Origin of the sequence: Clostridium senegalense JC122 (assembly GCF_000285575.1) — a bacterium.
In the GTDB taxonomy this organism is placed as follows: domain Bacteria; phylum Bacillota; class Clostridia; order Clostridiales; family Clostridiaceae; genus Clostridium_J; species Clostridium_J senegalense.
The window spans coordinates 1,193,234-1,240,700 of record NZ_HE611050.1 but is presented as its reverse complement, the minus strand read 5'-3'; the positions used below and the strand labels follow the sequence as shown (position 1 = coordinate 1,240,700).

54 protein-coding genes, 1 pseudogene and 1 riboswitch are annotated in these 47,467 nt (G+C 27.7%); of the genes and pseudogenes, 52 read left to right on the top strand and 3 right to left on the bottom strand.

Features of this window, described 5'->3' with window-relative positions; all coding sequences use genetic code 11:
• Nucleotides 1–627: 627 nt before the first annotated feature.
• The 23 genes from CSGHG_RS06510 to guaA all read left to right on the top strand — a co-directional run bounded on the left by CSGHG_RS06510 (nucleotide 628) and on the right by guaA (nucleotide 24,194).
• The gene (locus CSGHG_RS06510; RefSeq protein ID WP_010293599.1) at nucleotides 628–807 is read left to right on the top strand and encodes a YjfB family protein; all 180 of its coding nucleotides are present in this window, start codon (nucleotides 628–630) and stop codon (nucleotides 805–807) included.
• 225 nt (nucleotides 808–1,032) lie between these two features.
• Nucleotides 1,033–3,075, top strand: coding sequence for a methyl-accepting chemotaxis protein (locus tag CSGHG_RS06505; protein ID WP_010293597.1), 2,043 nt, complete (start codon nucleotides 1,033–1,035; stop codon nucleotides 3,073–3,075).
• Nucleotides 3,076–4,251: 1,176 nt separating this feature from the next.
• Nucleotides 4,252–4,422, top strand: coding sequence for a hypothetical protein (locus tag CSGHG_RS22550; protein WP_235700107.1), 171 nt, complete (start codon nucleotides 4,252–4,254; stop codon nucleotides 4,420–4,422).
• Between the two features lie 346 nt (nucleotides 4,423–4,768).
• Nucleotides 4,769–5,176, top strand: a complete 408-nt coding sequence (locus CSGHG_RS06500) for a C-GCAxxG-C-C family (seleno)protein (protein ID WP_010293594.1) — start codon at nucleotides 4,769–4,771, stop codon at nucleotides 5,174–5,176.
• 352 nt (nucleotides 5,177–5,528) lie between these two features.
• Complete coding sequence (locus CSGHG_RS06495) at nucleotides 5,529–6,404, top strand: DNA-3-methyladenine glycosylase family protein (RefSeq protein WP_010293593.1); 876 nt, start codon at nucleotides 5,529–5,531, stop codon at nucleotides 6,402–6,404.
• 272 nt (nucleotides 6,405–6,676) lie between these two features.
• On the top strand, nucleotides 6,677–7,411 hold the full coding sequence (locus tag CSGHG_RS06490) for a TVP38/TMEM64 family protein (protein ID WP_010293591.1): 735 nt from the start codon (nucleotides 6,677–6,679) through the stop codon (nucleotides 7,409–7,411).
• Between the two features lie 187 nt (nucleotides 7,412–7,598).
• Nucleotides 7,599–7,871, top strand: a complete 273-nt coding sequence (locus CSGHG_RS06485; RefSeq protein ID WP_010293590.1) for a co-chaperone GroES — start codon at nucleotides 7,599–7,601, stop codon at nucleotides 7,869–7,871.
• 53 nt (nucleotides 7,872–7,924) lie between these two features.
• Nucleotides 7,925–9,550 carry a chaperonin GroEL gene (gene groL, locus CSGHG_RS06480; protein ID WP_010293589.1) on the top strand — a complete coding sequence of 542 codons (1,626 nt, stop codon included), beginning with the start codon at nucleotides 7,925–7,927 and terminating at the stop codon, nucleotides 9,548–9,550.
• Between the two features lie 472 nt (nucleotides 9,551–10,022).
• Nucleotides 10,023–11,678: a GspE/PulE family protein gene (locus CSGHG_RS06475; protein WP_010293587.1), complete on the top strand. Its 1,656-nt coding sequence runs from the start codon at nucleotides 10,023–10,025 to the stop codon at nucleotides 11,676–11,678.
• 102 nt (nucleotides 11,679–11,780) lie between these two features.
• Nucleotides 11,781–12,980 (top strand): type II secretion system F family protein, encoded by a 1,200-nt coding sequence (locus CSGHG_RS06470; RefSeq protein WP_010293586.1) that lies wholly within the window; start codon nucleotides 11,781–11,783, stop codon nucleotides 12,978–12,980.
• A 91-nt stretch (nucleotides 12,981–13,071) separates the two neighbouring features.
• Nucleotides 13,072–13,548, top strand: a complete 477-nt coding sequence (locus tag CSGHG_RS21790) for a type II secretion system protein (RefSeq protein ID WP_010293584.1) — start codon at nucleotides 13,072–13,074, stop codon at nucleotides 13,546–13,548.
• A gap of 87 nt (nucleotides 13,549–13,635) precedes the next feature.
• On the top strand, nucleotides 13,636–14,064 hold the full coding sequence (locus CSGHG_RS21785) for a prepilin-type N-terminal cleavage/methylation domain-containing protein (RefSeq protein WP_010293582.1): 429 nt from the start codon (nucleotides 13,636–13,638) through the stop codon (nucleotides 14,062–14,064).
• Nucleotides 14,065–14,122: 58 nt separating this feature from the next.
• Entirely contained in the window at nucleotides 14,123–14,869 is a 747-nt protein-coding gene (locus CSGHG_RS06455) for a prepilin peptidase (RefSeq protein ID WP_010293580.1), read from the top strand.
• A gap of 155 nt (nucleotides 14,870–15,024) precedes the next feature.
• Nucleotides 15,025–15,969, top strand: a complete 945-nt coding sequence (pilM, locus tag CSGHG_RS06445; protein WP_010293579.1) for a pilus assembly protein PilM — start codon at nucleotides 15,025–15,027, stop codon at nucleotides 15,967–15,969.
• 2 nt (nucleotides 15,970–15,971) lie between these two features.
• A complete protein-coding gene (locus CSGHG_RS06440) occupies nucleotides 15,972–16,508 on the top strand; it encodes a PilN domain-containing protein (RefSeq protein ID WP_010293577.1) in 537 nt (178 codons plus the stop codon).
• A 1-nt stretch (nucleotide 16,509) separates the two neighbouring features.
• A complete protein-coding gene (locus CSGHG_RS06435; RefSeq protein ID WP_010293576.1) occupies nucleotides 16,510–17,232 on the top strand; it encodes a hypothetical protein in 723 nt (240 codons plus the stop codon).
• Nucleotides 17,233–17,245: 13 nt separating this feature from the next.
• Entirely contained in the window at nucleotides 17,246–17,419 is a 174-nt protein-coding gene (locus CSGHG_RS06430) for a PulJ/GspJ family protein (RefSeq protein WP_162130907.1), read from the top strand.
• Nucleotides 17,407–17,709: a hypothetical protein gene (locus CSGHG_RS06425; RefSeq protein WP_026022257.1), complete on the top strand. Its 303-nt coding sequence runs from the start codon at nucleotides 17,407–17,409 to the stop codon at nucleotides 17,707–17,709. The genes CSGHG_RS06430 and CSGHG_RS06425 overlap by 13 nt, the downstream gene beginning before the upstream one ends.
• 4 nt (nucleotides 17,710–17,713) lie before the next feature.
• The gene (locus tag CSGHG_RS06420) at nucleotides 17,714–18,595 is read left to right on the top strand and encodes a prepilin-type N-terminal cleavage/methylation domain-containing protein (protein WP_010293572.1); all 882 of its coding nucleotides are present in this window, start codon (nucleotides 17,714–17,716) and stop codon (nucleotides 18,593–18,595) included.
• Nucleotides 18,595–19,602 (top strand): hypothetical protein, encoded by a 1,008-nt coding sequence (locus CSGHG_RS06415; RefSeq protein ID WP_010293569.1) that lies wholly within the window; start codon nucleotides 18,595–18,597, stop codon nucleotides 19,600–19,602. Before CSGHG_RS06420 ends, CSGHG_RS06415 begins: the two co-directional genes overlap by 1 nt.
• A 485-nt stretch (nucleotides 19,603–20,087) precedes the next feature.
• Nucleotides 20,088–20,270, top strand: coding sequence for a hypothetical protein (locus CSGHG_RS06410; RefSeq protein WP_010293567.1), 183 nt, complete (start codon nucleotides 20,088–20,090; stop codon nucleotides 20,268–20,270).
• A gap of 181 nt (nucleotides 20,271–20,451) precedes the next feature.
• A riboswitch (purine riboswitch) is annotated at nucleotides 20,452–20,549 on the top strand.
• A gap of 257 nt (nucleotides 20,550–20,806) precedes the next feature.
• On the top strand, nucleotides 20,807–22,258 hold the full coding sequence (gene guaB / locus CSGHG_RS06405; protein ID WP_010293565.1) for an IMP dehydrogenase: 1,452 nt from the start codon (nucleotides 20,807–20,809) through the stop codon (nucleotides 22,256–22,258).
• Nucleotides 22,259–22,664: 406 nt separating this feature from the next.
• Nucleotides 22,665–24,194: a glutamine-hydrolyzing GMP synthase gene (gene guaA, locus CSGHG_RS06400; protein ID WP_010293564.1), complete on the top strand. Its 1,530-nt coding sequence runs from the start codon at nucleotides 22,665–22,667 to the stop codon at nucleotides 24,192–24,194.
• Nucleotides 24,195–24,238: 44 nt separating this feature from the next.
• On the opposite strand, the gene CSGHG_RS20060 is transcribed toward guaA, so the two are convergent.
• From CSGHG_RS20060 to CSGHG_RS21780, 3 genes are all read right to left on the bottom strand, one after another.
• Complete coding sequence (locus CSGHG_RS20060; protein WP_010293563.1) at nucleotides 24,239–25,405, bottom strand: site-specific integrase; 1,167 nt, start codon at nucleotides 25,403–25,405, stop codon at nucleotides 24,239–24,241.
• A gap of 243 nt (nucleotides 25,406–25,648) precedes the next feature.
• Nucleotides 25,649–26,128, bottom strand: coding sequence for an ImmA/IrrE family metallo-endopeptidase (locus CSGHG_RS06385; protein WP_010293562.1), 480 nt, complete (start codon nucleotides 26,126–26,128; stop codon nucleotides 25,649–25,651).
• Nucleotides 26,129–26,164: 36 nt separating this feature from the next.
• A complete protein-coding gene (locus CSGHG_RS21780) occupies nucleotides 26,165–26,683 on the bottom strand; it encodes a helix-turn-helix domain-containing protein (protein ID WP_010293561.1) in 519 nt (172 codons plus the stop codon).
• Nucleotides 26,684–26,842: 159 nt separating this feature from the next.
• Here CSGHG_RS21780 and CSGHG_RS06375 point away from each other — a divergent pair, with 159 nt between their 5' ends.
• The 29 genes and pseudogenes from CSGHG_RS06375 to CSGHG_RS22545 form a co-directional block, all read left to right on the top strand.
• Complete coding sequence (locus tag CSGHG_RS06375) at nucleotides 26,843–27,076, top strand: DUF739 family protein (protein ID WP_010293560.1); 234 nt, start codon at nucleotides 26,843–26,845, stop codon at nucleotides 27,074–27,076.
• A 106-nt stretch (nucleotides 27,077–27,182) separates the two neighbouring features.
• Nucleotides 27,183–27,386 (top strand): hypothetical protein, encoded by a 204-nt coding sequence (locus CSGHG_RS06370; protein WP_010293558.1) that lies wholly within the window; start codon nucleotides 27,183–27,185, stop codon nucleotides 27,384–27,386.
• Between the two features lie 185 nt (nucleotides 27,387–27,571).
• Complete coding sequence (locus CSGHG_RS06365; protein ID WP_010293557.1) at nucleotides 27,572–28,435, top strand: phage replisome organizer N-terminal domain-containing protein; 864 nt, start codon at nucleotides 27,572–27,574, stop codon at nucleotides 28,433–28,435.
• Nucleotides 28,436–28,437: 2 nt separating this feature from the next.
• Nucleotides 28,438–28,596 carry a DUF6906 family protein gene (locus tag CSGHG_RS23695; RefSeq protein ID WP_162829341.1) on the top strand — a complete coding sequence of 53 codons (159 nt, stop codon included), beginning with the start codon at nucleotides 28,438–28,440 and terminating at the stop codon, nucleotides 28,594–28,596.
• The gene (locus CSGHG_RS06355; RefSeq protein WP_010293556.1) at nucleotides 28,596–29,000 is read left to right on the top strand and encodes a hypothetical protein; all 405 of its coding nucleotides are present in this window, start codon (nucleotides 28,596–28,598) and stop codon (nucleotides 28,998–29,000) included. The genes CSGHG_RS23695 and CSGHG_RS06355 overlap by 1 nt, the downstream gene beginning before the upstream one ends.
• 15 nt (nucleotides 29,001–29,015) lie before the next feature.
• A complete protein-coding gene (locus tag CSGHG_RS06350; RefSeq protein WP_010293555.1) occupies nucleotides 29,016–29,219 on the top strand; it encodes a hypothetical protein in 204 nt (67 codons plus the stop codon).
• Between the two features lie 115 nt (nucleotides 29,220–29,334).
• Nucleotides 29,335–30,219, top strand: coding sequence for a hypothetical protein (locus tag CSGHG_RS06345; RefSeq protein ID WP_010293554.1), 885 nt, complete (start codon nucleotides 29,335–29,337; stop codon nucleotides 30,217–30,219).
• Nucleotides 30,220–30,481: 262 nt separating this feature from the next.
• Nucleotides 30,482–30,919, top strand: coding sequence for a sigma factor-like helix-turn-helix DNA-binding protein (locus CSGHG_RS06340; protein ID WP_010293553.1), 438 nt, complete (start codon nucleotides 30,482–30,484; stop codon nucleotides 30,917–30,919).
• Between the two features lie 33 nt (nucleotides 30,920–30,952).
• Nucleotides 30,953–31,120, top strand: coding sequence for a hypothetical protein (locus tag CSGHG_RS23080; protein ID WP_155844735.1), 168 nt, complete (start codon nucleotides 30,953–30,955; stop codon nucleotides 31,118–31,120).
• Nucleotides 31,121–31,134: 14 nt separating this feature from the next.
• Nucleotides 31,135–31,682: pseudogene (locus CSGHG_RS20050) on the top strand (site-specific integrase).
• 226 nt (nucleotides 31,683–31,908) lie between these two features.
• Nucleotides 31,909–32,172, top strand: coding sequence for a hypothetical protein (locus tag CSGHG_RS20045; protein WP_010293551.1), 264 nt, complete (start codon nucleotides 31,909–31,911; stop codon nucleotides 32,170–32,172).
• A gap of 2 nt (nucleotides 32,173–32,174) precedes the next feature.
• On the top strand, nucleotides 32,175–32,648 hold the full coding sequence (locus CSGHG_RS06320) for a hypothetical protein (RefSeq protein WP_010293550.1): 474 nt from the start codon (nucleotides 32,175–32,177) through the stop codon (nucleotides 32,646–32,648).
• Between the two features lie 4 nt (nucleotides 32,649–32,652).
• A complete protein-coding gene (locus CSGHG_RS06315; protein WP_010293547.1) occupies nucleotides 32,653–33,084 on the top strand; it encodes an HNH endonuclease in 432 nt (143 codons plus the stop codon).
• Between the two features lie 168 nt (nucleotides 33,085–33,252).
• Nucleotides 33,253–33,759: a phage terminase small subunit P27 family gene (locus tag CSGHG_RS06310; RefSeq protein WP_010293546.1), complete on the top strand. Its 507-nt coding sequence runs from the start codon at nucleotides 33,253–33,255 to the stop codon at nucleotides 33,757–33,759.
• Nucleotides 33,752–35,497, top strand: coding sequence for a terminase large subunit (locus tag CSGHG_RS06305; RefSeq protein WP_010293544.1), 1,746 nt, complete (start codon nucleotides 33,752–33,754; stop codon nucleotides 35,495–35,497). Before CSGHG_RS06310 ends, CSGHG_RS06305 begins: the two co-directional genes overlap by 8 nt.
• Before the next feature lies 1 nt (nucleotide 35,498).
• A complete protein-coding gene (locus CSGHG_RS23075; RefSeq protein WP_155844734.1) occupies nucleotides 35,499–35,675 on the top strand; it encodes a hypothetical protein in 177 nt (58 codons plus the stop codon).
• Nucleotides 35,675–36,931, top strand: a complete 1,257-nt coding sequence (locus CSGHG_RS06295) for a phage portal protein (protein ID WP_010293543.1) — start codon at nucleotides 35,675–35,677, stop codon at nucleotides 36,929–36,931. The genes CSGHG_RS23075 and CSGHG_RS06295 overlap by 1 nt, the downstream gene beginning before the upstream one ends.
• Nucleotides 36,897–37,493: an HK97 family phage prohead protease gene (locus CSGHG_RS06290; RefSeq protein ID WP_010293542.1), complete on the top strand. Its 597-nt coding sequence runs from the start codon at nucleotides 36,897–36,899 to the stop codon at nucleotides 37,491–37,493. Before CSGHG_RS06295 ends, CSGHG_RS06290 begins: the two co-directional genes overlap by 35 nt.
• 303 nt (nucleotides 37,494–37,796) lie before the next feature.
• Nucleotides 37,797–39,179: a DUF2971 domain-containing protein gene (locus CSGHG_RS06285; RefSeq protein ID WP_010293541.1), complete on the top strand. Its 1,383-nt coding sequence runs from the start codon at nucleotides 37,797–37,799 to the stop codon at nucleotides 39,177–39,179.
• 176 nt (nucleotides 39,180–39,355) lie between these two features.
• The gene (locus CSGHG_RS06280; RefSeq protein ID WP_010293540.1) at nucleotides 39,356–40,534 is read left to right on the top strand and encodes a phage major capsid protein; all 1,179 of its coding nucleotides are present in this window, start codon (nucleotides 39,356–39,358) and stop codon (nucleotides 40,532–40,534) included.
• A gap of 9 nt (nucleotides 40,535–40,543) precedes the next feature.
• Complete coding sequence (locus tag CSGHG_RS06275; RefSeq protein ID WP_010293539.1) at nucleotides 40,544–40,855, top strand: head-tail connector protein; 312 nt, start codon at nucleotides 40,544–40,546, stop codon at nucleotides 40,853–40,855.
• Between the two features lie 18 nt (nucleotides 40,856–40,873).
• On the top strand, nucleotides 40,874–41,212 hold the full coding sequence (locus tag CSGHG_RS06270; protein WP_010293538.1) for a phage head closure protein: 339 nt from the start codon (nucleotides 40,874–40,876) through the stop codon (nucleotides 41,210–41,212).
• Nucleotides 41,212–41,574 carry an HK97-gp10 family putative phage morphogenesis protein gene (locus CSGHG_RS06265; protein ID WP_010293536.1) on the top strand — a complete coding sequence of 121 codons (363 nt, stop codon included), beginning with the start codon at nucleotides 41,212–41,214 and terminating at the stop codon, nucleotides 41,572–41,574. Before CSGHG_RS06270 ends, CSGHG_RS06265 begins: the two co-directional genes overlap by 1 nt.
• A gap of 10 nt (nucleotides 41,575–41,584) precedes the next feature.
• Nucleotides 41,585–41,947: a hypothetical protein gene (locus tag CSGHG_RS06260; RefSeq protein WP_010293535.1), complete on the top strand. Its 363-nt coding sequence runs from the start codon at nucleotides 41,585–41,587 to the stop codon at nucleotides 41,945–41,947.
• Nucleotides 41,948–41,964: 17 nt separating this feature from the next.
• A complete protein-coding gene (locus CSGHG_RS06255; RefSeq protein ID WP_010293532.1) occupies nucleotides 41,965–42,540 on the top strand; it encodes a major tail protein in 576 nt (191 codons plus the stop codon).
• Nucleotides 42,541–42,648: 108 nt separating this feature from the next.
• The gene (locus CSGHG_RS06250) at nucleotides 42,649–42,930 is read left to right on the top strand and encodes a hypothetical protein (protein ID WP_010293531.1); all 282 of its coding nucleotides are present in this window, start codon (nucleotides 42,649–42,651) and stop codon (nucleotides 42,928–42,930) included.
• A gap of 220 nt (nucleotides 42,931–43,150) precedes the next feature.
• A complete protein-coding gene (locus tag CSGHG_RS21775) occupies nucleotides 43,151–46,402 on the top strand; it encodes a phage tail tape measure protein (RefSeq protein ID WP_010293530.1) in 3,252 nt (1,083 codons plus the stop codon).
• A 15-nt stretch (nucleotides 46,403–46,417) separates the two neighbouring features.
• Nucleotides 46,418–47,290: a phage tail family protein gene (locus CSGHG_RS06240; protein WP_010293529.1), complete on the top strand. Its 873-nt coding sequence runs from the start codon at nucleotides 46,418–46,420 to the stop codon at nucleotides 47,288–47,290.
• Between the two features lie 3 nt (nucleotides 47,291–47,293).
• Nucleotides 47,294–47,467 (top strand): Gp37-like protein (locus CSGHG_RS22545; RefSeq protein WP_010293528.1); only part of this gene is annotated, 174 nt, incomplete at its 3' end.

The following is a 47,467-nucleotide window of genomic DNA, read 5'->3' as shown; positions in this document are numbered from 1 at the left end:
GTGGTTGAGAATGGAATCCAGTTTCTTTGAATTAGAGGGAGTAAATTTTGAGTTGAGGGATAAAACAAACTAAGACTAATTTTAAGGTATATCACCGTAACAAGAAGGACAGGTTCATTTAGTTGTACCACCATAAAAAACTTTAGAACTCAATAAAACAGTTAATATAAAATAAATTACCGATCAAAGAACCAGTACTTGAGCTGCAAAGTAGCGTATCTATAAGGTACTGGTTCTTTGTTTATTTTGTTATGGGAATAAAATAAACAAAATTAAGGATTAAGAATTATGAATTAATAATCCAGGATGAAAGTGGTAACCATTTTCTGAAAATGATTTAAAAAATACGTTTAGCATTACTAGGAGCATAGCGAATAGTAATAACCACAACTGTTAACTATTCACTCTTAACTAAAAAAGTTTCTCTTGTGATGGAGGTAGAAGTTGGGAGAATTGATTACTTAGCAGCGGTAGAGAGTTTGGAAAAATTGACAAAGGACAATTAAAAAAATTAAGGATTAAGAATTAAAGACTTAATTTTTTTATTTAAAAACCGATAATATCTTTATATATTAATTTGAAATATAAAATATTATTTTTAATTTATTTAAAGAAGGGGTGTAGATAGTGGATATAGGAAGATTATCAATGGGAATGAGCAATGTAGCATTATCAACAGCTGTTAGTTTAGCAGTTACTAAATTACAAATGAATTCAATGAATGAAATGGCAGTTAATATGCAGGATATGATGAGCAAAATGGCTGTAAATCCTAATGTAGGAACTAAAATTGATGTGGTTGGATAGTTATAACTCCTTTTATAAAATTGCATAATGTATTTTTATTTTGAGTTATGACGTGTATTTCAAAAACTACATGCCATAACTTTAATAATTTATAGAGATAAAATTTGAGATTAACATCATAATAATTTAAAATGAAGTTTTATACTTATATTATGTAATTTTATATTTAAGTTAGGCTAATTTGATTAAAAGTTTTAAAGGATATGGATAAATGGTGGTGTATTTATGAAAGGAAAAAAAAGAAGTTCTTTAAGAGGTAGAAGAAGTATTAAAACTCAAATGATAACCAATATTGTTGGAGCATTTTTATGTGTATTAATTGCAATATTAATATCGGTAACTATTTTAGCAAGTCGAATTTTAGTTAATAATTCTAAACAAACACTTAAAAATATTGTAAACCAAACATCTCATCTGGTTTATAAATATGCAGAAGATTGTTTAGAAATCACTGAAATTTTAAGTGATAATACTTCTATAAAAGATGCTAATATAAGCAACGAAAAAAAGTTAGATGTATTAAAGTATTCTGTTAAAAAATATGATTTATTATCAATTGGATTTACAGATAAAGATGGAAAGTTATATGCTACAAGTACATCAGAAATACTTGATTCATCAAAGGAAAAGTATTTTCAGGCATCAATTAAAGGTGAAAAGTATGTAAGCTCTACAGAGTTCTCAGAACTATTTAATAAGTACATAGTTACATATAGTGTACCAGTTAAAAGTGGCAATGAGATAATAGGGGTAGTGAGCATAATTCAAGATGCAGCTAAAATAACAGAATCACTTAAAGAAGCCCAATATGGAGAAAGTGGTGCTGTTTATGTTATCGATAGTACAGGTGCAACTATTCTAAGTAATGATTTTAATGATATAGAATCTAAGGAAAATATAATAGAGGAAGCAAAAAGTGATAAAGAAGTTGAAAACATTGCAAAATATCATAGAAAACTTTTAAATGGAGAATCTGGTGTCGGTGATTATACATATCATGGAAGGACAAAATATCTAGCATACCAACCAATAGAGGGCACAGAAGGTTGGGGGGTTTGTATGCTTATAGACAAGGATGAAGTTTTACAAAGTTTATCTAAATTACAAATGGTATTAGTTATAACAATAATTATTGCTTTAATAATTGCTATAGGTGTTAGCATGAAAATTGCTATTAATTTTACAAAAGCATTAACCAAGATAAAAGATGCTGTAAAAACTATAGAAAATGGTGATTTTACTATGACCCTTACAGACAAAGATTTGAGTTATAATGATGAGATTGGAGATATTTATAGATCAATAAAGGAAAGTAAAACTTCTATGGCAGAATTAATAAAATCTGTTAGAGATAACTCAAAAATAATTAATGAACAAGCATTAGTTCTTCAAGATACATCAAATAATCTTTTAGCTGGTTCATCTAATATAGTTTATGCAGTTCAAGAAGCAGCTAAGGGTAATGATGAGCAAAGTAGTCACTTGTCATTAATAAATGAATCTATGAATAATTTTTCAGGAAAAATTGTTGAAATGGATACTGCTATTGAAAATATAAGTGAAATGGCTATGTTAATAGGTGAAAATGCTGATGAGAGCAATAAGGATATGAAAGATTTAATTAAGTCTATAGAAAAGTTTAATGAAAACTTTAAAGAATTTACAGAAATTATTTACAGTATGAATACGAAAATAAAATCGGTAAATGAAATAACTACAGTAATAAGTGCTATAGCTGGGCAAACCAACTTATTAGCATTAAATGCAGCGATAGAGGCTGCTAGAGCAGGTGAAGCAGGACGAGGATTTTCAGTGGTGGCAGATGAAATAAGAAAACTTGCAGAGAAAAGTAAAGAGTCGGTAGTGGAAATTACTAAAGTTATTGAAACTGTACTAGAAGAAAGTAATAAGATATATGTTAATACAGAAGAGATGAAAAAGGATATAGAAGGTGAAAGAGGTAATGTTGATAAGGCAATTAAGTCTTTTGAAACTATATCATTAAATATAAAAGAAACAATTCCTAAAATAGAGATGGTAAGTGAAAGTTCAGGAGATATAAATAAAGAAGGGGAAGTTATTGCAGACAGACTTGATAATGCTACAGCAATATCAGAAGAGATTTCAGCAACAACTGAAGAAATATCTGCATCAACAGAAGAATTTAATAGTTCAAGTGAAGAGGTTACTAATGCAGCGGAAAAACTATTAAATCTATCTATTGAGCTCAATAAGAAAATGGAGATATTTAAATTAGAAGAAAACTAAAGCTTAATTAGTTAAAAGTTAAGGAGGAAACTGGATTAGTCCAGTTTCTTTAAATTTAAAGGAGTAAAGTTTGAGTTTGAGAGGTTAACCTAACCAAAGTTAAAATCAAAATGTACAGCCATAACAAATGGGACAGGCACGAATGGCTTAGCGGTGTAAAATGAAAATCAGCTCTTTAAATTTAATTACAATAAATAAAAGAAGTTAGCCAGTCCCTTAAATAGTTAAGAGTTAAGAGTTAACAGTTAAAAGTTAAGGAGGAAACTGGATTCCAGTTTCTTTGAATTAGAGGGAGTAAATTCTAGGTTTAGGATATAAAACAAACAAAGTTATATTCAAAATGTACGGCCGTAACAAATGGGACAGGCACGAATGGTTTAATTACATAAAATAGAGAGTAGCTCTTTGAATTTAGTTACTATACATAAAAAAAGTTAGCCAGTCCTTAAATAGTTAAGAAGTTTAAAGAAATTGACAGTGGACAAAGGACAATTGACAATGTTGGTTGAAACTGGACTGTCAGTTTCTTTAGATTAGGGGAAGTAAAATTTGAGTTTGAGAGGTTAAACTAACTAAAGTTAAAATCAAAATATACAGCCGTAACAAGAAGGACAGGCGTACCTAAGTATAATTTTCTTAAGTTATTTTCACAGTGAAATCGAAAGATTATCAATAAAATCTAAAGTAACCAAAGCCGGTCCTTAAAATAGTAGCTTTGCTGCGTAGATGTTCGGGACTGGCTTTGAGTTATTGTGTTAGTAGTATAAAGTTAGAAGAGAATGAAGTGTTAGCGAAGCAAATAAATTTACCGTGCCTGTCCCATTTGTAATGGAGCGAACACTAGGAGTAATTGCTTATTTAAAGGTTTCACTAAAACCAAAATAGGGGTACTGGTTCTTTACTTGTTTTATTGTGGAAATACAGCAATTTTGGAATCTACAGTTTAAACGAAGAAAATAGCCACAAATGAACCTGTCCCACTTGTGATGGCGTAAAAATCTTAGATAATTACTTACTTAGAAGTTTTACTTTTGTAGATTCAAAATACGTTGAGAATTACTAGGAGCAAATCGAATAGTAATAACTACAACTGTTAACTTTTAACTATTCACTTTTAACTAAAAAAGTCCCATTTGTGATGGAGCCAACACTAGTAGTAATTGCTTGTTTAGGTGTTTGGGACCGACTTCGAGCAGTATTGTAGATAAGCTAAAATTAATAGAAGTATCTATCCCAAAGTATAGTAAAGTAGCCAACTACGCGTCTGTCCCTCTTGTGATGGAAGTAGAACTTTGGGTGATTACTTACTTAGAGCTTTGCTTTTGTAAATTAAAAAAGTACGTTTAGTATTACTAGGAGCATAGTGAGTAGTGATAACAATAACTTTTCACTGTTAACTTTTAACTAAAAAAGTCCCACGACCATTCACTTAATGTTCATAATTTATGAAAATATAGTATGTATACGCAAAACTGCAGTGTTTTCTTGTAATTAAGCAACTTTCCATAATATATTAATCATATTAAATTAAATAATAGATAAATAAATTTTATTATTTGTTAATATGGTCTATTATTTTTTTCATAAGTCTTATTTAAAGATTTTACATAGGTTATAATAATGAATATATAAATGCAAAACTTTTATAGAAATTGCAAAAATAAATTAGTTTTGTGGTGAAGGAGTGTTTTTTATGTTAGTAGATACAGTTAAAAAATATTATGACAAAGAATATGATTTAAATTGTGCAGAAACAATTATATATGCAGCAAATGAGGAATATGGTTTAAATCTTTCACATCAAACTCTTAAAACTATGGCTGCTTTTGGTGGTGGAATGGCTGTAGAAAGCACTTGTGGAGTAATTACAGGTTCTATAGCAGTACTTGGAATTATGTTTACAAAGGAAAAAGCGCATGAAAGCGATAGAATTAAGCTGTTAACTCAAGAGTTTATAGATACTTTTGTAAGTGAATTAAAAACAGAAAGTTGTGCAAGACTAAAAAATAGATATAGAGATGATGAAAAAAGATGTGCAGACATTGTGTTTAAAGGCGCAGAAATATTAGATAAAATAGTTAATCAAAATAAAGAAGAGTAAAAATTACATATTATAGGGTATATAATACTTAATATTAACTTATACATAAAAATTTTGATATCAATTAAGAATGTTCATATCTTAATTGATATCAAAATTTAAAATATTATCAAGTTTTTTAGATATTTTTCAAATTTGATTTATAAATTGAATTTTATAATAAATAATTTCAATTTTATATTTAGAGGTTTTTATATTAAATTTCAATTAGTTTAAAGATTTTAAGACAAGAATGATATTTTTATGGAAAGTTGCTTAATTACAAGAGAACATTAAAAAATAAAAGATTAAAGTTCAATGAATAAAGTAATACTTTCAGGTGCATACCTATATTTGTGGAAGAGGTGATTTTGTGGATTTTAAAGAAGTTTTAGAATTTGATAATAAAATTGTATTAAAGGATGTTGAAAACTTTGAACTTAAGGATATATTTGATTGTGGTCAGTGCTTTAGGTGGAATAAAACAAAAGATAATACTTATATAGGAGTTGCTTATAATAAGGTTATTGAAATAGAAAAAGAAGGCAATAATGTTATTATACATAACTCTAATCTAAAGGATTTTAATGAAATTTGGTGTGAGTATTTTGATTTGAAAAGAAATTATTCAAAAATAAAAGAAGAACTTAAAAAAGATCCAATATTGGATACAGCTGTTGCTTTTGGAGAAGGTATAAGAATATTAAAGCAAGAGCCTTTTGAAATATTAATTTCATTTATAGTATCAGCTAATAATAGAATACCAATGATTAAAAGAGCTATAAATAACATAAGCAAAAAATATGGAAATGAATTAGAGTATAAAGGCGAAAAATATTATTCTTTTCCATCAGTAGATAGACTTATAGAAGCTTCACAAGAAGAAATAGAAGAAATGGGTGTTGGTTTTAGAGCTAAATACATAGTGGATTCTGTAGATAAAGTTTATAATAATGTTTACAATTTAGAGGAAATAAAATCAATGGATGATGATGAATGTCATGAAGGGTTAAAACAGTTTAATGGTGTTGGGCCTAAGGTTGCAGATTGTATAATGTTATTCTCTATGCAAAAATACTCATCATTTCCTGTAGATGTATGGGTTAAAAGAGCAATGCAACATTTTTATGTTGCACCAGATGTATCATTGCCCAAAATAAGAATGTTTGCAAGAGATAAGTTTGGAAACTTAGCTGGTTTTGCTCAACAATATTTGTTTTTCTATGCAAGAGAAAATAAAATAATATAGAAATTTTAAAAGTCAAATTGGAACCTTATATAGGGATGCAATCTATAACTTAAATTTATACATCAAATTTTTGTTATCAGTTGAGAAAAATAAGTACAAATATAGTTAGTTAAGAATTATTCACTCTTAACTTTTAACTAAAATAATCTGTTAGTTATTGAAAAAATATTAATTTGAGTTTTCTCATTTGATAAATGAATAAGTTTAAGATTTAATTTGGAACCTTATATAAATGAAAATTCAAAATTAGAAACCTATACTAAAGATTGGTGGTGGAGATTATTAGCAGAAAAATTGAAAACTTTTTAAAAAAATATGGTGTTCACTTATTTTTTGCTGTGTTTACCATTATAACAATAATTGTTGGATATGAATATTTTTATAAATATGCATCTGCATTTAAAGATCCGGATAATATAAAAAATGTTATACTATCATACGGTGCTTATAGCTTTTTAATTTTTATAGCCTTACAAGTTATACAAGTTGTATTCTTTTTCATACCAGGAGAAGTAGTTCAAATTGTAGGTGGATATATTTATGGACCAATTAAAGGTTCTTTATTATCTGTAGTAGGAATAGCTTTAGGTAGTGCAATAGGATATTTAATAGCAAGATATCTAATGAGAGAACAAGTACAAAAAATGATAGAAAAAAGGGATTTAAAATTGTTCAAAAAAATATTAACTAGGGGAAGTAATAAACTAGTAATATTTTTTGTGTATCTTATACCAGGAATTCCTAAAGATATTTTAGTATACTTATGTGGTGTTTCAGATATAGACTTTTTAGAGTTCTTGATATATTCTACATTAGGTAGACTTCCATGGATTATAGTATCTGCATTATTTGGAAATGGAATAGGTGAGAGAAATTACGTTACATTAACTATTATAGCTATAGTTTCTCTAGTTTTTTTTATTTTTGGAGTGTTAAAAGGAAAAGATCTTCTTAATAAATTTCATAAAAGAAAAAATAAAAAAAGTTCAAAATTTCACAAAAAATAAAATAATAAGGCAAATATGAGAAAATGGAAGAAAATAAAAGTAAAATAAAGCTAATTGATGATAAGTACGGCTTTTAATAAGGAAAGAAAGTTTGAAATTAAAGTGTTGTTTATTTATTATAATAATATGATTAGCACTCTGCAAAAGAGAGTGCTAATAAAATAAAAAATTTTAGGAGGTCATAGTTATGGCAATAAAACCACTTGGTGATAGAGTAGTAATTAAAAGAGTAGCAGCTGAAGAGGTAACTAAGAGCGGTATAGTTTTAACAGCAGCATCAAAGGAAAAGCCACAAGAGGCAGAGGTTGTTGCAGTAGGACCTGGCCTTGCTGATGCTAGAATGGAGCTTAATGTAGGAGATAGAGTACTATTTTCTAAATACGCTGGAAATGAAATAAAGCATGAAGGACAAGAATATATAATACTTAAACAAGAAGAAATACTAGCAATAATTGAATAGTAATATAATGAATATAAAAAGTAGAAATAAATTAGTAATTGGAGGGTTTTAAAATGGCTAAGACAATTTTATTTAGTGAAGAAGCTAGAAGATCTATGCAAAGAGGTGTGGATATATTAGCAGATACAGTTAAAGTTACACTTGGACCAAAAGGAAGAAACGTTGTTTTAGATAAGAAATTTGGAGCACCACTTATAACAAACGATGGTGTTACTATAGCAAGAGAAATTGAACTTGAAGATGCTTTTGAAAATATGGGAGCACAACTTGTAAAAGAAGTTTCAACAAAAACAAATGATGTAGCAGGTGACGGTACAACAACAGCTACATTATTAGCTCAAGCAATTATAAGAGAAGGTTTAAAAAATGTAACTGCTGGAGCAAATCCAATGTTAATAAGAAATGGAATAAAAATGGCTGTAAATGTTGCAGTTGAAGAAATAAAAAAATATTCTAAGCCAATAAGCGGTAAAGAAGACATAGCTAGAGTTGCAGCTATATCAGCAGCAGATGAAGAAATCGGAAAATTAATATCTGATGCTATGGAAAGAGTAGGAAACGAAGGCGTTATAACTGTTGAAGAATCTAAATCAATGGGAACAGAGCTTGATGTAGTTGAAGGAATGCAATTTGATAGAGGATATTTAAGTGCTTACATGGTAACAGATACAGATAAAATGGAAGCTAACTTAGAAGATCCATACATTTTAATAACAGATAAGAAAATAACAAATTTACAAGAAATACTTCCAGTTTTAGAGCAAGTTGTTCAACAAGGAAAAAAATTATTAATCATTGCTGAAGATGTAGAAGGTGAAGCTTTAGCAACATTAGTAGTTAATAAATTAAGAGGAACATTTACTTGTGTAGCTGTAAAAGCTCCAGGATTTGGTGATAGAAGAAAAGAAATGCTTCAAGATATAGCTATACTTACTGGTGGAACAGTTATAAGCGAAGAACTTGGATATGAATTAAAAGATGCTTCAATAGAAATGTTAGGAAGAGCTGAAAGCGTTAAGATTTGTAAAGAAAATACAACAGTTGTTAATGGAAAAGGCTTTAAAGAAGATATAGCTAAGAGAGTAAATCAAATTAAAGCTCAAATAGAAGAAACAACTTCAGATTTTGATAAAGAAAAATTAAGTGAAAGACTTGCAAAACTTGCAGGCGGAGTTGCTGTAATTAAAGTTGGTGCTGCAACAGAAACAGAACTTAAAGAAAAGAAATTAAGAATAGAAGATGCTTTAGCTGCAACAAAAGCTGCAGTTGAAGAAGGAATTATAGTTGGTGGTGGAACAGCTTATGCTAATATAATACCAGTTATAGAAAATCTAACATCAGATATAGAAGATGTTCAAGTTGGTATAAATATAATAAGAAAATCATTAGAAGAACCAATAAAACAAATAGCTATAAATGCAGGTCAAGAAGGTGCTGTAATAGCTGAAAAAGTAAAAATGTCTGCACCAGAAATAGGATACGACGCATTAAGAGGCGAATTTGTAGATATGATAAAAGCTGGAATAGTTGATCCAACTAAAGTTGCAAGAAGTGCACTTCAAAATGCTGCATCAGTAGCTTCAACATTCTTAACAACAGAAGCTGCAGTTGTAGATTTACCAGAAAAAAATAGTCCAGCTCCAATGGCTCCAGATATGGGCATGGGCGGAATGTACTAATATAAATTAAAATATAAAAATAGAAGTCGCTTTTTAGCAACTTCTATTTTTTTTCAGTTAAACATAATCAAATAAATAATAAGATGATATTCTTACCAATATTTGACTACGTATTTCTTTTTATATACCTTATTGAGGTTTATAAGAAAATATGATAATTTAATCTTAGAATCTAAATACAATTTAAAGTATTTTTTTCAAAAAACAGTAAAATTTATAATAGGTGTGTAATAGTATATAAGTAGAAAATGATTTTGAATTAGGGATTTGGAAGCTAAGATTCTTATTATTACTTGGTCACTTTTAATAAGAGGAGCTAATAGTGAACCCACTCCAAATTAAACATTAAATTTAGTTTAGCTAAAATGTTTAATTTATTGGAGTGGGTTATTTTTTATTAATGCAAATAATTACTTTATTAGGATTTTTATTAAAAACAAAACATTGTATGTAGATATAAGGACGTGTGATGATGGGTATTAAGAAGAGAAGGTTAGGAGATTTATTATTAGATGAAAATAAAATAACTAAAAATCAACTACAAGTTGCACTGAATAATCAAAAAACAGAGAAGAAAAAGTTAGGTGAAATATTAGTTGAAATTGGAGCAATATCTGAAGATGAGATATTTAATATTTTAGAAAAGCAATTAGGTATAGAGAGAGTTTACTTAGATTCTATTAATCTTGAAGAAAAGATAGTGTCTATAATTCCTGAAAATATAGCTAAAAAATATAATGTGATAGCTATAGATGCAGATGAAACAGAAATTATTGCAGCTACTTCAGACCCACTTAATATATTTGCAATAGAAGATATTAAAATAATAACAGGAAAAGAGGTACGACTTTTAAGCTCTCCTAAAAGTGAAGTTGAAAGAGCTATAAATAAGGTTTATAGCAATATAGTGGAATACAGTTCTAATAGTAAAGGAGACGTTGATTTATTCAATAGTGAAATTATGGATTCTCCTATAGTTAAAACTGTTAATTGGATTATTGAAAATGCTATAAATGCTAAGGCATCAGATATTCATATAGAACCATTAGAAGGTAGGGTAAAAGTTAGATTTAGACTAGATGGACAGTTAAAGGAAATAATGTCCTTAGAAAAAAAAGATTTAAATGCAATAGTTGCTAGAATTAAAATACTTTCATCTTTAGATATTGCAAAAAAGAGAGTGCCACAAGATGGTCGTATATTAACTAAAGTTAATGGTGTAGACATTGACCTTAGAGTGTCAACTCTTCCAACTGTAAATGGAGAGAAGATTGTTATAAGAGTTTTAGATAAAAGTGCTAATAATATATCAAGAAATAATTTAGGATTAGATAAAAGTGATGAAGAAAAATTAAAAAGAATAATTTCAAAACCACATGGAATAATTCTTTCAACAGGACCTACAGGAAGTGGTAAGTCAACCACTCTTTATTCTATATTGAAAGAGTTAAATGATGAAAGTAGAAACATAATTACAATAGAAGATCCAGTGGAATTTTCTATAGAAGGAATAAATCAAGTAAATGTTAATTACAAAACAGGTCTTACCTTTAGTTATGGGCTAAGATCTATATTAAGGCAGGACCCAGACGTTATTATGGTTGGAGAAATTAGAGATGCAGAGACGTCTAAAATTGCAATGAGAGCGGCTATAACAGGACATTTAGTTTTAAGTACATTGCACACTAACGATGCTCCATCAACAATAATAAGGCTTATAGACATGGGAATAGAACCATATCTAATAGCTACATCTATTGTAGGGGTTATATCTCAGAGGCTCATAAGAATAGTTTGCCCCCATTGTTCAGAAAGTTACGAAGCTACTAGTTATGAAAAAAAGTTACTAAATATAGATGTTAATGAAAAAGTTATTATTAAAAGAAAAATAGGGTGTAATAAATGCAATAAGACTGGATATAAGGGACGAGTTGGTGTTTTTGAAATTATGGAGATAGACCAAGAAATTAGAGAGTATATAACAAGTGAAAAAAGTATAGATAATATAACAAAATTAGCAATAGAAAAGGGTATGACAACCATAAGAGATGCCTGCAGATCTAAAGTGTTAGATAAGACAACAACAATAGAGGAGCTAATAAGAATAGCATATTTAGAAAACAATTAATTAGTAATATGAAGCTATTTATAGAATTGATAATAAGAATTTTATAATTGTTTTTTTAGATATAAGAAAAATTATATAAAGGTAAAAAAGAGAGGTGAGAGTTTGTCAAAGTTTAGATATGTTGCAGTTAATGGATATGGTGTAGAGCTTAATGGCACCATAGATGCATCTAGTAAAGATGATGCTATGGAAAAACTTATTGAAAATAATATTTTTCCTAAAGAGATAAGTAAATATAGGCAAGGACTTGATATAAAAAAGCATTTTCATAAGGTTACTTTTAAGGAGATAGTTGTTTTTTCAAGACAATTTGCTTTTATAATAAATTCTGGGTTTCCACTTTTAGATGGAATAAGTGTAGTAAGGGAACAGATGAAAAATGAAAGACTAAAAGAAATATTGCATCAAGTATATAGAGGTGTTGAAAAGGGTGGTTCTTTAGGTGGAGAATTAGAAAAATATGATGAGTTTCCTGATTTATATGTAAATATGGTAAAATCCGCAGAAACCTCGGGAAATCTAGGGGAAATATTAGATAGGTTAGCAGAGTATTATAATACTCAATATAAAATAAAGAAAAAGATTGCATCTGCAATGACTTATCCAATGATAGTATTTGGAGCATCTCTTTTAATAGTGTCTTTTATAATAATTTTTATATTACCAAAGTTCATTGAAAATGTTATAGATGGTGGTGGCAAAATACCATTTATTACTTTAATTTTTATGAATATAAGTAACATAATAATAAATTATGGAATATTTATTATCGTCATAGGTGGATTTTTAATATATAAGTTTAAAGAAAAACTAAAAAACAATAGGGCTATGGCAATAAAATTAGATAGAAAAAAATTAGATAGACCTATATTTGGAAAATTAAATAGAATGGTTATTGCTGCTAAATTTTCAAGGACTTTAGGTACCCTTTTAGTATCAGGAATTGGCATAATAGAAGCTTTAGATTTATGTGGCAAAGTTGTTGGAAATAAATACATTGAAAATAGAATGGAAATAGTTAAAGAGAAAGTAGAAAAAGGGGAAGCAATAGGAAATAGTATAAGAAATATTGATGTATTACCGCCAATTCTTATTCAATCAATAGTGGTTGGAGAAAGGGGCGGAAATTTAGATGAGATATTAGCTAAGACAGCTGTTTTTTATGAAAATGATGTTGAGATATTAGCAACACAATTATCATCTGTAATAGAGCCATTAATAATAATTTTTTTAGGTGGGCTAATAGCTATCATTGCAATATCTATGTATTTGCCGCTGTTTAGTATGTATAACGCTGTGTAATAGAAAAATATAGGGAATGTAACTGTATTTTAAGTTGTCATTTGGCTAATTAAGGATAAAAAATTAATAATGTTATAGTTGGCAATTGAAAATGATATATGAAACTGGATTAGTTAATTTCTTTAAAAATAGGAGTTGTAGGTTAACTATGATTGTATATAAGAAAAAGGCAAAAGGATTTACCTTAATAGAGTTAATTTTAACTGTTGCTATAATTCTAATTTTAACTTTAGTGATTGTACCTAGTGTTATGGGATACAGACATTATGCAAATAAGAAAGCTATAGATGGAACTTCAAAAATTATTTTAAATGCTGTAGAACTTTATAATTCTGAAAGTGCAATGAAATTCTCAGATGATGAAATAACCAGTGATATGACTATAAGTGATGTTAAGGGGTACTTATCACCATTATTAAGAGAGGAAGATATAAAAGAAATAGATAAATATATAGATTCTGATGTAACTATTAAAGTATTAAAAGAATTTTCAAATGATAACAATGAAGAATTTTATTGTGAAAATCACGAAAGACTAGAAAATAATTTTAGTTGTAACAAAAAATAAAGTTTTTAAGGTTGATTGTTTTTTAGGGAAGTTTTTTTACTTACTCTAAAATTTCAATAAAAATAATTTTAAAGGGGATGTGAATGGATGAAAAATAAAAAGAAAAAAGGGTTTACCTTAATTGAACTTTTAGCAGTGGTTGCTATAATTTTAATTCTAGCTTTAATAGCTCTACCTAGTTTAAAAGGCTATAAAGAAAGAGCTAATGTATCTCAAGCGGTTGCATCATCTAAAGTGTTAGTTAATGCTGTAGACACTTACAATGCAGCATATGCAGGTGAAGTTGGAAAGAATGGAAATGTAGCAGATACAATAAAAGAAGACTACAAACTATCAACAATATTAGAGGAATCTCACACTTATGTTGACAGTTATATTAGTGAACAGGAACAAGGTAAATTAAGAAAGTTAATAAGTAATGATGTAACAGTTAAAGATTTAAGAACTTTTGTTTCAGAAAATGGAACTTCAGAAAATGTTATATTTAAAGATGGAAAAATAGTATTAGGCAAATAAGTGTGATGAATTTGTAACTCCTTTAAAAAGGAGTTACTTTCTTAAAAGGAGGGTTATTATGAGTTTATTAATTTTTATTTTAGGCGTTGTAATAGGCAGCTTTTTAAATGTTTGTATATATAGAATTCCAAGGGGCGAATCTGTAGCTTACCCACCATCACATTGTTATAACTGTAATAAAAACTTGAAATGGTATGATTTATTTCCAATAGTTAGTTATATATTTTTAAAAGGAAAATGTAGATATTGCAAAGTGAAAATATCTATTCAATATCCTGTTATTGAGCTTTTTACTGGAATTATATATTTATTAATATACATTCACTACGGAGTAACTTTAAATATGTTTAAATACATAATTTTAGCTTCATTTTTCATAGTTATTGGAATTATAGATTTAAAAACTACAGATATATATGACATAACAATATTAACTCCAGCAGTTATAGGAATTATATTTTTAATATATGAATATTATATAGGGATTTCTATATCAGGAAATATTATAGGAATAGTACTTATGCTTTTTATAATTGGAGGTTTGATTTTAATAACTAAAGGAATGGCGGTTGGAGATTTAGAAATGTATTTGCTTGTACCATTATATATGGGATTAAAGAATTCTATATTAGTTTTACTTTTATCTATTATAATTGGTGGAAGTTTTGGAATTGTACTTATTTTAACTAAAAAGAAAACAAAAAAAGACTATATACCCTTTGGTCAATATATAACTATAGCAACTTTAATAGTTATGTTATATGGAGAAAATATAATTAATTGGTATTTTAATTTGATTATTTAGGGGTGAGAGGTATTGGAAAAAAAGGAGAGTATATGGCAAAAGGATATTAAAGATCTATTTAAAATAAATAGATATAAAAAAGAGAATGAGGAAGTAAAAAAAATAGAAAACAAAGGGTAACTATAGATATAAATGAAGACACTATAGATATTTTAGTGGGAACTAAAGAAGATATAGTGAGTTGGAAAAAATTAAAAACTCCTAGTGATGCTTTTGAAAATGGATTTATAACTGATGTAGTTAAAATAGGAGAAACTATAAAAGAATATTTTAAAATGGCTCATATTAGAGCTAAGGATATATATTTTATTGTTCATGGTGATGACATAATAACAAGGTATTTAGAACTTCCTATACTTGGAGATAAGGCTATGGATACTGCTGTTAAGATTGAAATACGTAAAAGTTATCCAGATAAAGAAAGTTTATATTATTATAGTTACCAACTAACTGAAAGTGTAAATGAGGAAAAGGCTAGTATTGGTAAATATATGGTAGTAATGTGTAAACGAAGCAAAATAGACAAGTATGTGGAGCTTTCAGAAATCCTTAAGTTGAATCTTAAATGTATTGATTTATCAAGTAATTCTCTTAAAAGAGTTATAAGCAGTAGTAAATACACTAAAAATTTAAATTATATAGGAATTCTCAGTATACAAAACAATGAAACTACATTAGCTATAATAAATGACAACTTGCTTCAAATGGAAAAAAGAATAAACTTTGGGGTATCAAATATAAAAAGAATTTTAGAATTAAATGATAAGGAAGTAAAAGAAAAACTAAGGAATATAGATTTTAATAGCATAAAACCTCTAGATTATGAGGGGGAACAGGTTAAAGGATTAGTAGATACTTTAAGTACTGTTTTAAACGGAGTTATAAAATTTTATTTTTCTGGAAGGGCTGAAAATAATCTAAATAGAATGTACGTATTAGGAGATTTAAATCATATAAAAGGAATAAAAAACTATTTTGAAAACTATTTTGAAAATGAAATTGTGTTTATTGATGATTTGAATATTAATATAGATAAGGAAAATGTGGTTAACTTAATAGATTATGTTAATTGCTATGGTTTGTTACTTAGGGAGGATTAAAAATGAAAGAATTAAATTTAGTACCTAAAGCAATTATAGAAAACCAGAAAAAAGGAAAAAAGAAGAGTTTAATTAATAGAATTATAGCCGTTATAGTAGTTATTTTTATAGGAATAAACTTATTTTATTTTATAGAATTTCAAAGATTCAAAAAGCAAAATAGTGATTTAAACATAACTTTAGAAAAATATGAAGAAGTATTAAATGAAGATGAAAAAATATCAAAGGAAACAAAAGAGATAATAAATCATATTGAAAAAGTTAATATGTTAGAAGGTGAAAAAAATAATATAATATCAAAAATAATAAAGGATTTTCAAAAGGAAATTCCAAAAGATGTAGTTATAGAAAATTTTAATTATAGTGGTAAAACAATATCGATTTCTGCATCAAGTAAAAGTTATAATTCAATATTAGAATTTTGGGCAAATGTAGAAAATAATCATATTTATAAAGGGATAGATTTACCTGCTATTAGTGAAAATAGTGATAAAAGTTATAGGTTTAATGCAGTTATAGAAATGGTGGAGGAAAATTAGGGTGAGAGAATTAAAAAAATCAGAGAAGGTGTTAATATCTATTCTTATATCTTTACTTTTGATACTTGTAGTATCTAAGTTAGCTATATTTCCATATAGATTAAATGCTATATCTTTAAAAAATCAGGTGGAAGAAAAAAGAAAAAAACTTGATTACGCTATAAGAATACAGGAACAATTGGAAGACAAGGTATGGAGTTTAAATAAATTAAAAAAAGAACTTAATAGTTCAATTAAAAGGTTACCTGCAGGAAAGCAAACACCAGATATAGCTAAGGAAATACAGGAATTAGCTGAAAAAAATTTAATAAATCTTGTAGATATAAATTTTGAAAATATAGAAAATAATGGTGAGATTATAGAGGGTGAGGAAGAAGAAAATACAGTTGAAAAAGCAGCAGATTTAATAAATGATGTTACAAAAAATCAAAAAAAAGAAAATAAAAAAAATGATACAACTAAGAAAAATACTGAGGTTAAAGTAGAAAGCATATATGTGAATTTCACTGTTATAGGAGATTATAAGCAAACTTTAAATTTTTTATCTAATGTTGAAAATAGTCAAAGAATTTGTGAAATAAATGCAGTAGCAATGACAGGGAATAATCCCACTAAAACTAGTGTTAGAATGGAATTTTTCTTTAATGAATTAGACGGTGAATTAAGCAAATATAAGTACGATTTTAATAAAGGCCAGTATGGAAAAGAAAATATGTTTAAGTAAGTTGGTGAATAGTTTGAAAGGTGTTAAAAAAGGGTTCACATTACTTGAGGTAGTTATATCAATGACTATAGTGGTTATGATTTTTGCTATTGTGTCATCAATATATAGTAGTATAAATAAAAACTTAAAGATTTATGAGGTTAGAAAAAAACTTTCAATTATACCAATACAGCAGTGGAGATATTAAAAAGTAAAAGCATAGAAGATATTGAAATGTTAGATGGAAAAGATGTAACAATATATTTTAATAATTATAAGGAACTGACAAAGTCTATAGAGGAAATAGAGAGTTATGAAATAGAAAAAAATAATATATGTGATAACGGTAATTTTACTATAAATGTTAAGATAAATAAAATTAGAAATAAAAAAGAGGATGCCTTTTGTAGTTACAATGTGAAAGTTGCTACATGGAAAGTGAAAGATAAAGAATTTTATAATGGAAAATCATCTGTGACTTTTGATATAGGTAGGTAGTTTTATGAGGAAAAATAAAGGAATAACTCTTATTGAGTTAATTGTAACAATGGGAATTTTAATGATATCTGTTGGCATGTTTTTTCTAATATTAAAAAGCAATTTAAAGGTTTTTGATAAGTTATCTAATAAATATAATGTTAATAATAATTGCAAAATAGCCTGTAATCATATTTCAAACATTATAAAATATGGGGATAAAATTATAAGTGGTGATGAAATTAATAATAATCCAAGTTTAAAATTTTTAAACAATAATAGTAAAGAAAAGGTTGTTTTTTATATAGAAGGTAGCAATATAGAAAAAGAAAATCCTAATAAAGAAAAGGGAAATCAAAGACGATTTTTATATACATTAAGGCAAGATAAAAATAATGAAGATATAACTAATTTATATAGATATGAGTATATGCCAATAGAAAATAAAATTTTTAAATCAATGGGAAATAGTAGATATTTAACGGATGTGGAGAAAAAAAATTACTTAATAAATAGTGAAAAAAGCAGATTGCAATTAAATGAAAAAAATTCAGCTTATATTAATGGAGATTTAACTAGAGTAATAGATAAAAGTAGTGTTTACGATGAATATATAATATTTCAACCATATAAAAGCAACATTGTTATGGCTATTTATTTTGATACAAATAATATACTTAAAATAACTTCTGTAAAGGAAATCCCCTTAAATGAATATGAAAATTATAATAAGATAAAAGAACAGTCGCAGGGTGAAAAAATCATAGCTTACAATATAAAAAGTATAAAAATTAAAAATAATGGACTACAAGTAACTATAGAAATAGATGGTGGTTGCAGAGAAAAAGATGAAAAAGTAGAAATTAAAGATAAGGTTGTTATAGATAGAATGAGGGGGGCTATATGATGAAGAAAAAAGGCTCAGCATTAGTTACTGCTTTAATTACTATAATTGTTATATTTGTTTTAGCATCTACACTATTATCTTTTAGTTTATCTAGTTATAAAGCTTCCACTTATATAGAACAAAGCAAAAAATTAAAGCTAACAGCAGAATCAGGAATAGACAAAGCCTATAATGAAATGAAAAATTATATAGTTGATAAAACTGATATTCTATTAGAACCTAAAAGTTTTGATCCTGTAGTTATTGGTGATAATGGAGTACTTTTATTTGAAGATGATAATATAGAAAATAAAGTTACGTTGAAAAGTTCTTATGAAGATAAAATAACAGATGTAAAAACAGGAAAAGAATATTATTATATTAAAGTTAAATCTATGGCTAAAAATAAAAAAACTAATGAAACTGTCACTTTAGTTCAGTATATAGACAGAAGTGAAATATTAAATCCTTATTTTAATAGAATGTTTAATAGTGCTTTTTCTGTTATATCTCCGCTAAAAGAAAAAAATACAAAAGCTATTAATGGAAGTTTAAATAATATAGATAATTACTTTGATTTATTTAAAGGTAAGCTGAATATATCTGGAGATATATTTATACAAAAAAATAATATAGTATTTAAGCCTAGTGGAAATATAAATTTGTTTGAAGATACGAATTTGTATTTAAAGGGTGAAAATATAGAAATTGATGATAGTGAAAATGTAATTGTAACTTTAAATGGTGGATTACCTTATGAAGATAATGGCAAAATAGAGGAAAATCAAAAATATTGGAAGCAATTAAAATTAAAGGAGTTGAAAAATTTAAATTTTAAGAAAGGTTTAAAAGAAGGTAATATAAAATATAAAGATTTTGATAAGTTAACCTTAGAAGATTTGAATAAGCCACATTTAAAAGTTGGTGGAAGTGATATTCAAGTTTTTGATGAAAAATATAAATTTATTTCCTATGAAGATATATATATGAAATATGAAGATCTGTTAAAAAAAGAAAAAAGGATATAAAAAAAGAAGAGCCATATTTACAAAATCCATATGTAGGTAAAGAGTTTGTAAATATAAAAAGCAATAGTGACAATAACCAACTACTTATAGAATTTAAAGGAAGAACAAAAAATGGTGAAAAAATAGATTTTAATAAACTAATAAATGGAGGAAATGCTAAAAATCCATATAAAGATTTTGCAGGAATAATAGATAATAACCCTAAAAATAATGATGGTATATATGAACATGCTGTTGAAGAATTAAGAAAAATAGATAAATATAAAGACAATTATCTACAAACTTATGGAAATGTTTATAAACTTATAATAATAGATGGTGATTTAATAATTCCTAATAACAGCAAAGAAAATTTTATAAATTATATAATTTATTGTACTGGAACAGTTACTTTTGAAGGAATAAGTGAATTTTATAATTCATCTATATTTGCAAAAAATATAATTTTAAATCAAGATAACATTTTAGAAAATGATAAATATAATATGATAAATTTCAATGGAGTAAATAGTTATAAATCTAAAGAGCATATTGTCAATGAATTAAGTGAAAAATTAACAGATTTCACTCCAGAATTTAAAGGTTTTATTCATAAAAACTTAATAAATTCACTAGATGGATATAAAGAAGCATTAGAATTTAATGTTATAAAAACAGAGAAATTTTAACATAGGTCAAGTGTGTATTATTAAATCCTATGATATTAATATTTTCAATAATTATGGAGAAATATAGGTTTAAAATTTGGTCTTATATTTTCTTTAATATAAATTAAATAAAAAAATATCAATTTGGTTGTTGACAAATTGTTAATTATTAAATAAAATAATTAACAATAGTTAAGCGCAAACAAAATTGAACATACTAACTCATATATCCCTTGAATATGGCAAGGAGTATCTACCGGAAACCAAAAATTTCTGACTATGAGTAAAATTAGAGAACCTATTTTAGAAATAATTAAATTTCTATATAAATAGGCAAGACTAGTTTTACTTATAATATAGTAAAACTAGTCTTTTTTTAGAAGATAATTTGGGAGGAAGAATTTATAATTTATATATTATAGGAGAGGTTACTAATAGTGTGTAAATTTTAAAAAGAATTTATACACTAAATCTTTTAAAAATTCTTTCCAATTAAGACTAACAGTTGATTTAAAGAGATATAATGGATAAAAATTAAGAATGAGGAGTGATTTTAAATGGCAGTTATTTTAAAACAAGCATATACATTTGATGATGTATTATTAGTTCCAAATAAATCAGAGGTTTTACCAAAGGATGTTACTTTAAAAACTAACCTTACAAAAACTATAAAGTTAAATATGCCACTTATGAGTGCAGGAATGGATACTGTTACAGAAGCTAAAATGGCTATAGCTATGGCTCGTGAAGGTGGAATAGGTATTATACATAAAAATATGTCAATAGAAGAACAAGCGGCAGAAGTTGATACTGTAAAAAGACAAGAAAATGGAGTAATAACAAATCCATTTTATTTATATCCAAGCAATACTTTAGAAGAAGCTGATAAAGTAATGGCAAGATACAGAATATCAGGAGTGCCAGTAGTTAAAGAAGATAATACATTAGTTGGAATAATCACTAATAGAGATATGCTGTTTGAAAAAGATTTTTCAAGAAAAATTGAAGAAGTTATGACAAAAGAAAATTTAATAACAGCAAAAGAAGATACAACTTTAGATGAAGCTAAAGAAATACTTAAAACACACAAAATAGAAAAACTGCCATTAGTAGATGAGAACTTTAAACTAAAAGGTTTAATAACAATAAAAGATATAGAAAAAGTTAGAATTTATCCAAATGCAGCTAAAGATGGAAAAGGTAGACTTTTATGTGGTGCAGCTGTTGGAGTAACAAAAGATATGATGGAAAGAGTAGATGCTTTAGTTGAAGCAGAAGTTGATGTAATAACTATTGATACAGCTCATGGTCATTCAAAGGGCGTTATAGATGCAGTAAGAACTGTAAAAGTTAAATATCCAGAACTTCAAATTATAGCTGGTAACGTTGCTACACCAGAAGCTACAAAAGAATTAATTGAAGCTGGTGCTGACTGTGTAAAAGTTGGTATAGGACCAGGTTCAATATGTACAACAAGAGTTGTTGCAGGTGTTGGAGTTCCTCAATTAACTGCAGTAATGGATTGTGTAGAAGAAGCTAATAAATATGGAGTGCCTGTTATAGCAGATGGTGGTTTAAAATACTCAGGAGATATAGTAAAAGCATTAGCAGCAGGAGCTAAAGTTTGTATGATGGGTTCTATGTTCGCTGGTTGTGAAGAAGCTCCAGGTGAAACTGAAATATACCAAGGAAGAAAATATAAAGTCTATAGAGGAATGGGCTCATTAGGAGCTATGGCAGCAGGAAGTAAAGATAGATATTTCCAAGAAGATAGCAAAAAATTAGTACCAGAAGGTGTTGAGGGAAGACTTCCATTTAAAGGAGCTGTTGTTGATACAATATTCCAATTAATGGGCGGAATACGTTCAGGAATGGGATATTTAGGAGCACCAACTTTACAACAATTGTTTGAAACAGCTAGATTTGTTGTTCAAACATCAGCAGGACTAAAAGAAAGTCATCCACATGACATATCAATAACAAAAGAAGCACCAAACTATAGTTTATAGTTTAGTAGAGGATAGATATTAAGCTGAGAAGAGGTTTAAATAGTAAGAAAAATATGATATGCTATTTAATAAATATAGTGAGTTAAGTTGGAATTAAAATTTATTTGTTAATTATATATAAGTATTAATATATATTTACTTTTAAATTTAAGAAATTTTGATCATGACATCACTGATGTGAATATCTGAAATTTTCAATGTATAAGTTAAAATATAAGTTTCAAACTATATATAGGGAAATAAGTGCGTCTTTAAGGTTATTCATGAAATAATAAAATATTATCATTAAATAATGAATAACTTAAAAAGTCGACTTGTAACCCTATATTCAGTTAAAAATGGATACAAGTAATTTAAATATAAATAAACTATAGTTTCATAAGAAATTAGAAAAGGGAGGCCTATGATGAGCAGAGAACTAGTTTTAGTTGTTGACTTTGGCGGTCAATATAATCAACTTATCGCAAGAAGAGTAAGAGAAAATAAAGTATATTGTGAAATAGTTCCATATACAATTTCTGCTGAAAAAGTTAAGGAATTAAATCCAAAAGGAATAATTTTTACAGGTGGTCCAAACAGTGTTTATGGTGAGGATTCTCCACAGGTAGATAAAGAGCTATTTGAGCTTAACATACCTATATTAGGAATATGTTACGGTGCTCAACTTATGTCTCATATGTTAGGTGGATGTGTTAAAACTGCAACTATAAGAGAATATGGAAAAACAGATGTAGAACTTACAACTAACAATAAGTTATTTGATGGAATAACAGAAAAACAATGTTGGATGAGTCATACAGATTACATAGAAAAAGCACCAACAGGCTTTGATATTATAGGATATAGCAATCAATGTCCAGTGGCTGCTATATGCAATGAAGACAAAAAACTTTATGGAGTACAATTCCATCCAGAAGTTGAACATACTTTATTTGGAGCAAAAATGTTAACAAACTTCTTATACAATGTTTGTGAAGTTAAAGGCGATTGGTCAATGTCTTCTTTTGCAGAAGAAAAAATAAAAGAAATAAAAGAATTAGTTGGCGATAAAAAAGTTTTATGCGCTTTATCTGGTGGAGTAGATTCATCAGTAGCTGCAGTTCTTGTACATAAAGCAATAGGAAAGCAGTTAACTTGTGTATTTGTTGATCACGGTCTTTTAAGAAAAGATGAAGGGGATCAAGTAGAAGAAGTATTTAGAAAAGGTTTTGATATGAACCTAATAAGAGTTAATGCACAAGATAGATTCTTAGGCAAACTTAAAGGTGTAAGTGATCCAGAAAGAAAGAGAAAAATAATCGGTGAAGAATTTATAAGAGTATTTGAAGAAGAATCAAATAAACTTGGAGAAATAGATTTCTTAGTGCAAGGAACAATATATGCAGATGTAGTAGAAAGTGGAACTAACACTTCAGCTACAATAAAAAGTCATCACAATGTTGGAGGACTTCCAGAAGATATTACATTTAAATTAATTGAGCCATTAAGAGAATTATTTAAAGATGAAGTTAGAGCAGTTGGAGAAGAAATAGGAATTCCTCATAACTTAGTATGGAGACAGCCATTCCCAGGTCCAGGACTTGCTATAAGAGTTCTTGGTGAAGTTACTGAAGAAAAATTATCTATAGTAAGAGAAGCTGATGCAATATTCAGAGAAGAAGTTGCGTTAAATGGATTAGAAAGTAAGATATGGCAATATTTCGCTTGCCTTCCAAATATCCAATCAGTTGGAGTTATGGGTGATGAGAGAACTTACTGTCATACAGTAGCATTAAGAGCTGTAACATCTTCAGATGGAATGACTTCTGATTGGGCAAGAATACCATATGAAGTTTTAGATAAAGTATCTAGAAGAATAGTAAATGAAGTTAAAGGGATAAACAGAATTGTTTATGATGTAACTTCTAAACCACCATCAACTATTGAGTGGGAATAGTTGTTATAATTAAATAAATAGGTTAATTACTTATATTTAGGGGTTTATTGAAAGGTTTTGACCTTCAATTGACCCCGTTTTATTTTTTTTGAATTTTTAATATGGTTATTTATATTCTCAACAACATCAAATTGGTGTTGAGGATATAGATGACCATATGTTTTCAAAACTTCTTGAACATCTGTATGCCCAAGTCTTTTTGCTATAGCAATTATATTAATATCTAAAGATATTAAGAATGATGCATGACTGTGACGAAGAGCATGGGTTTTAATTCTTTTTATATTTGCTTTTTTAGCATGTCTTATTATTGTGTTCATCGGAAAATATTTATTAGTTGGAATACCATTGTCGTAGCTAAATATAAAACTATCTTCTTTTACATTAAATAATGTTTTTTGGAAGTTTTTCCATTCTAATAACATATAAAAGGTATCATCATCTAATATAATAGAACGATAAGAGGACTTATTTTTGAGGTCATCAAATACCCAGTTGTTTTGATTTTTATAATCTAAGTCTTTGCTTATAGAAATACTTTTGTTTATTTCATAAAAATCAGTCCATTGTAATGCTTGCATTTCAGAAAATCTTAAGCCTGTATAAAATAAAAATTTAATAATTATATATCCAAAATATTGGATTAAGTTTGTTTTATCCATAGTTTCTAAAATTAATCTAAGCTCAGCTTCTGTCCAAAATTCAACTTCAACTTTTTTACGTTTAACATTACCAGCTTTTTTTGCAGGATTAGTTTTTATTATATCTAAAGTAATAGCTCTTTCTAAAATTTGACTTAAAGATATATGTAAGCTTCTAACATAATTTTGATTAAGTTTATTACTTAGTAGCTCATGTTGCCATTTTTGAATTGCAATTGGTGTTATTTGCTCAATCTTATATTCACCCCAAATGGCAATAATATTTTTATTTATACTACTAACTCTGTTTTCATAAGTAGTACTTCTAACTTGTGTTTTGTACCACTTTAAATATTCAGCTATAAATTCTTTAAGTTTAGTAGATTTATTATAAACAAGGACACCATTGTAATATTGGTTTTTTAAATCATTATAAGCTTTTTCTGCATCAGCTTTTTTCTTAAATCCACGCCTTGTTGTCTGTCTACGTTTTCCAGTTGTGGGGTCAGTACCTAAAGAAATTTTAAACCAATATAGGTTGTTTTTTTCATCCTTTTTTATAGTTGTCATTCAAATTCACCTCATCAATCTAGTTAAAATTAAATGTATTTTTAAAATTAACTAGATAAATATTCTTTAATTATATATTATATGTTAAAAATGATTATTGGTTGGGGTACTGAATTGTGCTTTTATTATCTATAAATTTATAAATTTTTATGCTTTTAAGTTTATCAGAAAGGTTTAAAAACAAAACTAGATCATATTTTTCACTATTAGTATCTTTAAATTTCATTTTAAACATCTCCTTATCTAAATGCTTTGTTTTAATTCAGTTTTATCTATTACGGTAATCGTTGGTTCAAAAAAAATTATATATTTTCCCATTTCAAAGTGAGTACCATATTTTTGTCTATAATGTTGAAGAGTTCCTTCTAAAAAATCTTCTGTTATATCTAAAAATTCCGATATTTCAAATTTTTCTTTGAGACCATTTTTATAAGTATGTATCAATTTAGCTATTTCAATAAGGTTTTCATAAGCCCAACGTCGAGCTACTAATTCTTGTTTTCTATTTTCAACTTTTTTTTGGTCTGATATATCACCGTGTGTTTTAAAATGGTGTCCTAATTCTTCCATCATAATACAACGTTTTTCTATATAAGATAAATTCTTGTTTATTAATATTGTATTGTCAAAATAGTATCCACTTTTACCTTTAAAGGTTTCCAATTCATAAACTTTAATTCCAATCTCTTGGGATTTTGCAATTAATTTTTCAAATTCAGTCATATAAACACCCCAACCCATAAAATAAGTATATAAATTTTATTTGTTTTTCTTTTTTAAGTTAGCAATAAATTCTCTTGCAACTTCTAAATCATGCTTTGCAATTTCTGGATTATCATCATCATGTGCAGCAAAGGTAGTTACTTCATAATCAGCATAAGGTATAGTTGCAGTAATTAGCTCAGTAACTGTATTTTCTTTATTTTTTTCTGTATATTTAAGAGTTTCATTTAAATCATTGCTATACTCAATTAGTTTGTTTTTACCTAAACTATTTAAACTATTGTAATTTTCTAATAATGCTATTTCATCTTTGGATAAAGCATCATTTTTTTTTATATCCCATCCCATTAAATAATAAGGCTCAACATTTAATGCTTTTGCTAAAACTTCCAGTTTATCTAGGGGCATATTCTTTATTGAACCAGTTTCATATCTTTGTAAAGTAGATTTGCTTAGACCTGTTTTATTAGCTAAATCTTGATATGACAACATTAATTCGGTTCTTCTATTTTTAATACGGTCTATTATTGTATCCATTTTTTCTTCTTGATTCATATTACTCATCCTCTCTAATTAACATTATAAAAGATTTTTTCATAAATGCAACGAAAAATGTAAAATATATAAAAAAAAGTTGCATATTTGGGTTGACATAAAAAAAAGAGGATGATATTATTTAATCATCCCAAAAATGCAACGAAAGAGGTGGTAAATATGGATGTAAATAAATTGAAGGGTAGAATGGTTGAAAAAAGTTATACTCAAAAAAATATGGCTAAAGAACTAGGAATAACGCAACAAGCACTAAATGCTAAACTAAATAAGCGTTCACAATTTACACTAGATGAAGTTGTGAAAATAGTTAATATATTAGAAATAGATAATCCAATAGAAATTTTTTTTGCTGGTTGCATCCCAAAAATGCAACAAAGGATGATGAGATTTTGAGTTGATTAATAAGTTGTAATAAAACAATTCACTATAGATTCATAAAATTGCACGTTACAACTTATAAAAACCTATCAAATAAGAATATAAAAAAGGAGCAATTAGTATGATTAAAAACAAAATAGATTATCCAATAGTTTTAACAACTAAACATGTAGTAGAAATAATGGAATGTAGTGAGCCTGCTGCTAGAACATATATAAAAACAGTAAATAAAATTTTGGAACAGGAAGGAAAAATAAATCCACAATTAGTTGTTAATAATGCAAGAGTATCACGTGATAAATTTTTTAAAGAGTATGGGATATAAGATAATAGATAGAGTTTATAAGATATGTTGTACAAGCACTATATGGATAGATTTTATTAAAATAAAAATAGGTTGCTTGGCAGAGCAACCTAAACACTACGCTAAATTTACTTAGATAATAAATTTGTACTATCTAAGTAAATTATAGCATAGTAGCTTTAATTTACAATAGGGGGAAAACAAATATGGCAAAAGATAAAAAGTATTACTGGTTGAAGATGAAAGAAGATTTTTTTGAAGAAGATACTATTCAATGGCTGGAAGAACAAGAAAATGGAAAGGACTATTGCTTATTTTACTTAAAATTATGCTTAAAGTCACTAAAAACAAATGGAATTCTTATAAGAAATGTAGGACAAATATTAGTACCTTATGATGTAAAAAAATTAGCTTCAATGACAAACACTAATGCAGATACAGTAAGAATTGCTATGGAAGTATTTAAAAAAATTGGTTTAGTTCAGATTTTGGAAAATGGAGAAATTTATTTATCACAGTTAGAAAATATGGTTGGAAGTGAGAGTGAATGGGCTAAGAAAAAAAGGCAACAAAGGCTAAACGCAAAACTTAAGGACAATGTCCCTCAATTGTCTCCGAATTGTCCGACAGAGATAGAGATAGAGACAGAGATAGATATAGAGAATAGAGATAAAGATATAGAGATAGAGACTACAACTATAGAGAGTAGTTGTAGTAATAGTTTTGATGAAACTGATATTAATTTTGAAGATTTAAAAAAGTACCTTATAGAAAATAACTTTATAAGAGCTACTGACCAAAACATAAAATCGATACTTAAAGGCTTTCCCAGTTGGTGGATAAAGGAAGCTTTGAGTGTAGCGGTATTTAATTCAAATCTAAATTTAGCTTATGTTTATGGAATATTAAGAAATTGGGATATGGAAGAGAAACCAAAAGACAGGCAAAAACAAAAGAATAATAAAGCCAATGGGAATAATGGTACTTTTAATAATTTTGAGCAGAGGGAATATGATTTTGATGAATTAGAAAAAGACCTATTGGGATGGTCTGATAAAGAGGGGGAATAGAAGTGAAAAATGGTAAGAAACTTACTAGAAAACAAAAGTTTATGTTATTAGCAAAAGGACTTAACTTTAAGAATTATTTATGTATAAAGAATACAAGTACTTTACATGAGTTTATTAATAGAGAAACAGGTGAAATTTTCAAAATGGAGGGAGAAAAATAGTGGTTACATTAGTTGTATTAGGAGTAATTTCAGTGTGTGCTATTAGAATAGGTTTAAAAATTATAGATAAAAGATTAAATATTATTAATAAGGATTTAAGAAAAATAAATAATAAATCAACAGATAATTTTTTTAGCATAAAGGATATGGATATAACTCAAAGTCAAATATTAGAATTTCAAAAGGAACAAATTTACGAAATGGAGAATATAAGAAAAATTTTAGAAAGTGCAAATAATTCTATAGATAAATTATACCAATATAATTTGAATACTAGAGAGATAATACAAGATAACACAGAAGTAATTAAAAACCATGTATTGAGTAGTAAAAAAGATTTACAGTGGTCATATATAAATAATCCTGTTAAGGTGGTGTTTTTAGATGGAAAGATTAAGGAATAAATTAATATAACTATATTGAGTATACAATATAAAGATTTTAATACTAAGAGAAAAGTAGATAAGCTTATATCAAAGGAGCAAAATGAAATTATGAGAGAATATGAGATTAAGAATTTAATAAAAGAAGGAGTTAAGGCTGGACAGAACTGTGACTTTAGCAATACCATACAAAATTTAAAAGAAAAAATAAGAATTACAAAAGATCATACAAAAAAATAAAAGTACAAGATTAAGACAAATTAAAATATATAATGTTCTTTTAAAATTGAAAAACATGATGTTGATTTAGTATATTTTAAATATTAAGATAAATGTATAAGGGGTTGAAGCTTATATGATTGATGATTATGATATGAAAAATGAAATTGAAGTTATTAAAAACAATTTATCTTATTATTCCGAAATTAAGGTTAAAATACCTTGTGTAGTGAATCAGTTTTTAGAAACGTTGAGTAATTTACCTATAATTGTTTCGAAATTAGCAGAAAAATTTAGTGTAGGAATAGAAGTGTATTTTGCTGTCTTAGATAAATTAAGAAAGGAACTCTTGCATAAAAAAGGAGTAAATATATTTTTAGTTACATGTTTATTAGAAAGTAATACTGAATTTCTAAATATATTTATAAAAGAAGGATTATGTCCTCCAATATTTTACTTTTTAAAAAATAAAACTTTAAATGATATGATTAAGTTTGATGAAAGATTTACAGAAAATATAGATATTAAAAATTTATTAGATGATAATGAACTTTTATTATTCTATTATAATAGTATGAATGAATGGATTGAGGATGAAGATGAGGAGTTTATAAAGGAGTTTATTAGAGAAATTCAGATAAATTTTCAACAAAGAAATGTATATGTAACTACTTTAAATCTATTTACACTAATAGAATATAAAGTTAGAAAATCAGCAGAAATTACAGGAAATCCTATAGGGGAGGATAGAATTACTAAAAATATTATTGAAACTTTGAAAAAAAATTGTTTCAAGAGTGGAAAGTATTCTCAACTGGATAAATTATTTTTTACATTCTTTAATAAAAAAAGCAATTACTATATATACAAAAGTACATCCAATAATCCTAATTTTATAACTAGGCATATATTACATGGAGAACGATTAGATTTAATAAATCATAAAAATATGATGAGTTTAGTATTCCTTACAGATTGTCTATATAAAATGATAATTGATTATCCAATTACAAATATTTAACACCGGTATTACCGTATTATTCAACATGTGAATATGCGGTATTTTTTAACATATCGTAGAAATATATTTATAGATTTAATTTAACATGTAACCATAGTAATAAGTTAAATGAAAATAATATGTTAGAAAACTATCGGAAAAGTAGTAAAAAAAAGGTGTAAAAAACTTGATTTCATGTGTAGAAGTGTATCAGAAATACAGGGTAATATATTAGCATAGAAAAACTTAACGAAAAAGAAAGAAAAACGTGAGGGGTGAGAGCTTGAAAGAAAACATTAAAAAAATAGAACGCATGTTAAAAGAATATAATTCAAATGAGATTGAGATAAGAAATATTGAATTAGAGCTAGAAGAATTAAATAATATTTCAATAAGCTCAATAAACTCAGAAGGAGAAAAAACTTCTAAAACAAATAAAATCCAATATACAGTTGAGCAGCAATTAATACAAAAAGAAGAAAAGACTAAGAAGCTTTTAAATATAAAAAATCAGTTAAATTTAATTAATAGAAAAATAGATAATACGTTAGATGGATTAAAACCAAAAGAAAAGCAAGTTATAGAGCTTAGATATATAGAGCTTGTTGGTTATTCGTGGGGAAATATAGCTAGGAAAATGGATATTTCGGAAGCATGGGCAAGAGGTTTAAAAAGCAAAGGTATTAAAAAAATGGCACATATAATGTTTAGGCACTCATAAATGGGTGTCTTTTTTTGATGGAGGAAATTAGCTATGAAAATAGGAGATATTATAAAAGAAAATCAATCAGAGGTTTATAAAAAGATAAAAACTAAAAAGAAAGAAAATCAAGTTAAGTTTACAGAAAAAGATATAAAAAACCTTATGACACACAACTATTATAAAAGAGCAAAGGGTGGAGCTATAAGACAAGTTAAATAAATTGAGGTAGAAGAATGAATTATGTAGAGCCAATAAGAGAACCGGAAAAAGTAGAAGATATAAGTAATTATTTAAGAAAGTATAGTGAAAGAAATTATATTATGTTTCAGATAGGTATTTATAATGGTTTAAGAATTTCTGATATTTTAAGGCTAAGAGTTAGGGACGTGAAAAATAAAGACATGATTTGTATTAGAGAACAAAAAACAGGAAAACAAAAAATATTCCCAATAGCTCCACACCTAAAAAAGAAATTAAAAAGTACATAGAAGGAAAAGAGCTAAATGAATACTTAATAAAAAGTAGAACTGGATATAATAAAGCACTAGGAAGAAAACAAGCTTATAACATTTTGAGTGAAGCGGGTAGAGCAGTTGGTCTATATAATTTAGGTACACATACATTGCGTAAAACCTTTGGTTATCATTTCTATATACAATATAAAGATGTGGTCGCATTACAAGAAATTTTTAATCATGCAGCACCGGAAGTTACTTTAAGATATATAGGGATTAAACAAAGCCATATTAATAAAATGATGAAGAACTTTAGAATATACTAAAGTCTTTTTTTATTGTTTATTTTTAATGAATTGGACATATTTAGCCTATGTGTAATTGAAAAATGGAAAATAGCTTAAAGTACTGAAATTAATATAGTTTGAGGGAAATGGCGAATTAGACACAATGTGTATTGAAGGTAATTCCATACAAGTTAAAAAGTACAATCTTGCATAATTTAGACAATATAAATTATGTGAGATTTTTTATGTTTTAGGAGGTAATTTTATGAACGTTTTGAAGTGTGATAAATGCAATAAAGATTTCATTTTAGACATGAAAAGAAAGATATTCCAAGTAAGTGCAATAGAGGTTTTATATTTTAAATGTCCCCATTGCGGTGAAAGAAATATAGGAGTGGCTACAGATGTGGTTATAAGAAAACAACAAGAGAAAGTAAGAAAATTAAATAAAGAGTTATTAAAGACTAAAAAAGAAATGTCAGAGAGAATGTTTAAGTTAAAAGAAAAATTAGAGAAAGAGGAGTTTTAGAAATGCAAGAGAGATTACAAGAACTTAGAAAGAAAAATGCTAGAACAGAACTAAGAAAAGAAATAAAAGAAGCTAAAGAGTTTAAAGAAAACTTAAATTGTATGAATTCATTTGTTGATACATTAATTTCTATAGGTGAATTAGTAGAGCAGATGGAAGGAGCAGCACAAGATTTTAATAATATGACAGAGAAATTAGAACCCGATCGAGATGAAGCGACCATAAGTACAAATGCAGAAATGAACCAATATAAAGTTATAACTAGAGATGACTTTATCAGATATAAACTTTCTAGGCTATCGGCTTCACAAATAACAGATAGTACAGTTAATAATTTAAAAAGACATTGGAAAAAAGTTTCTTGCGGTTTTAATTTTATGATTGCTACTGGAACAGGTGAATTAATGTTTTATAGTGTAAATTATTTTAGTAACTATATTCTAGGAGAACATAAGGGAATTTTAGACAGGAAATAATATTATGCCTAAAAAGATTTGTTACGCTAGAGGTTGCAATGAATTAATATCTATGAAACAAACATACTGTGATAAACATAAGAAGATTCATGAAGAAGAAAAAAGGTTAAGTAATTATATTTATGATTTGACAATAAGAGATAAGAATAGTACAAGCTTTTACCATAGTGATGAGTGGCTATTAACTAGAGCAGATATAAAGGCAAAGGATAAAGGACTATGTGTGCTATGTTTAAGTAATAAAGCTATAACATTCATGGAGCTTGTACACCATATAACAGAGCTTAAAGAAAATTGGGAGCTAAGATGTGAACCTAGGAACTTAATAAGCTTATGCAACAGTTGTCATAATGAAGTACACGCAGAGTACAAAAGAAGTAATAAACATAAGGAAGATATGCAACATAAATTAAAATCCTTAATTAAAGATAGATAATATAAAGGTTAAGACATTAATAATAAAAATAGATTACTAAAGCATTAGAATCTTAGAAAAAAGGGGGAGGGGTGGTGGAAAAATTTTTCAATCAATTATAAAACACCACTGGGTCTCAGTCTTATGAATTTTTTTCGTTTTTTCAAAGGAAAGGGGGTCAAGGTACTTTTGGCTAGAAAGGTGATTTCAGTATCTCAAATTCTTGCAAACGGGAATAAATCCCATTTGACAAAGGAAGAGATAGAGAAAAGACAAGAACAGGAAGAAGAATTAAAAAAATTAAGTAATGATAAAATACGACCGCCAACATGGCTAAATAAAGGAGCTAAGAAAATATTTAAGGATATAGTCAAGGAGCTTGAAGCATTAGAAATATTGGCTAATATAGATATTTATAACCTTGCTATACTTTCAAATGCTTTCGATAAGTATATAGAAGCAACTTTAAAATTAAACTCAGATGAGTTGACCATAGAACACGTAAATAAAAAAGGATTTTCAACAACTCAAAAAAATCCACTTATAACAGTTCAAATGGAATATGCGGAACTTGTTAGGAAAGTATCAAATGAGTTCGGATTAACACCGGCTGCAAGATTAAAAATAATTCAAGATAATTCAAAAGAACTTGATGAGGACGAAAAAGAATTCAATAGAAAGTTTGGATATGTATAATACAGTACTTGAAGAATTAATAAATTATAGTAATGATATAGTTAATGAAAAGTTAACAGCGTGTAAAAGACATAAACAAGCTTGTCAAAGGTTTTTAGATGATTTAAGGAAAATGGAACTTGATTCGTGGGACTGGTACTGGGACGAAGAAGAAGCACAAAAAATAATTGATTGGTATTCTTATTGTAAACATAGTAAGGGAGCACTGGAAGGACAACCAATTGTATTAAATTCATGGCAAAAATTCGTTATATGCAATATTGAAGCATGGAAACATAAAGTAACTAATTACCGCAGATTCAGATTTGCTTTTATCCAAGTAGCTAGAAAAAATGCAAAATCACAAATGGAGGCGGGTATGGCTTCTTATGAATGTGGAGCAAAGGGATATAATGCCGCAGAAATTTACACATTAGGGGTTGAAAGAGAACAAGCTAAAATTGTGTTTGATGAAGTTGATTTAATGCTTACAAAGCCATTAAAAAAGAAATTTAAGATAGTACAAAAAGAAATAAGACATTTAAAGAGTTCTAGTTTTATAAGACACTTATCACAGAAAGCAGGTAAAACCGGAGATGGTAAGAACCCACAAATGTCAGTCATAGACGAATATCATGCGCATAGAGATAGTAGAATGTATGATGTTATGAAATCGGGAATGATGTCCCGTACAGAGCCATTATTAGTTATAATTACAACCGCTGGTGAAGATTACGAAGGTACTGCGTGTTATTGTGAATACTTAGATTGTTGTAATATCTTAGATGGAACAATAGACAATGACAGATACTTTGTTATGATTTGTGAACTGGATAAAGGTGATGACCCATTCTGTGAGGAAAACTGGATAAAAGCTAACCCTGTTTTATGTACATATGAAGCGGGATTAGAAAGTATGAGAGAAAATGCAAAACTTGCTAAAAATTCAAGTGATGAAAAGAAACTTCCGGAATTTTTAACTAAGAACTGTAATATCTATGTTGCTGCCGGTGAAAAAAGATATATGGATGTGGAGCTTTGGAAAAAGTGTAAAAAAGAAATGACTTTAGAAGATTTTCGAGGTTGTACTTGTTATGTTGGCATGGATTTATCCAAAACAGGTGATTTAACATCAATAAGTTTTGAATTCCCATTCATAGATGTAGAAGATAATACACGAAAATATGCTTTATTTGGTCATTCATTTATCCCCGCAGCAGTAGAAGAAGAAAAGAGCAAAACTGATAATGTACCATATTCAATATGGCGCAGAAACGACTGGTTAACTTCTACAGAAGCAAATGAGGGTCTAACGGTTGATTATTGGGCGGTATTAAATTATATAGAAGAAATAAAAGAAAAATATGATTTAGATATTAAGCAAATAGGATATGACCCTAATGGAGCTACAATGCTAGTGGGAGAGCTTGAAAGTCGTGGATATACTTGCATTGAAATTAAACAAAGTGCAAGGGGATTAAATGAAGCTACTGTAAATTTTAGAGATTTAGTTAAGGTTAAGCAAATTGTTCATGATGGTAATAAATTAATGACATGGAGTTTAAACAATTCCGAAGTAGATAAAAACAGTTTTGGTGAAATTAAAATATCTAAAATAAGCAAGTTTAAAAGAATTGACCCGATTGCGTGTTCAATATTTTCTCATCAATTAGCAATGCAACATTGGAGTAAGCCGGAAATGAATGTAAGTGAATTTGCCGAGGAAGATTTCTTAAAAAGATTATGGGGGAAAAAGTAACATGAAGAAAATCAAAAATTTTATAAAGAAAAATATTGAGGACGTATTTTTGATAATAGGTCTTTTTTTAATAATTAAAACTACGTATAAAATTAGTCCCATAGTAACTAATTATCTTATTGGTATAGGTTGTATTTGGTTAGCTTGTACGTTAAGTAAGATTCAGAGGTATAAATAATGCTAGGCAAAATATTTGAACGTAGAAACAGTGAAAAAAGTGATTTTTCAATATATAATGAAAAACTTGCAGAATTGTTCGGTTTAAATGGTTCTAATTTAGCTGTAAATGGATTTAATTCATTAAAAGAAGCTACAGTATACATTTGTACTAAAATACGTTCTGAGAGCATTGGAAAGCTACCTTTAAAGCTTTATAAAAATAAAATAGAGTGCAAAGGTAATGAATTATCATATTTATTGAAATTAAGACCTAATAAATTTATGTCATCAATAAACTTTTGGAAGGCTATAGAAACGCAAAGAGCATTAAAAGGCAATGCCTTTGCGGCAATAATAAGAAATAAAAAAGGTGATATAGATTCTTTAATACCTATAGAAGCGGATAAAGTAAAAATTGTAGTAGATGATGAAAGCTTATTAAGTACAAATAAAATTTGGTATATAGTAACTGATAAAGGTAAGCAATATAAACTATTTGCTGACGAAATGCTTCATTTTTTAGGTGATATAACCCTAGATGGATTAATTGGAATACCGCCATTAGATTATTTAAGGTGTCTAGTTGAAAATGGAAAGTGTACACAGGAATTTATAAATAAGTTCTTTAGAAATGGGCTCAGTGTTAAAGGCATAATTCAATATGTAGGTGATTTGAACCCAGAAGCTAAAAAAATATTTATAAAGGAATTTGAAAATATGAGTAATGGTCTTGCTAATGCTCATTCAGTTTCTATGCTTCCTATAGGCTATCAATTTCAGCCAATAAGTTTAAGTATGGCAGACGCACAATTTTTAGATAATGCAAAGCTTAATTATAGACAGATAGCAGCAGTATTTGGGATCAAATCTCATCATTTAAACGATTTAGAAAGAGCAACACATACAAATATAGTAGAGCAGCAAAATGAGTTTTATATAGACACATTACAGCCTATGTTAACCGGATATGAACAGGAGCTTAATTATAAGCTTTTGGCAAGGTCAGAATTTGAAAAAGGATATTATTTTAAATTCAATGTAGATGCAATATTAAGGACAAGCTTAAAAGATAGATATGAAGCTTATAGGGTAGGAATACAGGGAAGTGTATTAACACCTAATGAAGCAAGAAGCAAAGAAGATTTAGAGCCATTAGAGGGTGGCGACAAATTATTAGCTAATGGGAATATAATGCCAGTTGAAATGGCTGGAACACAATATATGAGGGGAGGTGATGAAAATGGGAAAGGAAGTAAAAAGGGAAGTAAGGAATAATTATTGTCATTTAGAAGTAAGAAGTAAAGAAGAAAATTCAGAACAAAAGACAATAGAAGGATATGTAGCTAAATATAATGCTGAGTCACAAATTTTACGTGACTGGTGGGGTGATGAATTTGTCGAAGTAATTGCTGACGGTGCATTTGATAATGCTATAAGAAATAACACTATAAAGGCATTATACAATCATAATACAGATTATGTTTTAGGTTCTACTAAGAGCCAAACATTAAGGCTTGAAAGTGACAATATAGGATTAAGATTTGAAATAGATTTACCAAACACACAAGTCGGAAATGATTTATATGAAAGTGTAAAACGTGGAGATATAGATGGGAATAGTTTTGGTTTTAGAGTATTAAATGATAAATGGTCAGAGATTGAAAAATATGGCAAGAAAATAATGAAAAGGACTTTATTAGAAGTTGAATTATTTGAAATTTCACCCACACCATTTCCAGCATATGAAGATACTGAGGTCGATTGTAGAAGCTTAGAAAAATTTAAGATGAAAACTGGATCAAGTGAAGAAGAAAAAAAGAAAATAGAAGTTTATTAATAGAGCTGAAATATATTTAGCTATTTAAAAAAATTGCAAGGGCATTACGGTATTTCAAAAACTGTAGAAAATTTGTGTGTAATAGTAATATGGACAGGTGTATAAAGTATAAAAGTTACAAAACTATAAACAAAATACTAGAAAATTACTTCGAGAAACTTAGAAAAAAGAAGTGCGTGAGCATATTCATAATTAATTACATTTCTTTATGTATATAAAACATTAAAATATTAGTTGTAAAAGTAGTTTAATATTATGAGATGACCAAATTATAGTTTATAATATTTCTGAGAGGTGAGAGCAATGTATATATATAGATTTAGGTCAAGTGAGTGTTTATTAGATAAACATGAAGAACTTAAAAATCAAGAAATTTATTTTGCGGAACCAAGCAAATTAAATGATCCAATGGAAGGCTTTAAAAATATGTTTTGGAAAGGTGATAAAATAGTTTGGCGTAATTTTTTAAAAAACTATATTAGGACTCTTAATCATGTAATGATAGTAGGATGTATTTTAAAAGATGATGAATATGAAAAATTAGATGATATTCATTTTAGTTGGATATATGATAAGTCTCATTTAGAATATAATAAATTATTAATACAAGATATAGAAGATGAATTTTTTTCACACGATTTTATTGAAAAAATTCCTGAATTTTTAGCTAATAGAACTAGCCCGATTAGGTTTGATGAATTAATAACTTATTTACAAGTGGTAACTCCGTACGCATTACAGATAATACTTAAAATGTTAAATAAACATAATGGAAATGAAAAAAATTTAAATTCTAAAATTTACATGAAGTACGTAAAAGATTTTTTTGAATTTATGGACAATTTACGAAATAATATTAGTAAAAATGATATTAATTTAGAGGATGTTTTTAAGGAATATACTATAATGAATGATGAAATAAATTTATTAACTTTATTAGATAGTTCCAATAATGGTAATAGCAAGAAACTTAGATATATTATATATGATTTTCCTAAAAGATTTATAGAAAAAATTGAACAATTAATTTATCCTGATTGGTATACTGCTTGCTTTATGTCTGATTATAGAAATTCTTCAGTATGGGGAAATTATGGAGATAATCACAAAGGTGTATGCTTAATATTTAATACAAAAGAAAAAGATAATAAAAATTTTTTAACATTAAATCATTCAGAGGGATCAACAATAGATTATGAGTTATATAAAGTAAAATATATAGAAAAATTTATAGATATAGATTTTTTTAAAAATATTGGAACCTTATCGAAGAAGAGCATTATGGAAAAATGGTTTAGTGATGAAGAAGGTAATACAAGTGAATGCGCTAAAGAAATATTTGAGAAAGATTATGATTTTTCAAAAAAATATTGGGATAATTTAATAAGTAGTGTAACAAGCAAAACAAAAGATTGGGAATATGAAAATGAATATAGATTGATTGCTGAGAATTTTATTATAGATAATTCTACTACAGATAAAAGAAAATATAATTATAATTTTAAGGATTTAGAAGGAATTATTTTTGGCATTAAAACATCTATTAAAGATAAAATAAAAATAATTGAAATTATAAGAAAAAAGTGTAATGAGATAAATCGTAAAGAGTTTAAGTTTTATCAAGCTAGATATTGTCCAGAAAAAGGAGAAATTAAGGCAGTAAAGCTAAAACAAAATTATATATAAGTTTATAGGCGATAAGAAGTATAAAAATGCTTATCGCTTATATTATAGATATATTTTTATTATATTGAATGTATGTGCTTTTGATGATTAAGACGAATTAAAACAAAATAAAATTAAATATAGACCTACAGGGTCTTTTTTTATACAAAAAATTATAACAAAGGAAGGTATTAAACATGAATTTATTTGAAAGATTAAAAGAATTAAGAGCAAAGAAAAAGGAATTAGAAGAAAAAAGAAGTTCATTGGTAACTGAAATAAGAACAGCAGCAACAGACAATAAAGAAGATGAAGCAAGAAAAAAATCAATAGAAAAAGAAAGAGTAGAAGCAAGAACGGAAATTTTAGAAGAAGAAATTCAAAATATCTTAGATAAAATTGAAGAAGAAAGAAGTTTTACAACAAAAGGAACTCAAATAAATAAAGAAATAAGAAGCAACGAAGAAACAAGAAGTTTACAGCTAAGAGCAATGGCTAATACAATTCTTAAAAATCCATTAAGTGAAGAAGAAAGAGCAGTAATTTCAAGTGATAACAATGGTGCTATAATTCCACATGAATTTATAACAGAATTTGAAAAATTAAAAGAAGGTTATCAAGGTTTAAAACAATATTGTCATGTCATACCCGTTAATTCGCTAAGTGGTAAAATGCCAGTTAGAAAAGGAAATACACCTAGTAAATTAGCGAATTTAGTTAAAGATAAAGAATTAGTTAATGCAATGATAGAAACACAGCCATTAAGTTATGATATTGATGATTATGGATTGCTTGCACCCATAGATAATTCACTTTTAGAAGATGAAAGCATAAACTTTTTGGAGTATGTAAATGAAGAATTTGCAGAATGTGCAGTAAACACGGAAAATGCTGAAATTATAGAAAGAGCTTTAGATTTATTAGAAGTTAAAAGCGGAGAAGATTATAACACATTAGTTTCGGCTATAAACAGTTTAGCTCCAAATGCAAGAAATAGAGCAATAATAATAACAAATAGTGAAGGAAGAGCATACCTTGATGGATTAATGGATAAGCAAGGTAGACCACTTTTAAAAGAATTATCAGATGGCGGGGACTTAATATTTAAAGGTAGACCAGTAATTGAGGTTGATAGCGAAGTAATGCCAGTAACTGCGGATAAAGCTGAATTTATATTAGCAGACTTAAAAACACTTATAAAATTCTTTGATAGAAAACAATATTTAATAGACCAATCCAAAGAAGCTGGATACACTAAAAATCAAACTATAGTAAGAATTATAGAAAGATTTGATACTAAGTCAGCTATAGAAAAAACCGACGCTAGAGTTAAAAAGTTTGGTGTGAAAATAGATATAAATTTAGCAGCAGTTTAGGAATAAATCATGTTAGTAAGTTTAGAAGAGGTTAAAGAATATTTAAAACTAGATGATTATGATGAAGAAGATAATTTAATAAATTTATTAATCCAAAATGCTGAAATTTATATAGAGGACGCAGTAAGACCAATTGAAGAAATGGGAGAAAAATCAAAAACCAAAGCTAAGTTATTAGCTTTGGTTTTAATTTCCGATTTTTACGAAAATAGAAGCTTTAACACGAATTTAGGTAAAAGCACAGGAGTATCGGAAAAAGTACGATATACAGTACAATCAATGATTTTTCAGCTTCAATTAAGATGTGATTACATCAGTTAATATATTAGGGGTGAAATTTTGAACTTTGAAAAATTAAATAAAAGAATAACTATAGAAAAATATAGTAGTACAACAACAGCTAATGGATTTGATATTGAAAAATGGATAGAGTATAAAACAGTTTGGGCAAGTGTAAATAATTTATATGGTAAAGAGTTTTGGAGTGCTAAAGCAATTCAAGCAGAGAATACAGTAGAATTTACAGTAAGATATAATAAAAAGTTAGAAGTATTAAATTCTAAGGATTCTAAAGATTATAGAATAAACTTTAATAATAGGCACTTTAATATAGAATTTACAGATAATAAAAAATATGAAAATAAATATTTAAAAATAAAGGCTATTGAGATATATTGATGAATTATATTGAAGTTGAAGGACTAGAAGAAGTTACAGATATGCTCAAAGATGCAACTATAGATGATGCTGATATAAAAAAAGGTATGAGAAAAGCAGTTAATACAATAGGTGATGAAATAGAAATGCAAACCCCAAAAGGAAAAACAAGAAAATTATCTAAATTAAAAAGAACAGTTAAAAATGATGGTTTAGCAGTTGTAGGAGAAATAAAACTAGGAATGTTTTACGGTATATTTCAAGAATTTGGGACAAGTAGGAGCAAAAAGAATATAGGATTCTTTGAAAGAAGTGTTACGGGAACACAGGATAAAGTTATAGAAATATTATCAAAAGAATTATTAGATAAAGTGTTTAAGTAGGTGATAAAAATTGAATATAAAACAGTATGTAAAACAGACGTTGAGCAATAAAGAAATTTTAGATTTATTAGCAGATGGGCGTGTGTTTTTTCTTCATGCAAACAATCCTAATAAAGAAATGTATTTAGAATATGAAATTATAAATGAATATGGTAAGGAATATTCGGAAGGAGAAGAAAGGGAAACAACCTATATAGTGCAAGTTGATATATTTTCAACAGGAGATTATTCACAAGTAGAAGAAAAGGTCAAAGAAATAATGCTTAAAAATGGCTTTAATAGAGATAGTGCAGTAGATTTATACGAAGAGGACACTAAGCTATATCATAAAGCTATAAGATTTAACATAACTAGAAATTTTGACAACAATTAGAAAGGCGGTATTTATAAATGAGTGTACATTTCATGGTGGACTTAAAAAAACTTTATATAGCAGAATTAAAACAGGATAGTATGGAAACTTTGACATATGAAATTCCCAAATACTTTGAAGGTATTAGAGAAATAGGGGTCAAGCCTAAAATTAATACAGATAATGCTTATGCAGAGGGGATTGTTTGGAGTACTGAAACAACACTAGAAAGTATAGAGGTAGAAATAGATATTGTAGATTTAGAAGAAGAAGAAGAAGCCTTTTTATTAGGACATAAAATAGCAGAAGGTGGAGGAGTAATTTATAGTGAAAATGATAAAGCCCCCGAAGTGGCTATTCTTGCAAAAGCATTAAAAGGGAATGGAAAAGCTAGATATTTTATATATTATAGTGGTCAATTTACAATATCAGATGAAACAATGAAGGGTAAAGAAGGAAAGGCAAATAATCAGTCTAAAAAATTAAAAGCTACATTTAAGCCATTAAAACATAATGGTCAATGGAAATTTAAAATAGATGAAGAGCAAGGCATGACAGACGAAAAGTTTTTTGAAAGTGTAATTATTCCAGAGAAAAAAGAAATTACTGCATAGAGAACAGGATTAAATCCTGTTCTCTATTTAACTTTAGAAAGGGTGTAACATTATGATAAATAATAAAATAAAAAAATTAAAATAGGTGATACTGAGTATACTTTCCAAATGACTAATAGAACAATCTTAAAAATTGATGAAATGAGCGGGAATTATGGAACAGTCACAGAGGGATTAATAAATAATAAGCAGTTATATAAAAATAGTGTTATTGTTATGGCTTGTAGTTGCTTGGAAAAGGATTGGGGAATAGATGAATTAATAGACGAATTAACAGTGTCACAAATAAATGGAGAATTAGTAAATTTTGCATTAGATTTATACTTTAATTATTTAGGATTAGATTTAAATAAACTAACAGAAAATAATACGGATAATGAAAAAAAGTAGATAAAGAGCCTTTCAAACTTGAGTTTGATTGGCTCTTTTATATTGCAAAAAAAGAATTAAATTATAACAGAAATGAATTCCTAGAGAGTTCTTTTGGAGAAATAACAAGTTTATTTAAGACACATATTAACTTGAAAAATAAAGTTGATAAACATCAAGAAGAAATTAAAAAAGTTAACATAGAGGATTTACCTATATGGTAAAGGATGTGAAATTCTAAATGGGAGAAACTACAAAACTAATTACTGCCAAAATGGTACTAGACGCAAGTGGATATAATAATGACATAAAAGGCGTAAATGCAGAAACTAAAAAGTATCAGAGTGAAATTAAGGCAGCAAGTGAAGGTATTAAAACTTTTGGTAAAGATAGTGAAAAGTTAGGTAGTATTCAACAAGCATTAAGTAAAACTATAGAAAATCAAAATAAAAAGATAGAAATTTATAAAAAAGCTATAGAAGATACTAATATCAAAATGCAAAATAATATTTCTACTAGAGATAAATTAAAAAGTAGCTTAGAACAAGCTAATAAGAAATATGATGAAGCAATAAAAATTTACGGCAAGGAAAGCGAACAAGCAAGAAAAGCTAAAGATGAAATAGATAAATTATCAGAAGAACATAAAAAGGCTGAGAAAGCTGTAGAAAATAATGCAAAACAAGTACAAAAATATGAAACAGATTTAAACAAAGCAAATGCAGAGATACACAAAACTCAAGGACAGTTAAATAATATAAATAAAGAATTAGATGAAAGTAAAAATAAATGGCTTGTTGCATCAGAAGGACTAAAAAAGCATAGTGAAAGTTTAAAAAATACTGGAGATAAAATTAATAGTACGGGAAATAGTATTTTAAAATTAACTGCACCCTTGGTCGCAGTAGGTGGAGCCAGTTTAAAGGTAAGTTCAGATTTTCAGGCTAGTATGAGTAACGTACAAGCTATAACAAGTGCAACCGGCAATGATTTAAAGTCTATGGAAGATAAAGCAAAAGAAATGGGTAAAGCGACCAGTAAAAGTGCAAAGGACGCAGCGGACGCAATGAGTTACATGGGATTAGCCGGTTGGAATACAAGTCAGATTTTAAGTGGTATTGAACCAGTTTTAAGATTATCCGAAGCCGGTAATATGGATTTAGCGCGTGCTTCGGATTTGGTGACGGATTCCATGTCATCATTAGGATTACAAGTTGCCGAACTTCCGGAATATTTAGATGTATGTACACAAGCACAGCGAAAAAGTAATACATCAGCAGAGCAAATGCTAGAAGCATATATTTCAGTTGGTGGAACTTTTAAAAACTTAAATGTGCCTTTAACTGAAAGTGCAACACTAATTGGCGTACTTGCAAATAGAGGTAAAAAAGGTAGTGAAGCGGGTACTGCTTTAAACTCTGTATTAATAAATTTAACTTCCGGAGCTGGACAGGCTGGTGTAGCTATGGAGGAATTAGGATTAAGTTCTTTTGATAGTGAAGGTAAATTTAAAGGCGTTAAAGTAGTTTTACAAGAATTAAATGAAAAATTACAAGGTTGTACTGAAGAACAAAAAAATACGTATTTAGCCATGATTGGTGGTAAAACTCAAATAGACACATTAAATGCACTTTTATCAGGAACAAGTGAAGAATTTAATCAGCTTGAAAGTGATTTAAAAAATTCAAATGGTGCATTAAATGAAGTGGCTAAAACAATGCAAGATAATTTAAAAGGACAAATAACCGAACTTAAATCAAAACTTGAGGGTGTGGGAATACAATTAGGAGAAGTTCTTATTCCAATTGCCAGTAAATTTGTAGATTCTTTAAGTAAAATGGTTGATTGGTTTAGTAAATTAAGTCCCGAAACACAAGAAAACATTATTAAACTTACAGGTTTAGGGGTAGCCGTTGGCGGAACATTAAAGGTTGTAGGTAGTGGGATTAGCATGATTGGCTCTTTAGCCGGTGGACTTGGTAAATTAGCCGGAGTATTAGGAACGACAACGACTGCAACAAGTACAATAGGAAGCGTAGCCGGTGTTGCCGGTGGTGCTAGTGGACTTGGAGCAATGGCAGCAGGATTGGGAGGTGCGGCATTAGCAGCAGCACCTTACGCATTGGCAATTGGTGGTGCAATAGTTGTAGGAAAAGCAGTTCACGATAATATGACACAAGAAGTAGTACCTGCCATTGATTTATTTGCAGATAAAGTAACTACTACATATGAAACAATAAATACTGCACAAGGAACAATGCAAATTGCTACACAACAAAGCACAATAACAATATCAGAAGAAACAAAAAAACAAGTACAAGCATATTTGGATCTAGACCAACAGGTTACACAAAGTTTAAATAATTTATATATAAATTCTAGTGCAATAACTGCTCAAAATTGTGCAGATTTAACGGCACAATATCAGAATATGGGAGAAACAATAACTACCGGAATTGAACAAGATAAACAAGAAAATTTAAATCAGTTAAATGATTTTTTTGCACAAAGTAAAGCTATTAGTGATAAAGAAGAACAAGATATTTTATCTAAAACAAATGAGTTTTATAATTCAAAGAAAACAACAGTAGATGATTATAGTAAACAAATAACGGATATTTTAAATAGAGCTAAAGAGGAACATAGACAAATAACAGATAAAGAAAAACAAGATATAAATAATATACAACAGCAAATGAAGGAACAAGCAATAAAAACACTAAGCGACAACGAAGTTGAAGCACAGGTAATATTACAAAGAATGAAAGACTATGATGGGAGAATAACAGCAGAACAATGCTCCGAACACATACAAAAATTAAATGAAAGTAAAGATAATGCGGTAAAATCTGCAAATGAAGAATATGAAAAAAGAGTTGCAACAATAACTAGAATGAGAGATGAAGCAAAAGTAATAAGTGGAGAACAATGCAAAGCTCTTATAGAAGATGCAAAAAAGACCAAAGATGAAACTGTAAAAAAAGCAGAAGAAACACGCATTGGAGCTATAGATAAAATGAGAGCTATGAATAGTGATTTGGATAGTCAAGTCGATACAATGACAGGTAATATTCTTAGTAAATGGGATAAATTAAAACGATGGTGGAGTGGTTGGCAGCCAGAAGGAAAAAACTTTGATTATACAGTAACGGAACAGCGTAAGCAAATTGATGCTAAAGAAAAATCTCAAAATGTATCCGGTAACTGGACAGGAAATAATAATTTTGAGGGTGGATTAACATACCTTAATGAGAAGGGTTATGAATTATATGATTTACCTAGTGGAACAAGGATTTATAATCATGATGCAAGTGAACAAATGGTATTAAATACAGCTAAGGAAGTGGCTGCTCAAGTTACATCTAAAATGTTAGGAGGTTTTAAAGGTACTGGAATTAATGTTATTCAACATATTTATAATCCTGTTCCAACTCCGAGCGAAATTGCAAGGCAAACAAAAAATAATCTAAGAGAATTAGGATTAGGATTTTAGGAAAGTAGGTTACAAATGAATAGGAATGAAAAAATTGTTTTTGAGAATTCTAAAGGTGAAAAGTTAGAGTTTAGTAATTGGACAAATACATTTCAATTAGATGGGTTAGAAGGAATTAGCGGATTAGATAACACTATTTATACAAGTAAATGTATGGCACAAGATGGCTCTAGTTATAACGGTAGTACATTAAATAATAGAAATATTATTTTACAAGGTACTATTTTAGAAAATAAAAATATTAATAGAGCTAGGCTTATAAAAATATTCAATCCTAAATTAACAGGAAAATTAATATTTTTAGATGATACAACTAATACATTAAAATATGTAGATTGTATAGTGGAAAAAGCACCAACAATTACGAGTAATGAACGTAGACCGAAATTTGTAATATCTTTAATATGTCCAATCCCATACTTTAAAGATTACATTGAAAACAAAGTTAATATAGCACTTTGGAAACCTTCATTTTCTTTCCCATTGCGTCCAACAATTAATAAGCCAATAATAATGGGATATAGAGAACCCAGTCTTATTGTTAATGTTTATAATAGTGGACACGTTACTACTGGAATAACAATAGAATTTTTAGCTACTGGAACTTTAATTAATCCGAGCTTGTTCAATATAAATACTAGAGAATTTTTAAAAATTAATAAAACAATGGTAGCTGGTGAAAAAATTATAGTTACAACAGAATTTGGAGATAAGAAAATAATAGATATTTTAAACAATATAGAAACTAATATATTAAATTTAATAGATTTAGATAGTACATTTTTACAATTAGAATGTGGAGATAATTTATTTCGATATGATGCGGATTCTAATTTAGAAAATTTAAATGTGACTATAAAATATAAAAATAATTATTTAGGGGTGTAAAGTGTGGAATTATATATTTTAAACAAGGATTTAGAAATTTTGGGTATATTGGACAACTTTATTTCCCTTAAATGGGTTAGAAAATTCTATACAACTGGTGAATTTGAATTACATTGTAGTTTAGATAATAATACTTTAAATTTACTAAAAAAAGATAATATTATTTATAAAAAGAAT

Bases quoted from the DNA above. Each gene is read 5' to 3' on its own strand.
- CSGHG_RS06505 (WP_010293597.1), top strand. From the start codon at position 1,033: ATGAAAGGAAAAAAAAGAAGTTCTTTAAGAGGTAGAAGAAGTATTAAA.
- CSGHG_RS06500 (WP_010293594.1), top strand. From the start codon at position 4,769: ATGTTAGTAGATACAGTTAAAAAATATTATGACAAAGAATATGATTTA.
- CSGHG_RS06485 (WP_010293590.1), top strand. From the start codon at position 7,599: ATGGCAATAAAACCACTTGGTGATAGAGTAGTAATTAAAAGAGTAGCA.
- groL (WP_010293589.1), top strand. From the start codon at position 7,925: ATGGCTAAGACAATTTTATTTAGTGAAGAAGCTAGAAGATCTATGCAA.
- CSGHG_RS06475 (WP_010293587.1), top strand. From the start codon at position 10,023: ATGGGTATTAAGAAGAGAAGGTTAGGAGATTTATTATTAGATGAAAAT.
- CSGHG_RS21790 (WP_010293584.1), top strand. From the start codon at position 13,072: ATGATATATGAAACTGGATTAGTTAATTTCTTTAAAAATAGGAGTTGT.
- CSGHG_RS21785 (WP_010293582.1), top strand. From the start codon at position 13,636: ATGAAAAATAAAAAGAAAAAAGGGTTTACCTTAATTGAACTTTTAGCA.
- CSGHG_RS06455 (WP_010293580.1), top strand. From the start codon at position 14,123: ATGAGTTTATTAATTTTTATTTTAGGCGTTGTAATAGGCAGCTTTTTA.
- CSGHG_RS06440 (WP_010293577.1), top strand. From the start codon at position 15,972: ATGAAAGAATTAAATTTAGTACCTAAAGCAATTATAGAAAACCAGAAA.
- CSGHG_RS06420 (WP_010293572.1), top strand. From the start codon at position 17,714: ATGAGGAAAAATAAAGGAATAACTCTTATTGAGTTAATTGTAACAATG.
- CSGHG_RS06415 (WP_010293569.1), top strand. From the start codon at position 18,595: ATGAAGAAAAAAGGCTCAGCATTAGTTACTGCTTTAATTACTATAATT.
- CSGHG_RS06410 (WP_010293567.1), top strand. From the start codon at position 20,088: ATGATAAATTTCAATGGAGTAAATAGTTATAAATCTAAAGAGCATATT.
- guaB (WP_010293565.1), top strand. From the start codon at position 20,807: ATGGCAGTTATTTTAAAACAAGCATATACATTTGATGATGTATTATTA.
- guaA (WP_010293564.1), top strand. From the start codon at position 22,665: ATGAGCAGAGAACTAGTTTTAGTTGTTGACTTTGGCGGTCAATATAAT.
- CSGHG_RS20060 (WP_010293563.1), bottom strand. From the start codon at position 25,405: ATGACAACTATAAAAAAGGATGAAAAAAACAACCTATATTGGTTTAAA.
- CSGHG_RS06385 (WP_010293562.1), bottom strand. From the start codon at position 26,128: ATGACTGAATTTGAAAAATTAATTGCAAAATCCCAAGAGATTGGAATT.
- CSGHG_RS21780 (WP_010293561.1), bottom strand. From the start codon at position 26,683: ATGAATCAAGAAGAAAAAATGGATACAATAATAGACCGTATTAAAAAT.
- CSGHG_RS06375 (WP_010293560.1), top strand. From the start codon at position 26,843: ATGGATGTAAATAAATTGAAGGGTAGAATGGTTGAAAAAAGTTATACT.
- CSGHG_RS06370 (WP_010293558.1), top strand. From the start codon at position 27,183: ATGATTAAAAACAAAATAGATTATCCAATAGTTTTAACAACTAAACAT.
- CSGHG_RS06365 (WP_010293557.1), top strand. From the start codon at position 27,572: ATGGCAAAAGATAAAAAGTATTACTGGTTGAAGATGAAAGAAGATTTT.
- CSGHG_RS06345 (WP_010293554.1), top strand. From the start codon at position 29,335: ATGATTGATGATTATGATATGAAAAATGAAATTGAAGTTATTAAAAAC.
- CSGHG_RS23080 (WP_155844735.1), top strand. From the start codon at position 30,953: ATGAAAATAGGAGATATTATAAAAGAAAATCAATCAGAGGTTTATAAA.
- CSGHG_RS20045 (WP_010293551.1), top strand. From the start codon at position 31,909: ATGAACGTTTTGAAGTGTGATAAATGCAATAAAGATTTCATTTTAGAC.
- CSGHG_RS06320 (WP_010293550.1), top strand. From the start codon at position 32,175: ATGCAAGAGAGATTACAAGAACTTAGAAAGAAAAATGCTAGAACAGAA.
- CSGHG_RS06315 (WP_010293547.1), top strand. From the start codon at position 32,653: ATGCCTAAAAAGATTTGTTACGCTAGAGGTTGCAATGAATTAATATCT.
- CSGHG_RS06305 (WP_010293544.1), top strand. From the start codon at position 33,752: ATGTATAATACAGTACTTGAAGAATTAATAAATTATAGTAATGATATA.
- CSGHG_RS23075 (WP_155844734.1), top strand. From the start codon at position 35,499: ATGAAGAAAATCAAAAATTTTATAAAGAAAAATATTGAGGACGTATTT.
- CSGHG_RS06295 (WP_010293543.1), top strand. From the start codon at position 35,675: ATGCTAGGCAAAATATTTGAACGTAGAAACAGTGAAAAAAGTGATTTT.
- CSGHG_RS06290 (WP_010293542.1), top strand. From the start codon at position 36,897: ATGGGAAAGGAAGTAAAAAGGGAAGTAAGGAATAATTATTGTCATTTA.
- CSGHG_RS06285 (WP_010293541.1), top strand. From the start codon at position 37,797: ATGTATATATATAGATTTAGGTCAAGTGAGTGTTTATTAGATAAACAT.
- CSGHG_RS06280 (WP_010293540.1), top strand. From the start codon at position 39,356: ATGAATTTATTTGAAAGATTAAAAGAATTAAGAGCAAAGAAAAAGGAA.
- CSGHG_RS06275 (WP_010293539.1), top strand. From the start codon at position 40,544: ATGTTAGTAAGTTTAGAAGAGGTTAAAGAATATTTAAAACTAGATGAT.
- CSGHG_RS06265 (WP_010293536.1), top strand. From the start codon at position 41,212: ATGAATTATATTGAAGTTGAAGGACTAGAAGAAGTTACAGATATGCTC.
- CSGHG_RS06255 (WP_010293532.1), top strand. From the start codon at position 41,965: ATGAGTGTACATTTCATGGTGGACTTAAAAAAACTTTATATAGCAGAA.
- CSGHG_RS06250 (WP_010293531.1), top strand. From the start codon at position 42,649: ATGACTAATAGAACAATCTTAAAAATTGATGAAATGAGCGGGAATTAT.
- CSGHG_RS21775 (WP_010293530.1), top strand. From the start codon at position 43,151: ATGGGAGAAACTACAAAACTAATTACTGCCAAAATGGTACTAGACGCA.
- CSGHG_RS06240 (WP_010293529.1), top strand. From the start codon at position 46,418: ATGAATAGGAATGAAAAAATTGTTTTTGAGAATTCTAAAGGTGAAAAG.